General features: G+C 42.8%; 45 protein-coding genes. 24 read left to right on the plus strand and 21 right to left on the minus strand.

Going from position 1 to position 51,954, the window contains the following annotated elements:
• From AB4209_RS04980 to AB4209_RS04990, 3 genes are all read left to right on the plus strand, one after another.
• A partial coding sequence (locus AB4209_RS04980) for a hypothetical protein (RefSeq protein ID WP_372055030.1) occupies positions 1–410 on the plus strand: 410 nt, incomplete at its 5' end.
• Between the two features lie 158 nt (positions 411–568).
• Complete coding sequence (locus tag AB4209_RS04985; RefSeq protein ID WP_372055032.1) at positions 569–1,474, plus strand: LysR family transcriptional regulator; 906 nt, start codon at positions 569–571, stop codon at positions 1,472–1,474.
• Between the two features lie 261 nt (positions 1,475–1,735).
• Entirely contained in the window at positions 1,736–2,887 is a 1,152-nt protein-coding gene (locus AB4209_RS04990) for a BamA/TamA family outer membrane protein (protein WP_017069662.1), read from the plus strand.
• An 83-nt stretch (positions 2,888–2,970) separates the two neighbouring features.
• On the opposite strand, the gene AB4209_RS04995 is transcribed toward AB4209_RS04990, so the two are convergent.
• The 3 genes from AB4209_RS04995 to AB4209_RS05005 all read right to left on the minus strand — a co-directional run bounded on the left by AB4209_RS04995 (position 2,971) and on the right by AB4209_RS05005 (position 7,440).
• Entirely contained in the window at positions 2,971–3,528 is a 558-nt protein-coding gene (locus tag AB4209_RS04995) for a PhnA domain-containing protein (RefSeq protein WP_017060062.1), read from the minus strand.
• A gap of 229 nt (positions 3,529–3,757) precedes the next feature.
• A complete protein-coding gene (locus AB4209_RS05000) occupies positions 3,758–6,178 on the minus strand; it encodes a VolA/Pla-1 family phospholipase (RefSeq protein WP_372055034.1) in 2,421 nt (806 codons plus the stop codon).
• A gap of 14 nt (positions 6,179–6,192) precedes the next feature.
• Complete coding sequence (locus AB4209_RS05005) at positions 6,193–7,440, minus strand: porin (RefSeq protein WP_050654485.1); 1,248 nt, start codon at positions 7,438–7,440, stop codon at positions 6,193–6,195.
• 358 nt (positions 7,441–7,798) lie between these two features.
• Here AB4209_RS05005 and AB4209_RS05010 point away from each other — a divergent pair, with 358 nt between their 5' ends.
• The gene (locus AB4209_RS05010) at positions 7,799–8,881 is read left to right on the plus strand and encodes a site-2 protease family protein (protein ID WP_017060065.1); all 1,083 of its coding nucleotides are present in this window, start codon (positions 7,799–7,801) and stop codon (positions 8,879–8,881) included.
• A 136-nt stretch (positions 8,882–9,017) separates the two neighbouring features.
• Here the strand turns inward: AB4209_RS05010 and AB4209_RS05015 are convergent, their stop codons facing one another.
• Positions 9,018–9,806 carry a M48 family metallopeptidase gene (locus AB4209_RS05015; RefSeq protein WP_102320824.1) on the minus strand — a complete coding sequence of 263 codons (789 nt, stop codon included), beginning with the start codon at positions 9,804–9,806 and terminating at the stop codon, positions 9,018–9,020.
• 140 nt (positions 9,807–9,946) lie between these two features.
• On the opposite strand from AB4209_RS05015, the gene AB4209_RS05020 reads away from it, so the two are divergent.
• From AB4209_RS05020 to AB4209_RS05040, 5 genes are all read left to right on the plus strand, one after another.
• Positions 9,947–10,372: a hotdog fold thioesterase gene (locus AB4209_RS05020; protein WP_017060067.1), complete on the plus strand. Its 426-nt coding sequence runs from the start codon at positions 9,947–9,949 to the stop codon at positions 10,370–10,372.
• 95 nt (positions 10,373–10,467) lie between these two features.
• The gene (locus tag AB4209_RS05025; protein ID WP_017064605.1) at positions 10,468–10,701 is read left to right on the plus strand and encodes a DUF3389 domain-containing protein; all 234 of its coding nucleotides are present in this window, start codon (positions 10,468–10,470) and stop codon (positions 10,699–10,701) included.
• A 154-nt stretch (positions 10,702–10,855) separates the two neighbouring features.
• Positions 10,856–12,547, plus strand: a complete 1,692-nt coding sequence (locus AB4209_RS05030; protein WP_372055036.1) for an SgrR family transcriptional regulator — start codon at positions 10,856–10,858, stop codon at positions 12,545–12,547.
• Between the two features lie 49 nt (positions 12,548–12,596).
• The gene (locus tag AB4209_RS05035; RefSeq protein WP_372055038.1) at positions 12,597–13,502 is read left to right on the plus strand and encodes a DMT family transporter; all 906 of its coding nucleotides are present in this window, start codon (positions 12,597–12,599) and stop codon (positions 13,500–13,502) included.
• Between the two features lie 21 nt (positions 13,503–13,523).
• Positions 13,524–13,775 (plus strand): hypothetical protein, encoded by a 252-nt coding sequence (locus AB4209_RS05040; RefSeq protein ID WP_017060071.1) that lies wholly within the window; start codon positions 13,524–13,526, stop codon positions 13,773–13,775.
• Between the two features lie 124 nt (positions 13,776–13,899).
• Here AB4209_RS05040 and AB4209_RS05045 read toward each other — a convergent pair whose 3' ends face one another.
• Complete coding sequence (locus AB4209_RS05045; RefSeq protein WP_017067299.1) at positions 13,900–14,508, minus strand: DUF2238 domain-containing protein; 609 nt, start codon at positions 14,506–14,508, stop codon at positions 13,900–13,902.
• Positions 14,509–14,709: 201 nt separating this feature from the next.
• On the opposite strand from AB4209_RS05045, the gene AB4209_RS05050 reads away from it, so the two are divergent.
• Together AB4209_RS05050 and AB4209_RS05055 are read left to right on the plus strand one after the other, a co-directional pair.
• The gene (locus tag AB4209_RS05050) at positions 14,710–15,549 is read left to right on the plus strand and encodes an isopenicillin N synthase family oxygenase (RefSeq protein WP_017060073.1); all 840 of its coding nucleotides are present in this window, start codon (positions 14,710–14,712) and stop codon (positions 15,547–15,549) included.
• 309 nt (positions 15,550–15,858) lie between these two features.
• The gene (locus AB4209_RS05055; protein WP_029235437.1) at positions 15,859–16,479 is read left to right on the plus strand and encodes a DNA-J related domain-containing protein; all 621 of its coding nucleotides are present in this window, start codon (positions 15,859–15,861) and stop codon (positions 16,477–16,479) included.
• 145 nt (positions 16,480–16,624) lie between these two features.
• On the opposite strand, the gene mrdA is transcribed toward AB4209_RS05055, so the two are convergent.
• The 5 genes from mrdA to AB4209_RS05080 form a co-directional block, all read right to left on the minus strand.
• Positions 16,625–18,523, minus strand: a complete 1,899-nt coding sequence (gene mrdA / locus AB4209_RS05060; RefSeq protein WP_017060075.1) for a penicillin-binding protein 2 — start codon at positions 18,521–18,523, stop codon at positions 16,625–16,627.
• A 376-nt stretch (positions 18,524–18,899) separates the two neighbouring features.
• Positions 18,900–20,555, minus strand: a complete 1,656-nt coding sequence (locus AB4209_RS05065; protein WP_372055040.1) for a P-loop domain-containing protein — start codon at positions 20,553–20,555, stop codon at positions 18,900–18,902.
• Between the two features lie 120 nt (positions 20,556–20,675).
• On the minus strand, positions 20,676–22,583 hold the full coding sequence (locus AB4209_RS05070) for a GGDEF and EAL domain-containing protein (protein WP_102333628.1): 1,908 nt from the start codon (positions 22,581–22,583) through the stop codon (positions 20,676–20,678).
• A gap of 179 nt (positions 22,584–22,762) precedes the next feature.
• Positions 22,763–23,962 (minus strand): enoyl-ACP reductase FabV, encoded by a 1,200-nt coding sequence (gene fabV, locus AB4209_RS05075; RefSeq protein ID WP_017060078.1) that lies wholly within the window; start codon positions 23,960–23,962, stop codon positions 22,763–22,765.
• A gap of 81 nt (positions 23,963–24,043) precedes the next feature.
• A complete protein-coding gene (locus AB4209_RS05080; RefSeq protein WP_017060079.1) occupies positions 24,044–24,661 on the minus strand; it encodes an arylesterase in 618 nt (205 codons plus the stop codon).
• Here AB4209_RS05080 and AB4209_RS05085 point away from each other — a divergent pair.
• The 3 genes from AB4209_RS05085 to AB4209_RS05095 all read left to right on the plus strand — a co-directional run bounded on the left by AB4209_RS05085 (position 24,660) and on the right by AB4209_RS05095 (position 29,761).
• A complete protein-coding gene (locus AB4209_RS05085) occupies positions 24,660–25,334 on the plus strand; it encodes an ABC transporter ATP-binding protein (RefSeq protein ID WP_372055042.1) in 675 nt (224 codons plus the stop codon). The genes AB4209_RS05080 and AB4209_RS05085 overlap by 2 nt on opposite strands.
• A 1-nt stretch (position 25,335) precedes the next feature.
• Entirely contained in the window at positions 25,336–27,774 is a 2,439-nt protein-coding gene (locus AB4209_RS05090) for an ABC transporter permease (protein ID WP_102333627.1), read from the plus strand.
• Positions 27,775–28,306: 532 nt separating this feature from the next.
• Positions 28,307–29,761, plus strand: coding sequence for an FAD-dependent oxidoreductase (locus AB4209_RS05095; RefSeq protein WP_372055044.1), 1,455 nt, complete (start codon positions 28,307–28,309; stop codon positions 29,759–29,761).
• A 180-nt stretch (positions 29,762–29,941) separates the two neighbouring features.
• On the opposite strand, the gene AB4209_RS05100 is transcribed toward AB4209_RS05095, so the two are convergent.
• From AB4209_RS05100 to AB4209_RS05110, 3 genes are all read right to left on the minus strand, one after another.
• Positions 29,942–30,892, minus strand: coding sequence for a biotin-dependent carboxyltransferase family protein (locus AB4209_RS05100; protein WP_372055045.1), 951 nt, complete (start codon positions 30,890–30,892; stop codon positions 29,942–29,944).
• Positions 30,885–31,637 carry an allophanate hydrolase subunit 1 gene (locus tag AB4209_RS05105; RefSeq protein WP_372055047.1) on the minus strand — a complete coding sequence of 251 codons (753 nt, stop codon included), beginning with the start codon at positions 31,635–31,637 and terminating at the stop codon, positions 30,885–30,887. Before AB4209_RS05105 ends, AB4209_RS05100 begins: the two co-directional genes overlap by 8 nt.
• A 134-nt stretch (positions 31,638–31,771) precedes the next feature.
• Positions 31,772–32,515, minus strand: a complete 744-nt coding sequence (locus AB4209_RS05110; protein WP_017060084.1) for a 5-oxoprolinase subunit PxpA — start codon at positions 32,513–32,515, stop codon at positions 31,772–31,774.
• A 170-nt stretch (positions 32,516–32,685) separates the two neighbouring features.
• Between AB4209_RS05110 and AB4209_RS05115 the strand changes: the two genes are divergently transcribed.
• From AB4209_RS05115 to galE, 4 genes are all read left to right on the plus strand, one after another.
• Complete coding sequence (locus AB4209_RS05115) at positions 32,686–32,901, plus strand: hypothetical protein (protein WP_102394477.1); 216 nt, start codon at positions 32,686–32,688, stop codon at positions 32,899–32,901.
• Complete coding sequence (locus AB4209_RS05120; RefSeq protein WP_372055049.1) at positions 32,891–33,427, plus strand: YfiR family protein; 537 nt, start codon at positions 32,891–32,893, stop codon at positions 33,425–33,427. Before AB4209_RS05115 ends, AB4209_RS05120 begins: the two co-directional genes overlap by 11 nt.
• Positions 33,427–35,403: a diguanylate cyclase domain-containing protein gene (locus AB4209_RS05125; protein ID WP_372055051.1), complete on the plus strand. Its 1,977-nt coding sequence runs from the start codon at positions 33,427–33,429 to the stop codon at positions 35,401–35,403. The genes AB4209_RS05120 and AB4209_RS05125 overlap by 1 nt, the downstream gene beginning before the upstream one ends.
• Before the next feature lie 82 nt (positions 35,404–35,485).
• Positions 35,486–36,499, plus strand: a complete 1,014-nt coding sequence (gene galE, locus AB4209_RS05130; RefSeq protein WP_017060088.1) for a UDP-glucose 4-epimerase GalE — start codon at positions 35,486–35,488, stop codon at positions 36,497–36,499.
• 340 nt (positions 36,500–36,839) lie between these two features.
• On the opposite strand, the gene AB4209_RS05135 is transcribed toward galE, so the two are convergent.
• Complete coding sequence (locus tag AB4209_RS05135) at positions 36,840–38,972, minus strand: TonB-dependent hemoglobin/transferrin/lactoferrin family receptor (protein WP_372055053.1); 2,133 nt, start codon at positions 38,970–38,972, stop codon at positions 36,840–36,842.
• A gap of 223 nt (positions 38,973–39,195) precedes the next feature.
• Here AB4209_RS05135 and AB4209_RS05140 point away from each other — a divergent pair, with 223 nt between their 5' ends.
• Positions 39,196–40,083, plus strand: coding sequence for a LysR family transcriptional regulator (locus tag AB4209_RS05140; RefSeq protein ID WP_372055055.1), 888 nt, complete (start codon positions 39,196–39,198; stop codon positions 40,081–40,083).
• Here the strand turns inward: AB4209_RS05140 and AB4209_RS05145 are convergent.
• On the minus strand, positions 40,075–42,756 hold the full coding sequence (locus tag AB4209_RS05145; protein WP_372055057.1) for a GNAT family N-acetyltransferase: 2,682 nt from the start codon (positions 42,754–42,756) through the stop codon (positions 40,075–40,077). The genes AB4209_RS05140 and AB4209_RS05145 overlap by 9 nt on opposite strands.
• A gap of 216 nt (positions 42,757–42,972) precedes the next feature.
• On the opposite strand from AB4209_RS05145, the gene AB4209_RS05150 reads away from it, so the two are divergent.
• Together AB4209_RS05150 and AB4209_RS05155 are read left to right on the plus strand one after the other, a co-directional pair.
• Positions 42,973–43,536 carry an SPOR domain-containing protein gene (locus AB4209_RS05150; protein WP_017060092.1) on the plus strand — a complete coding sequence of 188 codons (564 nt, stop codon included), beginning with the start codon at positions 42,973–42,975 and terminating at the stop codon, positions 43,534–43,536.
• Between the two features lie 179 nt (positions 43,537–43,715).
• Positions 43,716–44,711 (plus strand): D-alanine--D-alanine ligase, encoded by a 996-nt coding sequence (locus tag AB4209_RS05155; RefSeq protein ID WP_017064584.1) that lies wholly within the window; start codon positions 43,716–43,718, stop codon positions 44,709–44,711.
• Between the two features lie 155 nt (positions 44,712–44,866).
• On the opposite strand, the gene AB4209_RS05160 is transcribed toward AB4209_RS05155, so the two are convergent.
• Complete coding sequence (locus AB4209_RS05160; RefSeq protein WP_372055059.1) at positions 44,867–45,835, minus strand: tyrosine-type recombinase/integrase; 969 nt, start codon at positions 45,833–45,835, stop codon at positions 44,867–44,869.
• Positions 45,836–45,935: 100 nt separating this feature from the next.
• On the opposite strand from AB4209_RS05160, the gene AB4209_RS05165 reads away from it, so the two are divergent.
• A complete protein-coding gene (locus tag AB4209_RS05165) occupies positions 45,936–46,304 on the plus strand; it encodes a DUF3319 domain-containing protein (RefSeq protein WP_017060095.1) in 369 nt (122 codons plus the stop codon).
• Positions 46,305–46,307: 3 nt separating this feature from the next.
• Positions 46,308–46,619, plus strand: a complete 312-nt coding sequence (yciH, locus tag AB4209_RS05170) for a stress response translation initiation inhibitor YciH (RefSeq protein WP_008221404.1) — start codon at positions 46,308–46,310, stop codon at positions 46,617–46,619.
• Between the two features lie 229 nt (positions 46,620–46,848).
• Here yciH and AB4209_RS05175 read toward each other — a convergent pair whose 3' ends face one another.
• The 3 genes from AB4209_RS05175 to AB4209_RS05185 are packed head-to-tail and all read right to left on the minus strand — an operon-like array spanning position 46,849 to position 48,707.
• Positions 46,849–47,274 carry a hypothetical protein gene (locus tag AB4209_RS05175; protein ID WP_372055061.1) on the minus strand — a complete coding sequence of 142 codons (426 nt, stop codon included), beginning with the start codon at positions 47,272–47,274 and terminating at the stop codon, positions 46,849–46,851.
• 14 nt (positions 47,275–47,288) lie between these two features.
• Positions 47,289–47,564: a G5P family DNA-binding protein gene (locus tag AB4209_RS05180; protein ID WP_016796579.1), complete on the minus strand. Its 276-nt coding sequence runs from the start codon at positions 47,562–47,564 to the stop codon at positions 47,289–47,291.
• 9 nt (positions 47,565–47,573) lie between these two features.
• The gene (locus AB4209_RS05185; RefSeq protein ID WP_086716350.1) at positions 47,574–48,707 is read right to left on the minus strand and encodes a phage/plasmid replication protein, II/X family; all 1,134 of its coding nucleotides are present in this window, start codon (positions 48,705–48,707) and stop codon (positions 47,574–47,576) included.
• 119 nt (positions 48,708–48,826) lie between these two features.
• Between AB4209_RS05185 and AB4209_RS05190 the strand changes: the two genes are divergently transcribed.
• The gene (locus AB4209_RS05190; protein ID WP_372055063.1) at positions 48,827–49,285 is read left to right on the plus strand and encodes a helix-turn-helix transcriptional regulator; all 459 of its coding nucleotides are present in this window, start codon (positions 48,827–48,829) and stop codon (positions 49,283–49,285) included.
• Positions 49,286–50,909: 1,624 nt separating this feature from the next.
• On the opposite strand, the gene AB4209_RS05195 is transcribed toward AB4209_RS05190, so the two are convergent.
• Together AB4209_RS05195 and AB4209_RS05200 are read right to left on the minus strand one after the other, a co-directional pair.
• On the minus strand, positions 50,910–51,212 hold the full coding sequence (locus AB4209_RS05195; RefSeq protein WP_108194665.1) for a type II toxin-antitoxin system RelE/ParE family toxin: 303 nt from the start codon (positions 51,210–51,212) through the stop codon (positions 50,910–50,912).
• Positions 51,200–51,457 carry a type II toxin-antitoxin system Phd/YefM family antitoxin gene (locus AB4209_RS05200; protein WP_016787072.1) on the minus strand — a complete coding sequence of 86 codons (258 nt, stop codon included), beginning with the start codon at positions 51,455–51,457 and terminating at the stop codon, positions 51,200–51,202. The genes AB4209_RS05195 and AB4209_RS05200 overlap by 13 nt, the downstream gene beginning before the upstream one ends.
• Positions 51,458–51,954 lie beyond the last annotated feature (497 nt).

Raw genomic sequence — 51,954 nt, forward strand, 5'->3', positions numbered from 1 at the left:
TAGCGCTACTTATCATGGCAACGTCTAGCGCTGCCATGGCACAAAATGTGACCTCAATGGAACAGCAAAAAGTCGATAACGACATGCTACAACTGGCCGACGTTCAACAAGAAGCGGCGTTGTTCATGGTTGAAGAAAATTCAGACTACGTGGAGATTGACTACATTGGTCAGTGGGTTGACGTGAACAATTACGTCACACACAAAGAAGCTAAAGAACGCCAGCTTCAAAAGACCACCAAGAAATACATTTACTCGCAAACAGGTGAAACTCTAGAATCCATCGAGCAGCGAATTGCTGAGCATATTCAAGTGGACCAACCTAGATATTTCAGTGTCGATGTTTACCGTAATTACCACGGTGATTCTGGGGACTTTAACTATCTAGCTCGAGTTATCGAATACATTTAAGTTATTCGTTTGACATCAACGATAAAACCTACTAGCTTAAGTAGTTTTTTTTGTTTCAAATTGACGAATTATTTTCACTAATATTATTCTGACAAAGTAGATATTTCGCCAACCTGTGATAATTTAAATACATAACGATTAAAAGTAAGCACAACAACATGAATTTCAGCATTGAACAACTTCTCGCGTTCGTTACCGTTTATGACCAACTCTCTTTCAGCAAGGCAGCAGTCAAGCTTAACAAGCACAGAACGACAATCGGGCAGGTTATAACTAACCTTGAAGACCAACTCGCGGTAAGCCTATTTGAAAGGGTTGGACGCACTGTAAAGCCGACAGAAGATGGTCATCATCTTTACCACTACGCTAAGCAAACGATTGAACAGGCAAGAACATTCGACAAGGTGGCTTTGAGCTTGTCTTATGGCGGGTTGGAAAACATCACCTTTGCTTATTCTGGTGTGATACCTCATCAAATGCTTTTGGATATTCGAAAGAAACTGCGTCGTGATTTCCCGATGATGCGAGTGAACTTTTTAATTCGAAACAAAAAGGATATTAAGAAGGGCCTTCAAAGCGGAGAGTATCACTTTGGACTAGTCAATGTGCATGACAGCCGGGGTATACACAGCTTTGATGCGACTTTTCTAGGTCACATTGAGTTTTCCCCATTCGTTCAAAAAAATGGTGAGTTCTCATCTTTGGCGCAAGAGGATGTACTTTTAGCGTTAAGAAATTCAAAGCAGTTTATCTTGAGATCGTTTATTGAAGAGGGAATGTCAGAAAAAGTAACCATCAGCTCCGATAACGAAGAAGTCGATCAATTGGCGTTAGTTATTAAAATGGTTGAAGCCGGTTTAGGGTGGGCACTGTTACCAAAAACGTTTGCTCATTCTGAATTTTCCCATTACGACATTGAACCTATACAGTCGTCTGAAATGCACCAAGGATTCAAATTCGGTTTTGCGCTTTGGTGCAATCATTCTAAGCAAGTGAAGGATGTAAAATTATCGGTTTTATCTGTTATACAAGAACATGTTGATCGAGTATTGAGTCAATATTAGCAAAGGAAGAATGTAGGTAACTTATTAATAGAGGCTCATTTATATGAGCCTTTTGCGTTTCTGTCATCTCGAAAGCTCTTTAATTTTGTAGGGCGACATCCTCTATATAGGAGTAGGGCAACACCATTATTTGGCCTATTCTATGCCTGTCGATTAAGGACCCCCTTTATTGGCAATAAGTGTTTAATTTCTATGTTTATTGCAAGGAAGCAAACTTTCGGCCGGGTTTCGTCACCCGGTCTTTTTTATGAGGCAAATTTTATGACTCGCTGCGGCGGCATTGTTCTTCTTTCCTGCTTTTTATTTACAACATCTTCTTTCGCATCGTTTTATGATCCTGTTGATGGTCAATTTGATATGGGGCATCACCTTGCGGAAAACGCATATGGCTTTTTGCCTATCCCAATTTTGATTACCGAGCCTGCGGTGGGGTACGGCGGCGGTGTGGCTGGTTTGTTTTTACATGAGACGGATGAGGAAAAGCGACAAAGAAAGCAAGCTGCTCTTTCTGCCATAGATGGTGGTGCGCAGTTAGTACCCTCAGCAATGTCAGTAGTGGGCGCAGTAGGGACAGAGAACGAAACTTGGTTTGTATTTGGTGGCCATAGACGATCTTGGATGAATGATTCCATTCGTTACACAGGAGGCGGCGGCTTTGGTGTTGCGAATTTGGATTTGTACACATCAATCAACTGGGGCCCCATAGATCATGACCTTAGAATAGGCACGTCAACTTCGGTAGCCGTACTTTCACAAAAGGTGCAGTTCCGGATTGGGCATACGCCTTGGATGTTGGGAATAAAGCAGTTATTAGCTAAGTCTGAGATTGAATTTGATAACATGGTTTTAGACCGAATTTTGGGTAACGAATCGGTTACTTCTGGTTTAGGGTTGGAGGCTGAATATGACACAAGAGATAATTTATTTTATCCAACCAAAGGTTACAAATTGTCTGCAGATTACATGGTGTACGACGATGCGATTGGCAGTGATTACAATTACCGAAATTTGAACATAGATGGCGAAGCCTATATCCCAATTGCCAATAAATGGACGTTAGGCTTGGCTGCAAATTATCAAAGCTTCGAACAGCAAGACCTGTTTGTATCACCCACAGCGAAACCGTACGTGTCGTTACGCGGGGTGTCATCTTATCGGTACCAAGGAGATGAGATTGAAACAATTCAAGGCCAATTGACGTATAGCATCACTCATCGTTGGAAGGTGTCTGGGTTTTACGGTTCAGGGGTTGCAAAGCAAGATAACGGCATAAGCCACGACAGTACCGTCAATGCCGGAGGTGTCGGCTTTCGATACCAAATCGCGAGACGTTACGGTTTGCACCTTGGGATGGATTATGCGCAAAGCCATGAAGAACGCGCTATCTACTTTAACGTAGGCAGTGGTTTCTAGAACAACGGAATAGGTTAAATTTTTCCAAGAAAAAAGGCGCTAATTAGCGCCTTTTCGTTTTCTATCACTTTCTTACAGTAAGATTACTTCTTACGGCAGAACTCAGCGATTACGTACATTGATTGACCGCCGTTTGTTTTACCAGAAACAAGCTTAGGATCGTCACCAACGCTGATACCACGAATAACAGTACCTTGCTTAATCACTTGGTTAGTACCTTTGATTGGCAGGTCTTTGATTACTGTTACGTCGTCACCTTTCTTAAGTTCAACGCCATTCACATCAAGAGGCTTGTCATCAGCAGACATGCCGATTTGTGCCCAAACTGATGTTTCTTCTTCAAGGTACATCATGTCTAGCGCGTCCTGAGCCCAGCTTTCTGTGTTCAGACGAGTAAGTTGACGCCATGCCGTTACTTGAACTGGCGCTTCCTGGCTCCACATGCTGTCAGTCAGACAACGCCAGTGGTTGATATCTTTAGGATCGTCAATCTCACCAAGACATTTGTCACATACCATGATGCCGTGATCCACTGTTACGTGGCTGTGTGGCGGCACTGCGTATGCAGTAAGAGAAGAATCAGAACCACATAGTTCACATTTAGATTGGCAGCGTTCTAGCATAGTAGCTTCAGAAGACATAATGGACTCACATTTATTAGGTATTAAATTACGGGGCTATTATCCACTTTATTTACAATAAAGAAAGAGGTCGTACGGTATTCTGTCTTGATTAATTTTAGCTGAGATCAACCATTTGTGTTTTAAAGTTTTATGCAAACGGTTAACTAGGTACGATGGGATGTCGATAGATACAAAAATGCCAGCGGTTAGGCTGGCATTTGGTTTAGTGAATAAGCTAAAGTCTTAGTTATTCCAATAAAGCATCCGGTGCTGCTGCATCAAGGCTATCCGATTCTAAGAAATCAGCTACTTGAGCTCTCATTGATAGGGTATGAGTGGCATCAGAAAGGTCTGCTTGCGGTCCGATGATCGTAGAGTGCTTAGCCGTTTCGTTATACTGAACAAACACTCGGTTTCCAGTTGAAGTGCTAGCTTTTGTAGAGTCATCTAACCCTAAAGTTGAATCTAATCCTTCAGAACCAACAAACGAAGCCGTGTAAGACAATGGTTTATCGTTATCATCATTACCATTGTTTGGTACAGTTTCGTCGTTTTGCGACTGGATCAACAACGTTGGATAGCTAGAACTAAATGATGACAGGTCCTCAGTGTTTGCTAGTGAATGTGGATCGACCGTGTCAATAAGGGTTTGAGCGGCGACTTTAAATGCAACTAATTCAGTTTCAATTGCTGCGGCGCTGGTTGGGTTTCCAGTAGCAAAAGCGGTATAGCAATCGCCATCTTCAATGTCGTCCGTAGTACAAGCTGAAGCCACTGAATCCCGATACGTTGCATTTAACTGTTTAGCTAGATTGTGTTTAATTTCGGGGCCAAAGGTTTCCGATGCGAAGAGTAATTCAGCAATGTGCCCACCTGAATTAGCATATACCGCCGAGCTAAATTTATGTGTACCAGCAATTTCAGATGTAGCTACTGACGTAAATCCAGTAATACCGCCCAATGAGTGGCCCATAAATTTAACGGTTGTGTCTTTTACATCAACTCCGGCTAATGGTGTACCAGTAAAGTCATTCCCCACTTTTTCAAGTGCCATACGAAGACCTATTACATCAAGTGCACTTTGACGGATGTTGTCACGCGCAACGGGCAAAGCGCTTAGATTCAAGTAGTACAGAGCATTATCGTTAGTTGAAATAGCACCTCCGGCAAGTGAACGAGACCCATGAATAGGGTGGTCAATTGCAATGACAGCAAGACCTTCAGCCGTTAAGTTTGCCGCAAACGCATACGCATTCTCTTTTACAGAGGTAATACCGTGTTGGTAGATTACAACCCCGGTTATTGGGTCAGTCACAGGAGTAAACAAAAGCACATCAACAGCTTCAAGTGATTTAATTTGTGGTATTGGTGAATACTGAGTGACAATGCGATCACTATCTAGAGCTGTTCCACTTGCGTCCTTTGTGAGTGTTTTTCCCATTAAAGTCGTGACATCAGCTGCGCTAAGGTTTGTTGGGTCTAATCCTAATTTAACCAACTCTCCACCAACGAAAGAACTTGTAGAGTTATCCGTTAGTGCGCTTTTTATAACCGCTAAACTGTCCAATGCTGATGCAAATGGCGTTGTAGAGAACTTAGTTGGATCGGTTTCCAAGAAATATGGGAGTTGAACAGTACCTTTAGTCACGTTTACCGACGTAGTGCTGATACCAGCGTTAGAGTAAAGGAGATTTATCCCTCCAATCAAAGTGGCATTTTCTGTTGCATCGTCATCGGCAAGATATTTTTTAAAGTCAGCATCTGCAGCGATTGCTGTAGCAAATGGTGTTGTTGATGAGGAATCTAAACTAAGATTGTAAGCGTTTGTCAGATCGATATTATTTGGGTTTGCGCTGCCATTCCAATAAGTCGAAAGTGGGGCCCCAGCATTAATCATTCCGCCAATCAACGATGCTGTAGAGGCAAGAACATCACCAACAGAAGTTGTAGTAAACCAAGCTGAATACACAATCTTTTCCGCATCAATACCAACAGCGGCAGCTATAGCTTCTTGACCTTTAATTAAAGTTTGCGCACTAGCTAAGTCACCGGTTGAATAAGTTTTAGTGGCTGTTTTGAGAGCCGCATAGCTTTGCGATGTACCTACTGGGTTACCATTTACATCTGTAACGTCATCAGTAATAACAAGCAAATATTCAGACTTCTCATCAAAAGGAGTATTAGGTGTAATTGCTAGGTTTGAGCCTACTTTGTAAACTGTGTATTCAGAGCTAGCAACAGGTGTTGGTACTTGAGCCGCTGTGGATGTGTCTGTTAGCTTTTTAGAAAGCTTCAACAATGTCACTCCGGAAGTAACAACTCCAGGAGTATCACCAAAACCGTCGCCTTCAAACTCGATGTAAATTGGCATGCTGGTCGAAAAACCATCGGCATAATTTAATGCTGCTTTTGGGTTAGAAATGCTATCGTCGCCACCTGTTGGGATCGCTAACGTGCCATCTGTAGAGTCAAATAATAGGTTATTGCTTAAAGGAACTGATGCATTACTACCTTGCAAGAGCATTTTTTGAGTTGTCGCTCTTGCCAAAGACGTTTCTAGATAGGCTTCAAGTTGCTGGTTACTTGTTCCCGAACTTTCAGTGTTGTCGCCACAACCTGATAGCAGGATCGCTGAACATAGTAGAGAAATCTTAAAGTTACGTTTCATGATACGATCCTAATTTAGTTAAAAGTGTAGTTAAGCTGAACTGAAGAAAGGTAAGCGGTACCTTCTGCTTCGAACGTCCTTTCTTGCTGGGCACCATTTGTCTCAGTGAACTCACCGTCATCACTTACAACAAGTGCGAATCCGGCATCGACAGTCATATTTTCGCTCCAAACATAAGTGAAGCCAGCGCTGTACCACATACGATCACTATCAGGAATGCTTAAAGTTGCTTCACCAGCTTGTTCGTCATAAGCGTAACCAGCTCTTAATGTCCACTTACTGTTTAGTTGGTACGTCGCGCCTAATGAATATCGATTGTTGTCTTCATATTTTTCAGGTTTGTAGAAGCACTGACCAGCTACACCGTTGTCAGTACAATCTGGACTTGTTGCTTTTAACTCCTTAAAAGTACTCCAATCAGTTTGTTGCCAACCGTAGTGAATTGCCCATTGTTCGTTAAGTTGGTGAAATGCTGAAAGCTCCAGAATAGAAGGAAGCTCGATTTGAAGACGACCATCAACCTTGGGAGATGTTGCTCTACCTGAATCGTAGCTGGTAAATTCACCGTCATCGAAATCAAGATCAACAGAAGAGCGGTAAGCGATACTAAAGCGATTGTTTTCGTTCAGCTCATACATCGCGCCAACATTCCAACCATAGGCAAATGTTTCACCGGTCATGCCTATAAGTTTGTCAGATGGATTTCCACCAACAAAGTTAGCGAGCTCGCCTTTATGGCGAGTAAGTTCAGCTTCCGCATACACAAGGTTTAAACCTGCACCAACGCTAAATGATTCATTCACGCGATACGCAATATTTGGATTTAGATTTACAGATAAGAGCGACGTATCACCAGCCATATCACCTGCCGAGATGTCATCAGGGTAATCCGTAGCAACACCATAATTGGTGAACATACCGATACCCCAAGCCCATTTTTCGTTGATTGGGCTGATGTAATATGCGGCTGGCACGACTTGTAATGGAGCAACATCTTTTGAATGCTCGTTAGCGTCAACGTCGTAAACGTTAACCTCTGGATCAACGATAGAAACCGCGCCTGAAAATTGGGCTGTATCAAATAGGGTCATTGCGGCGGGGTTTCTCGCTAGTACACTCGCGTTATCAGCTACTGCACCTTCACCTGAAAAGGCACGACCAAGACCTGAGGCAGAATGCTCAGCAACTTGGAAACCAGCCGCAAGTGAGTTACATGCAAATAGTACTGAAAGTGAAACGAGAGAGCGTTGTATTGTTTTCATCCTTGACCCTCCTAGGGCATCGAATTTCGTTATTATGGTTTGAAAACACACTGAGCATTTTTGGTGTTGAAGCTCTAATGTAAATGACATGTTAAATTCATGTTTTATATAAAGTCAAAGAAAGAGTTGTTATTTTGTGAGGTTATGTTTTAAAGGGGCGGCACTTTAACATCGATAATATAATTATAATCAATAATTTATTCGTGGTTGGAGGTGTGACCAGAGTGTTTATGCATCGTTGCGGTATAAATAGTGTTCAATAGCTCAATATGTAACAACTTTGTTTCTGTTTACCACCATTCGCTAAATCGGCATAATATCGACACTCGTTAGAAGTCATTAAATTGGAATTTTAAGTTTGGAATTACTCGCGATAGAGTTTCTTGGTAAACCGCTTCGTTTAGAAGGATCAATGGCAGGGTGGCAACAGTTGTATTGGGATAACACTTTGGTATCTCAATTAGATGCGACCACAGACCAAGAAGACGCCCGAAAACACGAATTTACACTACGCGCTGGCGAAGAAACGTTGCAGTGTCACGTTGAATCGACCGTTCAGTGGCAACCGTTTGAGATGACGTATAAAGCGTCGGTGAATGGGCAAACCATTACCGAAGGCAATCGAAACACCAAAGATATTGAACAACAAACTCCTGTTGTCGCTCCTAAACCAGAGAAGCGTTTTAGCTTAATTGGGTTGGTGTCGCTTGGTATGAAAGCGCTTAAAAGCGCCAAGCTAATCAAGGTCGTACTTGCTTCTGCGAGTTTAGCGGCCTATTCATGGTTGTTTTCAATTCAGTTCGCTTTGGCCTTAATCGCCTGTTTAATGTTCCATGAGTACGGTCATATTAGAGCGATGAAATACTTCGGCATGAAAACCAAAGGGATCTATTTGATACCATTTCTTGGTGGCTTGGCGTTATCCGATGAAAAGATTAATACGCGTTGGCAAGATGTGGTTATCTCAATCATGGGGCCATTGTTCGGCCTGATATTGTCGTTAGTATTTATGGTGCTGTATTGGGCGACTGGCGAAATGTTCTTTGCCGGCCTTGCAGTATTTAATGCTCTATTAAACCTGTTCAATCTATTGCCGATTTTGCCTCTCGATGGCGGACATGTTCTTAAAAGTATCAGTTTCTCGATGAACAGTGTGCTTGGCATTGTACTTTGTGTCGCGGCTGCCGTTGCTGGTGTGGTATTGAGTTATCAGTTGAATTTAACCCTGTTTGGTTTCTTATTGATCATGGGCAGTGTTGAAATACTGTTTGAATGGAAAGGACGTCATCACAGTCACTTGTTACCGTTAGACAAATACGGGCAAGTCGTGTCGTTCGTTTGGTATGTAGGTTTAGTGAGCAGTTTGATTGGTGTTATCTGGTATTTTGCATCTACTGGTGATCAGCTATTAAGCCTACCATTACAAATTCTTGGTACTTAACGAGTGAGTTTCTGTTGTTGGAATTATCCAGCTGCTTAGTGCACTTGAACTGTTAGCAAGCAAGAAACTGAAAATGCCCTAACCAATATGGATAGGGCATTTTGTATTTACACCAGCTAGGCGATTCTTACTTAGATTACGCTTTGCAATTTGGTCTTGGTGAACCTGATTGAGGAAGCGTTTTTATCGTTGCTTGTAGATCTTTAATACGCGTACTGTGGGAAGGGTGCGTAGAAAGCAACTCTGGCGGTTGATTACCCCCTGATGCTTTCGCCATGTTTTGCCACAAGTTGACACTTTGGTTTGGATCGAAACCTGCTTGAGCCATATACTCTAAACCAACAACATCGGCTTCAGACTCTTGAGTTCGCCCATACGGTAGAATAACGCCATATTGAACGCCTAACCCTAACGCGGCCATCGTCATACCTTGATACTGTTTGTATTCTGATGCACCTAACGCGACATTAGTAATAGACAAGCCAGTATTAGCGATTTGAGACTGAGACAGGCGCTCATTACTGTGGTCCGCTAAAACGTGTGCCACTTCGTGACCGATAACCGTCGCGAGTTGGTCTTGGTTTACTGCAACATTGAGTAACCCTGTGTATACACCGATTTTTCCGCCAGGTAGGGCGAATGCGTTCACTTGATCACTATCAAACACAACAACTTCCCATTCACTAAAACCTTGTTTAGGAATATATTGAGTGATGCTGTTCGCTACGCACTGTACATAAGCGTTAGTTTTGGCATCTTTGCTGATGGGTTGTTCTTTTTTCATTTGTTCAAAAGACTGTGCTCCAAGCTGAGACATGTCTTTATCTGAAAAAAGCAGCAATTGGTTTCTGCCTGTCGGAGAAGCGCTACACGCGGTTAGGCCTGCAAGTGTGAGAAGCGAGGCAAACTTCATCCATGACGTCATACAATATCCTCTGTGTATTCGGTTTTTATGCATGTTAACATCAACTTGCGTAATAACTAAGGGCTGTAAGATAACTAACAGCCAGTAATATAGAAAAAAGCTATGCACGCGATAACAAGATCAATAATTAAGGAACCCACATGAGTATTTGGAAAAAGCCCGTTGACCTAGATACCTTCAACGCGACCTCAAAAAATACCTTAATTGAACACCTCAACATTGTTTACACCGAAGTAAATGACAACTCTTTGGTGGCAACCATGCCGGTTTGTCATTTTACGCACCAACCACTGGGTATGCTTCATGGCGGCGCATCGGTTGTGCTAGCAGAAACGCTTGGCTCATTGGCTGCAAACTTCTGCGTACCAGAAGGCTATTATTGCGTTGGGCTCGATATCAATGCGAACCACGTAAGGTCAATGCGTGAAGGACACGTCATCGGTACTGCTGAGCCTATTCACTTGGGCGTCTCTACTCAAGTATGGCAGATCAATATCACTGATGATCGTCAACGCTTAGTTTGTACCAGCCGCTTAACTATTGCCGTGAAGAAACATAAAAGATAACAGACTAGGTAGTCGTACGCTGGTTTTGTCTTTAGAAGAAGTAATCAGTACTTAGAACAAGCAATTCGTATTTAAAGAAGTAACCCGAGAAGCCCATGGTCATAACGTTTAAAAGTGGAAAAGTCATCGCAACCGCACATGAGTTGGTTGTTCGTTTAGATGGTGAGCATAGAGTCACTTTGCAAGCTCAAGTTGACGCAATTCAACTGATTGGAAAAGGGGCAAATGTCATTTCAGCCAACGGTTCTGAGTGTAAATGGTCGATAAAACTAGACGATGAACAGCAGCTCCGTGAAATCGCCAATGAAATTGGCTGCGATGTGATGTAATCCTTTACTGTAAAAGCACTTAACCCTTCAAATTGAATAACACCTTAGGATGTCGTACTCAATAATTCACAATAAAATCGTGTCCGTAATATTGATTTTACGCCATAAAATAGGGAAACTGAATTCAATGTCCTTTGAATAAGTTTTCCTCTTTATGAGCAGCCCAAGACTTCGCGTTCAATTTGAAACCCTGTTTGAATACTTCGATGGTAAAGATTCTGATGTTCAACTCGACGACATCACGGATGTGCTTTGTTGTACCCGTCGTAATGCCCGAATGGTACTCAACAAGCTTGAAGAAGAAGGGTGGGTAGAATGGTTACCTGCAGCAGGTCGAGGAAAGTTATCTCAACTTATCTTTAAACAGAATCGTTGTGATGTCAGCGAGAACTTAGCAAGACGCTACTTGCAGGAAGGAAAAATTGGACAGGCGCTGTCAGTGCTTGATCACAATGCTGCCAAACTCACGCAAGTTATTCAAAACTACTTGGGCGTACAGTATCAAGAAGGCGAACAAGTTATTCGTTTGCCTTATTACCGGCCGCTTTCAATGCTTAACCCAACCAAATCGATGCGTCGTTCAGAGCAACATATCGCTTGTCAGGTATTCAGTGGGTTGACTCGTCTAGATGAGAATGACCAACTTCAACCCGATCTTGCTCATTCATGGCAAAAAATCAGCGATTACCAATGGCGATTCTTCTTGAGACCCGGTGTTCGTTTCCATAACGGGGAACCTCTGTTAACCAATCATGTTGTGGATACACTGCTTGCACTCGAACCTCTCAACATGTTTTCGCATATCAAAGATGTCTCTTCACCTGCAAATTGTGTAGTAGATGTTTTTCTCACACGTCCAGACAAGTATTTTCCCCTCGCACTAACGGAATCGGTCGCTAAAGTCACATTACCGATCACTTTACGTGGTGAAGACTACGATATTCGACCGATTGGAACGGGACCTTATCGCATTGAAAAGAACGACGAGAAACAACTCGTGTTAACCGCTTTCAATGGGTACTTTGGTTTCAGACCGTTAATTGATCGCGTTGAAGTTTGGGTGGTGGATGAGGCTTATTCTTCAATGGTTTACCCAAGCCTATCTAAGCCTGTTATGGCCGACCGTGGCGATAGCGATGAAGTAGAACTCGATCCTGGCTGCACGTATTTACTGCTCAATAGAAAGAAAGGTATTGCACAAGATCCCGCATGGGCACAGTTTTTATCTAACGCGTTGAATGCGGCGGATCTGTTTGTTCATATTCCAAAAGAGACTGTTATCGATTTGGGCGTGTTACACGCTTATGGGATAAAACCCGGTTGGTATGACATAAAGTTAAAAGTGCCCGTTTGTCCACCAGCAGATTCGAAGCCTACCATAAGATTAGCGTATCAATGCCAACACCCAATGTTCCCAACGCTTGCAAAGGCGATTGTCACGGTGCTGAAGCAATACAACGTCGATGTTGATCTTTACGGTTACGAAACCGATCCTCCGCACGCCGATGATGTTGATGTTTGGATTAACCCTATGGGCATCGCCAATAACAGAGACGACGCCTTGGCTGGCTGGTTAATGGACTACAGTTTTCTTGATGAATCTAGCCCGGCAGAGGACTTCGACCAATGGTGTTACATGATTGACCGTTGGCGTTCTGGTGAATTCGAGCAATTCCCAGCACGACAGTTAGGTAAACAACTGGTCCAAAGCAATCAATTGATCCCGATGTTCCATTGCTGGTTAGGCGTTAATAAAGATCAATGTGGTACGTTGCAAAACGCGAAATGTAATGCATTAGGTTGGTTCGACTTTAGCCAAGTTTGGGTGAAGCCTGACGTTGATTGAAATCCAAGAAAACTCAGTTAGGACCAAATAACTCATTTAGGAAAAAACGATGCAAACTCTGATGGTTACATTTATTACGCTGGTGGCATTTGCTGCTAATTCAGTTTTGTGTCGCTGGGCCTTAATGGATCAAACGATTGATCCTTTGAGCTTTTCGATCGTTCGCATCTTATCTGGTGCGCTTACGCTTCTGATTTTATTAACGTTATCTTCCCAATCTAAGTCTAAACGTGAGTTAACAAACAACACATCGGCATATGCAAAACTCAAATCACAGTTTCAATTAACATCAATACTGTCACTGCTCGTGTATATGTTTGGTTTCTCGTTTGCTTACTTAGAGCTTGGCGCAGGTCTTGGTGCGCTGGTGTTGTTTGTCGCAGTGCAATTTACGATGATTGCCGCGCACTTGCTTTCTGGCAACAGAATGTCACTCATTGAGTGGGGCGGGTGTTTGTTATCTGTGGCAGGGCTTGTTTACTTGTTAATGCCAACGGAATCGACTCAAGTACCCGACTTAGTTTCTATTATCTTGATGTCTCTGGCCGGAGTTGGTTGGGGTATTTACACATTGGCAGGAAAGAAATCGTCAAACGCACTGCAATCGACCACCGCTAACTTTGGATTCAGTTCGCTAGTTATCCTTGTGGCATTGAGCTTATTAGTTTTGATACCGAATGCGTTAACGCAAGTGTCTATCACTGAGAAAGGTTTGATTTACGCGATTATATCGGGCTCTGTGGCTTCTGGTATCGGTTATAGTTTGTGGTATTACGTAGTGAAAAAACTGAATACGGTGGTGGCGTCTATTGCACAGCTTTCTGTTCCAGTTATCGCAACACTTGGTGGTGTATTATTGTTATCTGAACCTGTCACCATGCAATTTATAGTCTCATCAACCGTTATACTTCTAGGGATAAGCTTGGTTCTTGTCGCCCCTAAACTTAAGAAATAAAGAGTTCAATCATTAACTTCTATGGCTAAACCAAACAAGAAACAACCGACCAAGACGGTTCAGATTTTCTGTGCCAAATGTAAAACGCAGCTTTTTAAGTATCGGAAAGGTGGCAAAGGTGCACTCGTGAAATGTTTTAAGGAGCGTATCGTTGAAGATTTCACGACAAAACCATGTGTGTGCCCTGAATGCGGGATTGAATTTGCGCGAGACACTTTGGTTCGAGGTACGCCAGCCTACAAGTTTGTTGGTGGCAAGGTAACGATGAAATAACCCGTCACGATGAAACGACCAATCATTATAAACGAGAAAATAATGTTGAAACTAAAAATGCCACAGCACAGTTTGTGTGTGGCATTTCAACGTTGCTTTTGATACTCAGAGTAAAGAATTGAGCTCAGTAAGCTCTGACACGCCCTTGAAGCTTAAGAAGTAATAGCGAAACAATTGCGCCCGTCGTATCACACAGCATATCTTTCTGTGCATCCCAAATATCACCTTGTGAGCCAAGGAACGCGATACCTTCATCACCACCTGCGATCTCCGCGTACCACCACTCGATAATTTCATAACCTGCAGCAACACTCATAATCGCAAATAGCGCAAAGAAACATGCCAGCACCGGTTGAGCCAGTTTTTTACGAATCAAGTACTCAGCGAGTGGGTAAGCATAAAGGCCAATAGAGAAATGCGCGACACGGTCAAAGTTATTCCGTTCTGAACCTATCATGTTATTGAACCAATCAAATGGCACTTCCGCGAAGGTATATTTTGCGCCTATCGTATGCAAAATCAGCCAGATAAACATCAAAACGTAAGCTGTCTTAGTGAAGGTGAGCTTTGTTGATAACCACCAAATACCCACCAATATCGCGAGCGCTGGGACAATTTCGGCAATCCACACCGCTCTTGAAGAGGGAGCGAACGCTGAAAATAGAAACACAGTCAGATACAGCGTCGTCAATGACAGCAATGGTCGATTTTGAGCAAGTGGCGTGATTGTCATATCAAGATCTCTCGTCGAAGTTTTTAATAGTGTTACACAATAATGAACAGTGTTCAATTGGGTCTTAATCACCAGATTTGTTGAAAAGTGGTGTTATCGCCCAGTATCTAGACAAACGGTTGCTAGAGTTTCACAAAAGTTTGATTTACAACAAAGCGATCCTTAAAATCGCTCTATTACTACATAACAAGAAAGAAAGTCATGAAACTGGAAACTGTCGATTACCTTGCTGACGACGCAGCAGAACAATTTGTTCGCTCTCTACGTGAAACTGGTTTTGGTGTTCTTAAGAACCACCCAATCCCGAAAGAGCTTGTTGAGTCAATTTACGAAAACTGGTACCAATTCTTCATCTCTGAAGAGAAAGAGAACTTCCACTTTAATGTTGAAACACAAGATGGATATTTTCCACCTTCAGTGTCTGAAGTTGCTAAAGGCCACACTGTAAAAGACATCAAAGAGTACTTTCACGTATACCCTTGGGGCCAAATCCCTGAACAGCTGAAAGAACAGATTCTAGATTACTACCAACGTGCGAATGCTTTTGCTCAAGAGCTGCTAGGTTGGGTTGAAGCTCATGCTCCTAAAGAAGTACAAGAGAAATTCTCTATTGCGTTATCAGAAATGATCAACGGCAGTGAACAGACTCTGCTTCGTGTTCTTCACTACCCACCAATGCAAGGTGATGAAGAGCCAGGTGCAATCCGCGCTGCGGCACACGAAGACATCAACTTACTGACGGTTCTTCCTGCTGCAAGCGAGCCGGGCCTTCAAGTTAAAGCTCAAAATGACGAGTGGCTAGATGTTCCATGTGACTTCGGTAACATGATCATCAACATCGGTGACATGCTTCAAGAAGCATCTGGTGGTTACTTCCCATCGACAACTCACCGTGTAATCAACCCATCAGGTGAACGCCAAGAGAAGTCTCGTATCTCTTTGCCTCTATTCCTTCACCCGAAACCAGAAGTAGTGCTATCTGAAAAGTACACAGCAAACGAATACCTAATGGAACGTCTAAGAGAGCTTGGCGTTATCTAGTCAGTTCAATGCTTCGTCCCTAAAATTGGGATAGATGTGAAAGGTCAGCTAAGTCGCTGACCTTTTTTGTATCCGTACCAAAGAATTGCGGCTTTATTACTAACGGTTGCATTCAACGAAATGGTACTCAGTTTTGACGATAAAAGGTGCCTTTAAGCCAAACGTTAGAAAGTTGTTTGTCCTTAAGCTCGACAAATCTTAGAAAATCGCTTTCAATTAAAGAAGATACGCAACGGATGCGAAACAGGTTACTTATAGTATCCACAGTTCTAGAAATCCATTAATTCAGAGAAGCTAACTGAGTCAACTATGTCGAATTATCAAGATGTGAGAGCAAACTTTCATTGCCATATGGAAAACCCATTGCTTTGGCCGATAATGGAAGTGCTTAAGCAAAAGCCAAGCGGATGGAAAGTACACACATTGGCAGCTCATCTGAACGATCTTGGGTTTGTGCCAGTGTTGGATGCTGTGCCTGAGAAAGAGTTGTTTAAAAAGAACTTCCTTATCATGAATGCGCTTTATCAGCTTCAAGAAACCTTACACCCAGATGGTTGGCTCCAAGTCCAAGCGATGGACATCGAATTGATGAATGGTCGTTATCACGGAAGCAGTCACAGCATCGATCATCAAGACCCACTTCGAGAATACTACATTAATTGGGTTAACTATGAAGCGGATGAAGGTGAAGTCAAAAGGCTGTTGAACGAATTTTGGACTCGGTATAGAAAGTATGTAGGTGGTGATGAACTCGATATGGATCGAAGTCGAGCATTGAACCTGTTTGAGTTACCTTTAGACGCGACACACCATGAAATTAGAAAACGTTGGCGACAACTGGCATTGAGATGGCATCCGGACAGAGACGAAGGCAACACCGCAAAATTTCAGACGCTCTGTGAAGCATGGCATGTATTAAGAAGCTCATAATCGACAGGCATTTTTAGCTGTCTAATTGCTTAGAACCCTAAAACAGAAAGCCCCACATTGTGAGTGACACAAGTGGGGCTTTGTCGTTATTACGTTATGTTTTGGGTAACTACGTTATGTGCTGTAGCGACTTAAGTTATTGGTGTTAGGAGTGATCTTTGCTCTCACCACTTTTATGTTCAAAGGCATAGTCGAGTACTTTACGGATATAAGGCGCACCAACTTTTGAGCCACCGTTACCGTGTTCAATAACCACAGTTGCGACATATTCAGGGTGTTCATACGGTGCGAAAGCCGTGTAAAGCGCATGGTCAAGCAAGTGTCTAGCGAGTTTCTTCGAGTTGTAGACCTGGTCTTTCGCAAGATCAAAGACTTGTGCAGTTCCTGATTTACCGCCGCTCGTGTATTCAGTTCCCTTAAATGCACGTCTGCCGCTGCCTCGATTACCGTGGTTTACGAGTCGCATCGCATTGATTGGCACATCCCAAATTCTATCCGGTACTTCGGTGATTGAGGGCATTGGCTCCGGTTCGACAAGTTGTTGTGTACTGAAATCTTCACCATGATCTAAGGTGGCTCTTAAGATATGAGGTGGCATCACCTTACCATGATTAACCAATACTGACGTTGCTTTAGCAAGTTGCATAGGTGTCGATGTCCAATAACCTTGGCCAATACCAATCGGAACTGTGTCACCCTGATACCAAGGGGTGCGATAACGCATCATCTTCCATTCTCGAGTCGGCATGTTGGCGGTACTTTCTTCATAGATATCAATGCCTGTCGGTTCACCAAATCCAAATCGGTTCATCCAACTTGAAATTCGGTCAATACCCAAATCGAAAGCGGTTTGATAGAAGAATGAATCTACCGACTCTTCAATGGCTTGAGTGACATCGACAGGTCCGTGACCCCAACGTTTCCAGTCACGCCACGATTTAGAGTTTCGTTTAGATCCAGGAATTCTCCAAACGCCATGGTCGTTACGGATGGTATCTTCAGAGATGACATGTTCTTGCAGTCCTGCCACAGCCATAAATGGTTTAACGGTTGAGGCAGGAGGATAAACGCCTAGAGTGGTGCGGTTAACCAACGGGTGAGCCGGATCATTCAATAAACGTTGGTAGTTCTTACTCGAAATGCCGTCGACAAATAGGTTAGGGTCGTAACTCGGGCTTGATGCCATCGCCAACACGCTGTTGTCTTTCGGATCGAGAATAACCGCGCTTCCAGTTCGGTGATCAAGTTGCTCAAAGACGTATTTTTGCAGCTCAAGGTCAATATTTAACACGATATCTTTACCAGCTACTGGCGGCACGTACTCAATGGTTCGGACTATTCGCCCACGGCTGTTTACTTCGACTTCTTGATAACCTTTGGTGCCGTGCAGAATATCTTCGTAATAACGTTCAACACCCAGTTTTCCTATGATTGTTGTAGCTTGATAATTCGCTTCTATCCCTTGTTCTTCAAGCTTTCTGAGATCGCTATCATTGATGTGCGCCACGTAACCAAGAACATGGGTAAGCACCTCACCATTCGGGTAAAAACGCTTTAAGCTGGTATCGATAGATAAGCCGGGGAACTGGTACTGGTGCACGGAGAACTTGGCGATCTCTTCCTCCGTTAAGTTCTCTAGAATAGTCACAGATTTAAAACGGCGGGTGTTGTGATAGCGTTTTTTGAAACGAGCGATCTGCTCTGCATCACGGGGGACATATTTGTCTAGCTTGGTGAGCATTGCATCGACATCATCGGTTTGCTCAGGAATCATGGTTAGATCAAAGACAAGCTTGTTCTCTGCAAGCAACACGCCGTTACGGTCGTAAATAAGTCCACGAGTAGGGGCGATAGGTAATACTTTGATTCTGTTGCCATCGGCACGAGTTTGATAGCTTTTAAAATTTTCAACTTGAAGTCGGTATAGATTGCCGACTAAGACAAGAGTGAACATCAAGATCCCACAAAACGCGACGATTACGCGGTTTTTGAATAGGTTCACTTCGATTTTATGGTCACGCATCTTAACGCGTTTATGATTCATTGAAGCCTCAAGGGTCTGTTACATTTGGTTACACTTGTCGAATCGGGACTTTATCTGAATATCACTAGGGTTTTGTAAAAGCTGTGTCATGTTTTGAGGGATCGACAGCATTAGATGGCGGTAAACAGTGCCTTTAATTTTCTCATTACAAAAGATGATAAGTAATTGATGTAAAGATTGGTTTTATGAATTTATAAAGTTCAAGAGTTTTGACGACACTAGAGGTTAGGTCAAAAGAGGTTAGATAAATTTACGGCCCTCAGAATGAGAGCCGTAGAAGGTTAATTTGCTTATTTAGTGGCTTAGAAGCTTTAGTAAATTAGAAGATTAAAACTTCAAAAACCTAGAAGCACAATAAATCCGATATTTAACGAAATCAGTTCGAAGGCTTGAACTGAGATTTACGCATACGGTTCAGAGCAGCCATCACATCTAACGTTCTTGGTTTCGCTAGGTCACCGTAGTTAGGCATGTTAGCGTGCCATTCGTTTTCTAAAATAGCGTTAAACTCTTTAGCAGGGTTGTTTGACCAACCTGGAGTTTGTGCGAATTGGAACCAAGCCCAACCGATCGCATTCACTTCAGACGGTGATTCTAATTGCTCAAGCGCAGAAAGGTCTGCAAACTCTTTACCAAAACGCAGTGACTCTTTGCCTTTAGCATTAACACGGAATTTACCGTCAGTCAGAATGTTCATCAGTGAAGCACGGTTCAATGAACGCGGTACAAACGTTTCTAAAGCAGTTTCACATTCGTTAGTACGCTGAGTAGGGTGCTGAGCAATCACGTCTTTTGCTTTTTCAGTCACATCTACCGCTTGGTAGTCGTGCATTTGAATCACAGTGTTCGCGACATCTAGGTAATCACCAGAGCCACCCATTACAACAATGGTAGAGATATCCATCTCTTCACTAAGCTGACCAATGCGGTCGACAAGTGGTGTGATTGGCTCATCGCCTTTTGACACTAGCGCTTGCATACGCTCGTCACGAATCATGAAGTTAGTCGCTGACGTATCTTCATCGATAAGTAGAGTTTGAACGCCGGCTTCAATCGATTCTTGTAACCAAGCCGCTTGAGACGTAGAACCTGACGCATCTTGTGTGCTGAAGTCAGATGTGTCTTTCTGCATTGGTAAATGGTTGATGTAGTTTGACAGGTTCAAGCTGTGCACACATCGACCATCTTCAGCGCGGATCTTCATCGTATCAATCGCAGTTACAATGCCTTCGCGACCGTCACCAGGAATATGGTTGTAGATAGAACGTTCAACGGCGTTCAACAGTGTCGATTTACCATGGAAACCACCACCAACGATCAGCGTAATGCCTTTTGGAATGCCTAGGCCGGTCACGTCACCTTGGTTTGGAGTATTTAACGTAACACTCAATGATTCTGGAGCCGCGAAAGGTACCGCGTCTTTCATTGGAAGGTCGCAGTTACCCGCGATACGAGGTAACACACTGCCGTTTGCAACGAAAGCGGCTAGGTTGTTTTCATCCAATTGAGCACGCAGCGCTTCTTGGTCTTCAACGGCTTCACAATGTTTGATCATTGCATCGATGTTTAACTCACGCTCAAGCGTCGCGCGACGAATAAACTTCGGTAAGTAGAAAGTGATGATGTTGTTCGCTTTCTTAGCAAGAATGCTACGACCATCAGCTGGTAAATTAATACGGAAACGAATTTCGATGCCGTGGTCTGTGAATACAACAGCTGTGTTGTCTAATACGGTTTGACCCGTCAGCGCGATAGAAACGGTCGACTCTTGTTTCGCGAACTCAGAGAAGCTACGTGCGATAAAGTCACGAGCGGCTACTTGGTATTCGTAAGATTTTTCTTTCAGCCAATCTAACCCGGTCAAAGACCACGCGCGCGTTGCACGAAAACGAGAAGCTGACGCGTATGGGTCACCTTGGATGTGGTCGATGTGTAATTCAAAATCAGCAAAGTCGTATTGACCTTTAATTTGTTGATATGCACGGTAGTTTTGTTTTTCGAGCTTTTTAAGCTTTGCAGTCAACTGATCCATAACGAGGAATGCCTATATAAGGGGAAAGATAAAAACAGAAAGGCGGCGATTATAAAAATCACCACCTTTAGAGTAAAGAGAAAGTAGGCCTAAATCCAAAACTAACTGCTCTTTTTCGCTTTAAGCGTAACGAGTTGTCCCCAAATAGTTTTGATTGATTAAGCTGTGTTCGAATTCTTGGCTCGGCATTGGTCTTCCGTAAAGGTAACCTTGGCCCACATCGCAGCCTTCGTTAATAATAAATTGCTCCTGAACCTCCGTTTCTATGCCTTCAATCGTCACTTTTAAGTCGAGCTTTTTGGCAATTTGGACAATAGAACGAACAATTTCCGAGTCTTCGTGTGAGTTGAGCATTTGGTCGATAAAGCTCTTATCAATCTTAATGGTGTCGAATGGGAACTTCTTCAGATAACTGAAGGAGGCGTAGCCCGTACCGAAGTCATCTAGTGACAATGTAACGCCAATATCGTGCAAAGATCCCAAGGTATTCTTGGCAACCACTTCATCTGCTATCAGTCCACTCTCCGTAACTTCAAGTTCTAAGAAACGAGGCTCTAAATGATAGGTTTCGAGTAGGTGAACCACTTGTTCCGCAAAGTGTACGTTCTTGAGTTGAATTGCAGACACATTCACAGCCATCTTGAAATCTTCAACGTATTCGGACCACTCTTTGGCTTTTTCAATCGCATTGCGTAAAACAAAGCTGCCCACTTCGAAAATCAAACCGTTTTGTTCAGCCATGTGGATCAGGGTTTCGTTAGAGATATCACCCAAAACAGGATGTCGCCAACGAAGCAAAGCTTCAGCACCGACCCAGCGATGCGTCAACGGGCTAACTTTGGGTTGAAAGTAGAGCATAAGGTCATCATTACGAACGGCTTGAAGCAAATAGCCTTCGATCTTATTAATGTGAGTTTGTTCTTCGGTATGGGATTGAGAGTAGTAAGCGAACTTTTGTCCTGAATCTTTGCAGGCTAACATCGCTTCAGAAGATTTCTGCAGAATGCTTTCCGCGTCATCTTCGTCGTTCGTAATTGCAATCCCAATAAACGCGTGCAAATGCACTTTGTCACTTTCGATGTCGAATTCTGAATGACCAACTTTAACGAGCGTCTGGCAAAGTTCTTCAAGGCGATGGTGTAAATCTTTAACGCTAAACGCCAATACGAGGTCAACCGAAGTAGGGCGTGCAGTTAATACATCGATATCAGAAATACAGTCGATGCGTTTTCGGTATTCAACAAGCACTTGGTCTAACGCGTTATAGCCGTAGCGTGCTTGTATGCGTCTACCGTTGGTAAAACCAATATGAACGACTGCAAATGAGCTGTCTGTCAGCCTTCTCTGTGACAGTAGCTTGTGGTTTAAGCGAGATTCAAATGCGTTTCGGTTTAAAAAGCCGGTGCCGAGGTCGTGATTCTTTTGGAAGTTAATCTTCTGTTCAGCCGCTTTTCGTTTATCAATTTCTTGATTCAACGAGTAATTAAGGCTCGCGAGATCTTTAGTGCGATTGTAAACGCGGTTTTTTAGGTCGCGATTCATTTGGGTAAGCTTAGCATGCTGAAACAGGGTTTTAAGCTGAGACTCTATCGAGGTGCGAAAGCTCTGTAAAAGCTTGATATAGGTGGGGGTGTAGTGGTTTTCTTTCGAGTCTAAAATGCAGATAGTGCCAAATAATTCACCATTCGGCCAAAGCAGCGGAATGCCACAATAAGAGATTAAGCCAAGCTTCGTGTCGGGGTTGTTTTCCCAATCAACATCGGCAAGCGCATTGGGTACCACAAGTTGCTGCTGGGAATCCATCACCGTCTCACAGTAAAGCCCATTGCCTAGGGTTTCAGAATCACCTTTGTTGTAAGGGTTATTTTCATTTCGGCTGGTCGAGAATACTTCAATATAATTGGCGTGAACACGCATGATCAGTGCGGCGGGCACTTGAGTGATTTGAGCCAAGAGGTCAACAATATTTTGCCAACCAGACACCATATCGTCTGGGATATCTAAGTCTACTGTTTTTATCTTCTTCATATGACTCCGAGTCAATTATGCTAAATGCATCAACACATCCTGTGTTAATTATGATGAACCAAAGAAAACTATGAACCTTACGTTTAATAAGTATAAGAAATGTTGCACGAAAAAACCTCCGCAATTATGCAGAGGTTTTCAAATGTGAATCCGGGTCTCAGTAATGAGATAATTTTCGTTTAAGGCTTTAACTTTATAAAATCCTCTGTATTAAGTTTTTGGCTATAATCTACCGAGGGTTGAGCAAACCCATTTAATTGCAGAAATTCCTCTTTAAACCCTTGGTAATCACCTAAAGTTTGGAAGTTGTTTTCATCCATCTTTTCTAGTAGTTCAGTTACGTGCGCTTGGGTTTCTGGATCTAATTCCCAATCATCCATACGGATCAATCGCTCACCATCAAGTGGTACTTTTGATTGACCATAGAGTTTACTGCTAAATAGACGCTGCATTTGTTGGATACAACCTTCGTGGGTCTCTTTCTCTTTCATCACCTTATACAAAGCAAGTAAGTAAGGGCTTAATCCAGGGATGAAAACGCTCGCTTTAGTGACTAGGGCTTTACATACCGCAGCGTAAGCGTTGCCATCAAAGTTAGCTAACTCTAGATTAAGAGCGTGGCTGGTTTGGTGAAGGTCGATCTTAGCGCGTCCCAATGTACCGTCTAAATAGATAGGATGTGTGACTTCTGGACCCACATAAGAAAACGCGATTGTCTTACAACCCGGAGCAATAGATTCTGCGTTGATGAGCTCATCTATCCATTGTTCCCAATCTTCGCCTCCCATCACTTTGAGTGTGCTTTCGGCTTCTTCTTCCGTCGCGGCTTCAAGCGTGTTGGTGACCCAGTTGTCGTGTTCCAGAGAAATGGTTGCGCCAGTTACGCTTTCACCAATAGGTTTGATGGCAGAGCGCCAAAACTCATCGGAATCTGGTTTAGGACGAACGCCTGCAGCTAAGCTATAGATAATCAGATCCACTTCACCTTCGAAGTAGGTTTCAATGGCTTCGACAACTTGTGAGCGTGTTTCTTGCGAAAATGCGTCGCCAACGATGTTGATAGCAGTGCGTTGCTCTCGTTCGGCTTCTTTTTTGAAGTAGATGTTGTTGTACCAACCAGCACTACCTAGGGATTTTTCGTTTGGACCGCGCTCGAATGAGACGCCGATAGTGTCAGCTTTTGCGCCGCCAAAGGTAAGGGCAATACGAGCGGCAAGGCCAAAGCCTGAGGAAGCGCCGATAATCAGTACTCGTTTAGGGCCATCTTTGATTTGCGGCGCACTCTTAACAAACTTGATTTGTTGCTTTACGGCTTCTTGACAGCCAAGAGGGTGAGCGCTTTTGGCTACCACACCCTTGATAACAGGTTCGATCAGCATAAATAACCTTACAGTTAACGGTGATATGCACTCAGGCTAACGTAAAGCTGTGTAAAATTTATTGAGCTAGACCATTAAAACTTAAAGATACTGATATAATTCTTCGGCGACGAATTCAGCAATCCAAGGTTGAGCTTCTGGTTTTGGATGCAGTCCATCGTTCATCATCCACTCAGGTTTGAGGATGATATGCTCTAGGAAAAACGGCAAAAGTGGCACGTTTTGTTGATCAGCAAGCGCTGCAAAAACGTATTCAAACTGCTGGTTGTAACGCTTTCCGTAATTTGGTGGGATTTTAATCTGCATCATTATAGGTTTGGCGCCCGCAGCTTTTATCTGCTCAATGATCTGCTCAAGATTTGCAGACATCAGCTTAGGTGGGAAACCACGAAGTCCATCATTCGCACCAAGTTCGATAAGAACGGTGTCTGGAGCATGTTCTTCAAGCAATTGTGGTAGGCGGGCTAAACCATTGCCCGTTGTATCACCAGAAATACTCCCGTTAACCACGGTTACCGTTTTGTCATGCTTTGCTAACGCGTCTGGTAACAGGCTTGGCCAACTCTGTTTGATGTCCATGTTGTAACCAGCACTCAGGCTATCACCAAGGACCAGTAACTTAGAATCTAAGCGGGTATCTTGAGCCAAAGAAGCGGTTGAAAATAAAATAAAGAATAAAAAGGAAATTAGTCGAGTCATGCATACATCCATCATTAAAGCAGAAGCTGTTTCGAAGACAGTGTCTACTAATCAAGAACATTTAACAATCCTAGAGCACGTCGATATCGATATTCGTGAAGGCGAAACTGTCGCGATTGTTGGCACGTCTGGCGCGGGTAAATCGACCTTAATGACGCTGCTTGCTGGTCTTGATGTACCAACGAAAGGCGAAATCAGTTTATTAGGACAGCCACTTTCACAGCTTGATGACGAGGCAAGAGCGAAGATCCGCAGTGAATCGGTAGGGTTTGTATTTCAAAGCTTCTTGTTAATTCCAAGTCTTTCAGCGCTAAAAAATGTCACGTTACCTTGTTTGTTAAAGGGAGAAGACGAAGACATCGAACGCGCGACTGCTCTGCTTGAATCAGTAGGCTTGAAAGACAGGCTTGATCACTTACCGTCGCAGCTATCTGGTGGTGAACAACAAAGGGTCGCGTTGGCGCGCGCATTTATGATTAAGCCAAAAATTCTTTTTGCCGATGAACCCACAGGCAACCTAGACCAACAAACGGCAGCCAAAATTGTTGAGTTGTTGTTTGAATTGAACTCATCCCATGGCACAACTTTAGTTTTGGTGACACACGATCCTAAGCTTGCACAACGTTGCCAAAGAACACTCAAGATGCATGTCGGTCAGATAGAGGAAGTCTAAATTGAATTCATCAAACGGACTGAATAAACGCCTGTTTTCATGGAGTATCGAAGAGATTCGACACGGTCAGCTTTGGCCAGTTTCAATCGCTTTAACGCTTATTATTGCTTGTGTATTTGCATTGTCGGCGTTGGCCGAACGTATGGAGCAGGTAATTGTTAAGCAGGGCAAAGATGCGCTTACTGCCGATATCGTGTTTATCTCAGCAAACCCAGTTCCACAATCCTTATTAGACCTCACTCAAGTTGAACAGTTAGAAAGCTCTCAGTTGACTCGTTTTTCAACCATGGCATTCAGTGACAACTCGATGCAGTTAGTGACGGTGAAAGCGGTTGAAAGTAATTATCCATTACGCGGTGAAATGATCTTAGTGGGTGCTGATAAAGCATCAAGTAACCATGTTGAGCCAGGGGAACTTTGGTTAGACGAGCGTATATTTGCACAGTTAGAGGTTGAGATTGGTGACGTTGTCACTATTGGCGATGCCGATTTAGCGATAACTGGACGAATCACTCAAGAACCAGGCTTAAGCTTTAACCCATTCCAACAGATGCCAGCCGTTCTGATTCATACAAGCGATATTGATGCCACGGGAGCGATTCAACCGGGCAGTCGTGTTAGTTTTAGGCTGTTTCTCAACGGTGATGATACAAAACTGCAAGCCGCGCAAGACAGCGTAGAATTAACACCAAGCGATCGCTGGCGTACTCAAGATTCTGCGAGCCGTACTAACGACATGTTCGAAAGCACGACTCAATATCTTTCGTTAACCGTTGCTATTGTTGTGATCATGGCTGCGACCACTTTGGTACTCACTTGCCAACATTATGTTGCGAGTCGCCGTAAAACCATCGCGATGCTTAAGAGTTTGGGTGCAAGCAAGCAGTGGATCGTTAAATGGTTGTCTGTACAGGTATCTTTATTAGTGGTTATCGGTGCAGTACTGGGAATAACTATCGGTATCGGCTTAGAGTTTTTGCTTCGTATACCTCTGGGTGACTTATTACCAACGCCACTTCCTAGCTATGGTATTGAACCTGCAATCTTGGCGATTTTATCAAGCATCTTAATTGGTGTTCCTGCTCTTGGTATCCCGTTAATTGGCTTGGTCAATACCTCGGCAATCAGCGTTATCCAATCAAGTCACCAGTCCAATGAAAGCTACAAGAAATATTTGTTGTTACTGGTACCGATTATTCCAATGATGCTGATGTATGGCGACAATCTATTGGTATGGATAGTTCTAGCGGGTATCGCTTGCCTGTTCTTAGTACTTGCGGTCGTCAGTACGCTTGTTCTGCGTTTGGTTGGCAAGTTACCGACATCTACGTCTATGCGTTTAGCATTGAGCAGAATTAATCGCACACCTTTAGCAACGGGGATTCAATTTGGCTCTTTAGCGCTTTCACTGATGTTGCTGTCTATCATCTGGTTGGTAAGAAGTGATTTACTGTCAGATTGGCAGCAAACCTTACCCGAGAACGCACCAAATGCGTTTGCACTTAACATTGCAAGCTATGAAAAAGACAGTTATCTCGAGACGATTGATGCAAACGAAGTAGAGCGTACTCAAGCGTTTCCAATTATCCGAGGACGACTGACGACGATAAACGGTGTCGAAGCATCGGAATACAGTGATACCTCTGGAGAAACAGACGCACTAAGCCGTGAGATCAACTTCACTTGGGGAGATAGCTTACCTAAGTACAATGAAGTATTAGAAGGTAACTGGACACAAGAGCATGGCGTATCTGTAGAATCGGATGTCGCGGAGCAACTGGATCTAAAGATTGGCGATGAGCTGTCATTCACAATCAACAGCCAGAATGTTTCTGCCAAGGTGAATAGCATCCGCAAAGTCGAGTGGCGAGAAATGAAGCCGAACTTCTACTTCATTTTTACTCCAGATGTCTTGAGTTCAATCCCTTCTACTTGGCTAGTGAGCTTCAGATTAGAAGAACAACACAATCAGATGCTCAACGAACTCTCTCGAAATCATCCAACCGTGAGTTTGATGGATATTCGTAAGATGGGTAGCAAGATCCAAGAGTTGCTTAAGCAGATTGTTTGGTCGATTACCGTACTTGCGGCGTTAGGTGTGGTGGCGGGGCTGTTGCTTATCTTCACTCTATTGCGATTGAGCTTATCTCAAAGACAACAAGAGATACGCTTGTATCGAACATTAGGCGCGAGTAAGAAGCGAATTCTCAATACTATTTGGTGTGAGTACGGTTTAATGGCGTTAGTCGCAGGCTCAATTGCAGCCCTTGGTTCTGAGCTCAGCGTGGCAGGAGTGATGAACTTTGGTTTTGAGTTACAACCTTCACTTCACCCGATGTTGTGGATAGCGCTACCGGTGCTAACGTTCATCACATTAGCCGCGGTAGTGAATAGCTTAATCAAACGTTTGTTGGCACCAGTAAACAAGGATTTTGGCTAGTCGTTAGCGAGATCTAGCCAAGCGCTTAAAACGGTCTAAAAGTGAGATTATTTATACTTAGTCATGCACTATTTATAATACGTCGCTTTAGACCGTTTTTTATTTAACCAACCGGTAGCATAAGTAAAAAATATCGCACCTTAGATTCCACTGTTTTTAGCATTTTTTAAAACTAATTACCCAATAATGCCGATTTAATGAACAGCGGTTAGTCCCTGTAAACAAAGGGTTTGCGCAACTTAGCAAGAACGTTATCAACAGTTATCCACAAAAACGGTGGATAACTTTAGGGATAAGTTAACCGCTATGTTTTAAGAGTACTGAGGCAGCCTTTATGTGGCGTCACTTAGGACAAATTTGACTGTTAGAATAACCTTTAAAACCCTATCTGGAGTTATTGAGTCAAGAGATTATTTATGTTTTTTACATAGATATTAAATCCCGCCTATCTAAGACCTTGATAAAAATGTGTTTTAATTCATCGCAGAACAAAAGTAGAATAGAGGCAGTTAATCTTATTCTACAGAACACGATGAACCACAACAAAACGGATACAAATCAACCTTCTATTGCCATTGTTGGTGGTGGTATTGCCGGAACAACGAGCGCGATTCACTTTAGTGAGTTGGGTTTTAAGGTCACTATCTTAGAAAAAGGGCCGAGTTTGGTTAATGGTCCACCAATTTGCCACCTGCACGCTGGCGGCAATTTGTATCGAGATATTTCTGTAGAGCAGTGTCTTCAATTGCTCACACAGTCAATTGATACCGTCCGCTTATTCCCTCATACGATCAATATTCGTCCGACAATCATCGCCGTTCCGCACAGTGATGGTGGAGAGCCGTTGGATCTGCTTCCTCGTCTCAAGATAATCAAAAGCGCTTATGCCGATCTTGTTAAACAAGATAAAAGCAACCAAGTGCTCGGTGATCCGGAAGAGTATTATAAGCTGTACAGCAAAGAAGATTTATTAGCACTTTCTGCGAAAACACAGCCTCTGAAACCAACATCGCTTGATGATTGGTGTATTCCTTTCGCCAAGCATACGGATTTAGAGACCCTAAAGTATCCTGTTGCGATGGTCCAAGAGTATGGCTGGAGCGTATTCCGACTTTCTGCGACCGCTCAACTCTCTTTGGGGCAACAAGCTAACTGTACTGTGTTAACCAACAGCCGATTACATTCTGTTGAGTCGACAGGTCAAGGTTGGTCTTTGACTTATACCGATGCCGAAAACCAAAGCTGCCAACTAACGACCGATTACTTGATTAATGCGAGTGGGTTTGAAACGGGTATCGTAGATGACTTTGTTGGCTCTAAGCAGCAAAGACTTGTTGAGTTTAAAGCTGCATACGTTACAGAGTGGCCATATTCGCAAGAATGTAAGGAAGAGTGGCCAGAAGTTATCTTCCATGGCCCGAGAGGCACACCGCAAGGCATGGCGCAATTAACGCCGTATGCTGATGGTATGTTCCAACTTCACGGCATGACAGAAGGGATTACTCTGTTTGAGGGTGGGCTTGTTTCATCGTCAACAGACTCGTCACAGCCACAGTTGCCTTCGAAGCTGCTTAAGAAAATCGTATCGGGTTGGAGTGAAGATCAGCTTGAATTAAGAACTCGCGCGGCAATAACGCATATGTCTCAGTTCATCCCAAGTTTCAGTTCTGCATTGGTCGGTGGTAAACCTTTGTTTGGTGCACAACAGATTCCGGGAACCGATCCAAGCTTAAGAGCTTCAGACGTTTCATTCTGTGGGGATCGCTATGCTCGACTTGAAGTAGTAAAAGCTTCTTCAACATTAGAAGCTGCACAAAAGGTCGCTGAGCAATGGTTTGATGTATCAGAGGCGGCATCTATTGAAGACACACACTCAGTGACAATGTCACTTAATCTAAATGATATTGAAAACAGAGCGATAGATTTGACACAAGAACGTGGATACCCAGAAGCGCTTGCCAAGGTGTCAGGTCAAGATCACGCTTAATAGCCTATAATTAGTCTATCATCATCGACTGCGTTTAATTTCTTCAATTCGGCTTACTGTAATAGGTAAGCCGAATCTTCATTTCAACATCTGCTTAGATACCGAACCTCATCTAAATGACATCTTCCTAGTTGATTATTCTCAGCTACATAGCATTTAGCACATAACACATCGCAAAAACTAATAGCCGAAAAACTGAGCCCATTGGCACCAAACATCTTGTAAGCCCAAGCGATCGCCCTTGCTGAACGATATCGCATGTCCAGGTTTTGCTTGCGCCAAGCGTGGTAAATCGATTCTGGCGACACATCCTATCTTCGGATAACCACCTATGGTCTGTCTATCATTAAGCAGCACGATAGGCTGTCCATCTTGTGGAATTTGAATCGCACCTAGGGCAATGCCTTCTGACAATAGCGAAATGTCAGGCGAGTCTACGGGCTCGCCACTGAGTCGATAACCCATCCGATTAGAGTTTTGGTCAACGTGATACTGCGCGTTATACAAAATCTCTCTTGCTGACTCGGAGAATAGCTCGCTTTGATAGCCTTCAATCACTCGTAGGTTCACGGGTAGATTGTAATCAGGCGTGTATCGGAAGGTAACACTCAACGCTTTAAATGGATGAGAGAGTTGGTGTTGGGTAAAAGCGATTTGTTGCCCTTTCTGGCATGGCTCGCCATCTTGCGTTAATCCACCAATCTTTTCACGAGTGACTGTAGAGCAGCTATCAAGAGTTGATGGAACATCGAAACCGCCCTTAATGGCTAAATACGCCCTTAGACCATTTTTAGGCAAACCAAATGAGAGAACTTGCCCCTTAAAAGCTTGAAAAGTGCTCCAGTTAGCCTGTGGTTTACCATCGAGTTTCGCTTGTAAATCACCCCCGCATAGTGCCATCTCGCAATCAAAATCGATTCTCAACGCACATTGCCCAAGCGTGATTTCCAACGCCGCTTGGTTGACTGGGTTGCCCAATAGATGGTTAGCCCAGCTATAAGAGTAGTCATCAACCGGTCCACCTTGCGTTAATCCAAGATGAGCAACACCAAATCGCCCAAAGTCTTGAATCAAACTCAACGGGCCGGGCTTAATCACTGTCAGTGTTGGTTTAGTTTTTGTCTTAGCCATTTACGATGCCTCCACCCAACTCTACAAATTCTTTTTTTGAAATCGCTATGAAACGGACGGTATCACCAACATTAAGCAGAGACAGTGGTCTTTGCGTGATATCGGCGTTCTTCAACTGGCTATGATCGAACAACGGAAGTGGGCAATTGCCAATAATATTCCAACCGCCCGGTGAATCCGAAGGGTACACAGCTGTTTTCGTATCCGCGATGGCGATACTGCCTTTGGGCACAATTAAGCGGGGTGTGGAGTGACGGGGCAAGGCAAGCTCATTAACCACATCCGACATAAAGGCAAAGCCAGGCGTAAACCCAATCGCACTGACGCTGTATGTCTGTGAGGTGTGATGTTGAATTATCTGGTCGAGCGACAGGTCTTTGTTTTGATATCGGTCTAAATCGAGCGCCGTTTCTGGTGAGTAATAGGCAGGAAGCTCAATCGTATCGCGAGTTTTACTAACACTAGAAAAGGACGACAGAGCATGACTCAACAAATTATTGAGCTGTTCAATGAGCTGCTGTTCTGATATTCGATAAGGGAGGTAGTCGACCAATATTGTTTGGTAAGCCGGTGTCACATTCATCAACACCGATGCTAAGTTTTGGCGAATGGCATCGGAAAAGTGAGCTATGTATTGCGCATATTCGGCGCTAGATTGATTATTTGAAGGCGATAGCGTCAAGGTCACCAAAACGCTGCATTCCGCGACTGGCGCTATATTGAATTCAATCTGATTCGTCGTCATTTCGTTTCCATACGTTTGTTATCTTGCCTTTTTTAGCTTACTTGGCGTGTCTCACTTCCGTGTCCAAGCCAATACAAATCAATTAGATCTCACGAGCGATTAGACCATGCGTCATACCAATCACACGCTTCATACTAATTAAAAGCGTTGAGGTCTTGTCTGATTTTTCTAATTAATGCGATGGATTGAGGGTTATCACCATGAACACAGATAGTATCAGCTTCAATAGGCAGTCTTTCGCCCTCTAAAGTCGTAACCGAGCCATAGTTAATGATTTGCATAACTTGGTTATAGATATCGTCTTGATTGACGTAAACCGAGCCTTTTTGAGTACGTGGCGCTAATTGTCCGTTATTTAAATAAGCACGGTCGGCAAACGCTTCAAACAAGAGAGGCAAGTCATGGTCGTCAGCAATATCCAAATACTGTTGATTGTCTGATGAAGAGAGAATCATCAACGGGATGTTAAACTCAGCGACGGCTTGGGCTACCGCATTGAACACATCAATGTTTGCCATCATATCGTTATAAAGAGCGCCATGAGGTTTCACATAGCCAACAGTGGTATGGTGATAGCGGCAAAGGGCTTGTAATGCACCGACTTGATAACAAACCAGCTCACTGATTTCGTCCATGGTGTGTGGAATAGAACGGCGACCAAAACCAACGAGATCTTGATAACCGGGATGAGCACCAATTTGGGTGTGATAGTGCTGCGCCAGTTTTATCGTCTTGGACATAACGTGCGGATCAGACGCGTGGAAGCCACAAGCGATGTTTGCCATATCGACCCATTCCATGACCGACTCGTCATCGCCCATCTTCCAATTGCCGAAACTTTCTCCCATGTCGCAATTAAGCAAAATCTTCGTTGTCACGTGGTGCTAATCCTTTACGTTGAGGTAAGTAATGACGGTCTTATAAATACCATAAATAAACAGTGACCTAACTCAAACTTTCGACACCGTAGATTTACCAGTATGGCATTTCATATATAGTTGAACTATTGATTAAAGGATTAATATCTATCTGTATATTAGGTGAGCACATGATATCCCGCCAGGTTTGCTTAGGACTAGCATTAACGATACCTGTTTTTGTCTCTGCTCAAGAAAACTCTCTAGACCAGCTGATGTCGATGAGCCTTGAAGAGTTGTCTATGTTAGATGTCGAAATGGAAACGGCTTCGAAAGTGACACAAAAACTTACCGAGATTTGTGTCAACCAAGAGTCCGTATATGTGAGGATCTCTCATGAATTCTAAGTGGCTCAAGTACCGTATTAAGCTCGGTTTTACGAAACTCAGCCTTGCCACTATAGCTATGTTTATTGTGCCTTTGAATACATCGGCGGCTAGTTTCAAGCCTTATGAAGTGAAAGCGGTGTACCTTTTTAGAATTGCGAATTTTATACGTTGGAATGATGAAAGCTCAATGAACGCTGTGAACTTTTGTGTGATTGGCGATGAAAAGGTAAGCCAAGTGCTAACGTCAATTACCGAGGGGAAATCTATTCGTTCGCTCGCTATCCGAGTTCAACAGTCGATTACTTCTAAGTGTGATATTACGTATTTGTCTGACCGTAAAAATGACCAATTTCTTAGTCAAGAGCACTCGCCACATACTGTGACAATCAGTGATATCCCTAACTTTACGGACTTAGGTGGAATCATTGAACTCACGCACATCGATAATAAGCTCAAACCTAAGATCAATCTAGAGAACGCAAGGCGCGGTGACTACGTCATTGGCTCGAACCTGTTACGAATCGCTATAGTGGAGGGCCAATAATGTTGTCTTTCATTAATAACATATCGATTAAAAACAAGCTGATATTACCCATTATCATCTTCATCGCAGTCACTTTTGTAACGATCCAATCGGTAAATTACACTGTCACGTTTGAGAGAGAGAAAGAGAGTCTTATTCAGCGTGTTAAAGTGCTAGCACAAGGTGTTGCTTATAACTTGCAAGCCGCGATTTTATTTGAAGACAAGTCATCGGCTCAGGAAATATTGTCAGCTTTCGTCGCAGATAAAGATATTGTTAGAGTGAAGCTCTATGACATCAACGAACAGCTTTTTGCCAGCTATCAGGTGAGCAACACTCTGGTTCCAAGGCCAAACGCAGAAGAATTAGACGATATCGCCGATCATCAATTTGCCATCTCTGAGCATTTCATCTTCTTGCTCGTTCCAGTGACACTGGATGGCGCAGTGATCGCGAACTTGAGAGTAACAATATCGAAAGAGACGTTTAATTCGATCTTAACGAATATTTTCAAGGTTGCGGTCGTCTACCTGTTGTTTCTGGTGATGTTAGGCGGAGTAGTGGTCAAATTGGTGCAACGCTTGATTATCGAACCGATGTTTGACCTCAATGAGGCGATGCAAGCCTTTGTTGAGCGTCGTTCGAAGCAGCCTAAATTAGTCGTAACGAACCGCGATGAAATCGGCGATCTGGTTCGAGCTTTCAATACCATGTTAGAAAGGCTTCAACATCGCGATAACCAAATCAATTTTACGTTAGACAAGTTACAAGAAGAAAAATCATTCGCAAATGAGGTCATTGAAACCGTTCAGCACTCTTTGTTGGTGGTGGATGAAAAAGGGCTCATTCTTCATGCGAACGCAGCTACTCGGGATATTTTTAAATGCTCGGAAGCCTTTCTTGAGAATTTGTTGATCCAAGAGTTGATCGCGACCAAGCAAACGGGTTACTTACAAGATGTTATTGATGCCAATATTGAACTTAATGACGAATTGCTGGAAACCACCGATCTCTTTCAATCAAAACGCTGGCTTCGTGTGAGCAGTCGTTCTTTGACAAAACATGGTCGTATTCTTTATGCAATCCAAGATGTCACCGACATAGAAACGGCCATGAGTCGCCAACGTATTGCTGCGGGTGTTTTCGAAAACAGCAAAGACGGCTTGATCGTGCTCAACTCATCCAATGTGATAACCATGGTTAACCCGGCGATCACACAACTTCTCGGTTATCACTCTGATCTGCTGGTGGGCAAAACACCATTTGAAGTATTTTCGTGGCAGCAATTTTCATCATTGATGCCGACAATTCGCAGTTCGTTAGACAACTATGGTCAATGGCAAGGCGAAGTGTGGGAGAAAAGCGCGTCCGGCACGTTAGTTCCAATGTTTGTCAAAGTGAATCGAATTGCCTCAGACAACGAGAAAGACGAGTTTGATATGGTATTAACGCTGTCTGATTTATCCAACGTTAAAGAGATGGAAAGACTCGAACACTTGGCTCATCACGATGCATTAACCGGGTTAGCGAATAGAGCGCAGCTGTATAAGGTTATGGATGATGTTGTCACGTCGAGCCACTATTCAAATCAGCATTTTGCGGTTATTTACTTGGATTTGGATGGCTTCAAAGAAGTGAATGACAACTATGGTCACGATGCGGGTGACGAAATCCTTAAAGAAGTGTCAAGCCGGTTATTATCTCAGGTAAGAGCGGGGGATTTGGTTGCACGTTTGTCGGGTGATGAATTTGTTCTTATTATTAAACAGACAAACAAAGTCTTATTAGCGAAGTTAGCCGAGCGATTGTTGGATCTGATCGGGCAAGAAGTGAATTATAAACAGCGTTCACTTCATGTTGGGGCGAGCTTAGGTATCAATTTAGTTGATGGCTCAGAGCGTGATATTGACGTGATTCTAAAGGTTGCTGATGAGGCTATGTACCAAGCGAAACGCAAAGGAAAAGGTCAGTTTGTGTTCGCTCGTGAGGGTAAATAGGCACCGGTGTTTGTGAGCTCACCCTAAGTTGTTGTATCATAAGTGATAGGTTGAATATTTTTAATTAAAAGGTCTGCTAAGCATGAATGTTTTAGTTACAGGTGGCATGGGTTACATTGGTAGCCATACAAGTATCCAGATGATCAACGCAGGTATGACACCTGTACTTTTTGATAGCTTGTACAACAGCAAACCAAGCGTTCTAGAGCGCATCGAAAAAGTCTCGGGCGTTCGTCCCAACTTCATTGAAGGTGACGTTCGTGATAAAGCGCTTTTGACTGAAACTATGAAGCAACACAACATCGAAGCGGTTATCCATTTTGCTGGTCTGAAAGCCGTCGGAGAGTCTGTGGAAAAGCCTCTTGAATACTACGACAACAACGTAAACGGCACTTTAGTTCTTGTTGATGCAATGCGTGATGCGGGTGTAAAAACCTTGGTATTTAGCTCTTCAGCAACGGTATACGGTGATCCTGCAAGTGTGCCAATTACTGAAGACTTCCCAACAAGCGCTACCAACCCATATGGTCGTAGTAAACTAATGGTTGAAGAGTGTTTAACCGATTTCCAAAAAGCCAATCCTGATTGGAGCATTACACTGCTGCGTTACTTTAACCCTGTAGGTTCACATCCAAGTGGTGAGCTAGGTGAAGACCCGCAAGGTATCCCAAATAACCTAATGCCATTTGTCTCTCAAGTAGCAGTGGGCCGCCGTGAATTCCTATCTGTATTTGGTAGCGATTATCCAACAAAAGACGGGACTGGCGTTCGCGATTACATCCACGTAATGGATCTGTCTGATGGCCACATCGCAGCGCTTGAGAAAGTAGGGTGCAAAGACGGTCTTCATATCTACAACCTTGGTACGGGTAACGGTTCAAGTGTGTTAGACATGGTTAAAGCATTCGAACAAGCAAGCGGTAAAGAGATCCCTTACAAGCTAGTTGAACGCCGTCCTGGTGACATCGCAGAGTGTTGGGCAGATCCAGCTAAAGCTCAGAAAGAACTGGGCTGGAATGCAAGCCGCACATTGGCTGAAATGACCGAAGATACATGGCGCTGGCAGTCAACAAACCCGAATGGATTCCCTGGTTAACCTAGTGGTTTCGTGAATGATTCAAAAATTAAAAGATGCTTTCGGGCATCTTTTTTGATCTTAATCGAATAAAAAGTAAATTAGTGGTTAAAAAGTATCATTCTGTATCCGCTGTGTTATTATGCTCGCGAATTATATGTTTAATGTTAATTTTCTTTGGAGTTAATCATGGAACTAGGCCTAATCATCACTTTCATCGTTGCTGCTGCAGTAATGGTTAAAAAAGAGATGGCAGAGAAGTAATTTCACTTATTACCTTTTTTATACAATTTTTTAGTGAAATAATAAAAGCCAGCATTTAGCTGGCTTTTTAGTATCTGCAATTCAGTTTTTTAACGAATTAGAATTCGTATTTAGCTGTAATTGACCAGTTACGACCTGCTTGCGTGTAATCTTTATCTTCTTGTGAGAATCCACGAACGTCATTCCACGAGTAGTACTCTTCATCCGTAACGTTGAAGAGACCTGCTCTAAGCGTAAGATCCTTCATCGGCAAGTAGTATGCTGTTAGGTCAACTACAGTTGCTGAATCAATTGGTAGAATTTCATCATTCAAACCATCGCTGTTGATATCACTAGACTTCTTACCTGCTGTGTAGCTTATGTTAAGTGATGTACCCCATAGTGCTGAAGGAGCATCATAGTTAAAACCAACGACAGCGTTCCAAGGGTTTACACTGTTAAGAGGATTACCTTCGCCATCTTCACCTTCAGTATACGTTGCAGAAACACGAGTACTAACACCTTTCACTGGCATGAAGCTATTCCAAGACTGTGTATTTGACGCTTCGATACCTTTAATTACGGCTTCATCAATGTTTACATTCTGATATATTGTTGGATCGGCCGGAGTGGCTGAGCCACTAACTGCTACGTTATCAATAAAGTTATCATAATCGCTGTAGAAGATAGCGATTTCGCTTGATGAATAATTTGTGTTATGACGCCAACCTAACTCGTATGAAATACTTTCTTCAGCTTCTAAGTCAGGGTTAGGGGCATTCAAATAACCGTGAGCAGGATTACCAAATGAGTAGTAAAGCTCTTGGAAATCAGGAGCTCTAAAGCCTTGGCTGATTTGACCGAAGATCTTATTTTCATCATTAAGCGTGTAAGTTGTACCCAAACGTCCGGTAACAGCTGAGTCTGAATATTTTGCATAAGACTCTTCTGGGTTACCACTTGGGTTTTGACTTGTATCACCTGGATCAGTTTCAAAACCATCAAAACGAACACCCGGAGTAATCATCCAATTTCCGATCGTCATTTCATTTTGAGCAAAGAATCCATATTTTCTTTCAGATGCGGCAGGGATGTAGAAAATAACTTGGTCTGCGCTGATGGAGTTATATTCGTTATTAACGTTTTTAATGTCTTTGTCCGAATATGAAGCGCCATAGATAAAGTAGTTTTCTACATTACCCATCATGAAGAACTTATCGAATTGCACATCAAATTGATAACCTTCATCCTCGTAGATATAGTCCTTTTTCTGAACATTACCTGCCGGAGGTAGGAACATACCGCCATTAGAAGTACGATTAGTTACGCCATTCTCTTCTTTGCTCAGCCAGTCAGCTTGCCAAGTAATAGTATCTGCAAACGCTAGGTCAGCATCCCAAATATGTTTGATACCGATTTGCTGTTGGCTAGTTCTGTCTTCGCCAGTGTAGTCGGTGTAACTTGCACTATTTAAATCGGTATCACCAGAATTCTCAATGAAGTTACCAGAAAACTCTAAACGGTGTTGTTCGTTTAATTGGTACTGAAGCTTAACCAACAAGTTGTTGTTCTGAGTATCTTGCTCATCAGGTGTACCAAAGTTATCAGTTTGCTCACCGTCTCTGCGAGTATAAGCAACTAACGTTTCTAGGTCGCCAATACGATTTGCTAAAGCAACCGATTCGCTAAAGGTATTATCAGATGAAGAGTAGTTGAACTTCGCGTGGCCACCGAAGTCTTTGTCTTTTAAAAAGTCACTCGGGTCTTTTGTTTCGAACGCAGCAATACCACCAATCGCGTCAGAACCATACAGAGAAGAAGCCGCACCTTTAACAATCTCGACAGACTTCAACATATCCGTATCGACATCAATGCGTGAAGAGTTAATGAAGTTATATGACTGAGTACCACTTGGAGTAAATTGGCTAGTTTGTGATACTCCATCAACGATAACCTTTACTCGGTTACCTTCCATACCACGAATGTTAATACCTTGAATCCCTTGGCGAGAATTCGTAGTCACCGTGACACCTGGTGTGTACTTAAATAAGTCTTCTACATCCGTAACCATGTTTTTTTCGATATCTTTATCGTTAATCACAGTTACCGACGCAGCAACATCTTCAAGTTGTTGATTAGTACGAGTCGAAGATACAACAACCTCGTCAAATAGGGCATAATCTTCAGCAAAGGCTGATGTTGATGAAAGCGCTAAAACGATTGAAGCAGAGAGCAGGGATTGCTTATACATCTGATAGTTACCTTAGTTCCATAGTATTATCTTGATTTGCGAAATATAATATTGGATCTAAATGATAATTACTATTATTTGCATTTAATTAATTTTCAACTTTATCAACTAATTCATAATTAATGCTCTTAATCACTTGTATTAAAAAGACTTATTCAGTTCCATTCATTCTGTGAATGCTTCTGTTTTTGTGATGTAAATCTCAATTTATAGTAGGAAAGCTATGCATAGCCCAATAACACTTGAAGCATTACACATACTAGATACTATCGATCGTCGTGGAAGTTTCGCCGCAGCAGCGAATGAAATGGACCGAGCGCCATCATCATTGAGTTACCAAATTCAGAAGTTGGAGCAAGATCTAGACATCATGATTTTTGATCGGTCTGGGCATCGTGCAAATTTCACGGAAGCGGGGCAGTTAATACTAGAACAAGGCAGGATAATTCTTGGTGCGACTGAACAACTCGTTAACGATGCGAGTATTCTTGCTAATGGTTGGGAGCTAGATCTAACTATCGCCTTTGATGGCATTATTCCGATTAGTAATTTTTTCTCACTGGTTGATGAACTAGGTAAAATCAGTAAAACACGCGTTCGTTTACAAGAAGAAATCTTAGCTGGATGTTGGGAATCTCTGGCCGATGGCCGAGCTGACTTACTTGTGTGCCCAAAGCTTGATACGATTCCAAACGACATTAAAAGTGACGTAATAGGTAAAATAGAAATGGTTTGGGTGGCAGCATCAAACCATTATGTTCACAAACGTTCTGGTGAGTTCGACCCGAAGGCCAGAGAAAGTTACAGGGTTATTGCCATTGCAGACACCGCACGCGATCAGCCAGCACTAAGCATCAATATTCTAGAGAAACAGCCACGTTTAACCGTGACAAGCTTTCCTGCGAAAGTAGAGGCTTTGACATCAGGACTAGGGATTGGCACCTTACCGAATAGTGTCGCTAAACCTTTGATTGAATCTTGCGTACTACAGCAGATCTCCGGTACAGAACCACAACCGATCGATATTGTTATGGCTTGGCGACGCAACAAAATGGGCGACGCCAAGTCTTGGTGTATCCAACATCTTAAAAAGACATGGGCGTTAAAGTAACGGTAACACCATATCTGCAGTACCATCTTCAAAACTGATATCTAGCTTAAAACCGAGCTTTTGAGCTAGTGTCAGCATCCCTCTATTGGTTGGCATCGTCATACCCGACATCTGCTTGGTCTGCTTCGCACGGCAGTAATCGATAACCTTGGTCATAAGAATGCGACCTAGACCAACACCTTTAAGGTCAGAACGAATCAATATTGCGAATTCGGCGTCTGTGTTCTCAGGGTTAATCAGCGCACGGGACACGCCGATGATCGCTGGAACGCCTTGTTCCTCGCGAACGACCACAAAGGCGATTTCTCTATCGAAATCAATCTGAGTGAAATTCGCCAACGTCTCATGATTGAATTCACCGACATCACTAAAGAAACGCTTATAGAGATCTTCCTTAGACACACGGTTAATGAAGTCAGCATGAAGCGGTTCATCTTCGGGAAGAATAGGGCGTAACAACACTTCGGTTCCATCTTTTAGCTGGATACGTTCTTCAAGCTCGACCGGATAAGGGCGAATCGCAAGACGTTCCTGTGGATCGCCTTCGTACGCTTTCAAGATGATATCGGCATCTAATATCGTGAACTTGTCACCATTGGCCAGTACTGGATGGATATCCAGATCATGTATTTCAGGGCAATCCACTACCATTTGCGATATACGTACCAATAACTCAGACAAACCTTCTATATCGATGGGGTTAGGGAGTTTTTGTAGACGAATCTTGCCGCTTTTTATCGCTCGAATAATCAAGTAACGCGCCAGTGTCATGTTGAGCGGTGGAAAAGCAGCTGCGGCATCAATCGACTCATCCCACTCCGAACCACCTTGTCCAAGTAATATGATTGGGCCGAAGGTTTCGTCTGTTGTAACCTTAATACGCAACTCTTGGCCGCCCGCGAGCTTAGCCATACCTTGAATTAACAAGCCGTGGATGTTTGCTGTAGGGAAGGATAATTGAGAACGATCGAGAATTGCCTGAGCCGCATTGGCAACTTCACTGCTGTTTCGCAAATTGAGCATCACGCCTTGTACGTCTGACTTATGTGCAATATCCGGCGAACGTAATTTTACTGCGACGGGATAACCGATCGTTTCAGCGATGTGTACCGCTTCACTTGGGTCAGAAGCGATCCAAGTTGGTAACACATCGAGGTTGAAGCTCTTGAAAAACTGACTGTTTTGGTGAGTATCAAGGCTGACTGTATCTTTATCCAGTAGTTTTCTTTCTATCCAACCTTTCGCATCTGCTAGATCTTCAATGTGTACTTTTTCTGCAGTGGTCGGCGTTTCCATTAACTGACGTTGGTTACGTCTGTACTCGACTAAGTGCATGAATGCGACCACAGAGCTTTCAGGGGTCCGATAAGTTGGGAAACCCGCTTCGGTAAACAGCTTTCGTGCGGGCCTTGCTGTTAGCTCACCAGACCAATTCGTCAGGATGTTAAAGCGCTTGTGGCGAGGGTGCTTCTTAATCGCTTCAATAATTCGTTCTGCCGTTTTAGCAGAATGTGCGACCGCTGAAGGGCTGTGCATGATAAGAATCGCGTCTGCTTCATCGCCATCGAGTAAGATGTTTATAGTGTCGATATAACGTTGATCACCAGCGTCGCCGACAATATCGATAGGATTGCTATGAGACCAACTCGATGGCAAAACCTTGTTCAACTTATCAAGTGTCTCTTCTGAAAACTCTGCGAGCTTACCACCGCGGTCAAATAGGGTGTCCACAGCCATAATCGCAGGGCCGCCACCATTAGTAACAATAGCCAAGCGCTCGCCTCGCAATGGTACTGAATGAGTCAGTGTTTCTACCGCAGCAAACAGTTCATGTAAGTTCTTAACTCGTAGCATGCCGCTGCGTCGGATTGCGGAATCATAAATAATATCTAATGTGTCGGCACCGCCAGTGTGAGCCATTGCTGCGGCTCTGCCTTTCGCCGTTCGACCGCCTTTCAACACCAAAATTCGTCGGTTACGCGAAGCCGCACGCGCTGCAGAAATAAAGCGCCTCGCATCAGTAATGCTGTCTACATAAAGCAATATCGCTTCGGTGTGAGAGTCGGTACTGAGATAATCCAATAACTCCGAGAATTCGATATCGCTACCATTGCCTATAGAGACAAACGCCGAAAAACCGATCTCTTTGTCATTAGCCCAATCGAGAATAGTGGTACACACAGCTGCCGACTGAGAAACAAAGGCGATCTTACCGGGTAATGCTGTCACTGGAGAGAATGAGGCGTTCAAATTTAACCAAGGGACAATCACCCCCAAACTATTGGAACCCAACACTCGAATGTTGTGCTTTTTGGCAATCGCTAGGCATCGTTCATCATACGTCTCACCATTATCGCTTTCTTGCTGCATGTCTGAAGAAAGTACAATGACAGAGGCTATACCTTTCTCAGCCAGTTCTTCAAAAATAGCGACATTACGGGTCGCATTGGTACACAAGATTGCGAGGTCAGGAACAATCGGTAACGACAAAATGTTCTTGTAAGAAAGCACACCGGCCACTGAATCATATTTCGGCGTAACCGGCATCACCGCACCTTTAAAATCCCCATGCAACAAATTGTTCATAACAATATATCCTGCGCGTGTTTCTCGTTGAGAAGCACCAACAACAGCGATTGAACGGGGTTTAAGTAGGGGATCAAGATGATTCATAGACATATCCTAGCAATGCACGTAAGTTCATCGTAACTTACTTTGCACTCACAGGTTGATGGCAAATTCACCGAATTCAGATGAATAAGCAAACACTGCATAAAGTTTGTGAAATAGGTCACCCACTAATGGTGTATAATCCCAAAGTTAACTTGATTCTAAACCGACGTATCGGCATGATTTATAGTAATTATTATTAAGGATATAGAGCTTTCCATGAAAAAATTTGCAATTGTGACTTTGCCACTGCTCTTGGCTGCGTGTGTATCTGACGACTACGTTACCAATGTCACTTCAGATAGTTATCAAGAAGAGTACAAAACGGCAAAAGTTGAAGCTCCAGTTGTATCTCAATCTGAGCAAACAAGCGTTGTTGAAGAAAATGTTGTCAACGTTATCAGAACCGAACCTGTTGAACAGAAAGTCGCTCAAACGACTAAAGCTAAGCCAGTTGCAGTAGTGACAGGCCCAACCAAGAAACAACAAGACATGAACCAACGTTTTGGTTACACAGTTCAAGTTGTTGCTGTTGGCAGCCAAAGTAAAGTCGATTCTTTCGTGAAAATGCTACCTACGACTTCTCAACCAGTTTGGGAAAACTACAAAATGGTTAACGGCACTAAGTGGTTCACGGTACTTTATGGTGACTACGCAACACGCTTAGAAGCTAAAAAGGCAATCTCAACACTGCCGAACACTTTCCAAAACTTGAAGCCGTTCGTTAAGAGCATTGATGACATCAAGAACTCTGAATACCCAACGCTTAACAAGTTGAACTAAGTTTTGATTCATAAAGAAGGGGCAAATGCTCCTTCTTTTGTTTTAAGACTCGCTGTTTTGTTTAATAGTTAATCGCTCGATCTTTCGAACGCAATTTTAACAATCAAAACACTGTACCTATCTCGACTTTTGTTTATCATTGAAGTCAGTACTCCTAGTTTCAAGGACCGAATTTACCCATGAACACCACAAACATCCTTCTACTTTGCGGCGGTGGATCTTCAGAGCATGAAGTATCTTTAGTTTCAGCCAATTACCTTTTTGAACAACTTAATAGCGTTGCAGATTTTAACGTTGTAAGAGTTGAAATTAAGAACGAAGGCTGGTGTCTTGATTCAGGTGAATTGGTTTATCTTGATATTAACGACCAAACCTTACGCGGTGACAATTTAGCATCTAAAGTCGATTTCATTGTGCCTTGCATACACGGTTTCCCAGGTGAAACAGGTGACATTCAATCACTGTTTGAAATGGCTAAAATTCCATACCTAGGTTGTGGTCCAGAAGCAAGCAACAACAGCTTTAACAAAATCACGTCAAAGCTTTGGTACGACGCACTTGGTATTCCAAACACGCCGTACCTGTTCTTATCAGACAACAATGATCAAGCTCACTCACAAGCAACTCAAGCATTTGAAAAGTGGGGTAAAGTGTTTGTGAAAGCGGCTCGTCAAGGTTCTTCTGTAGGTTGTTACCAAGTTAACCAAGTAGAAGATTTAAGCGAGGCTATCAACAAGGCGTTCACTTTCTCGGACCAAGTATTGGTTGAGAAATCAGTGGTGCCTAGAGAGCTAGAAATTGCTGCTTATGAAATCGATGGCGAGCTACACATCAGCAAGCCGGGTGAGGTGATTGCACCGAATGGCGCATTTTACTCTTACGAAGAGAAGTACAGTGCAGACAGCCACTCGATCACTGAAGTTGAAGCAAGTAATTTAACTGACGAACAGCGTGAATTGATTGCAGACAGCGCACGAAAAGTCTTCACCCAGATGAAGCTTCGTCACTTGTCTCGTATCGACTTCTTTTTAACGCAAGACAACGAAATCTACCTGAACGAAGTCAACACCTTCCCAGGTATGACGCCAATCTCCATGTTCCCTAAAATGGTTGAGCATGACGGCCACAAATTCAGCCAGTTCTTAGAAAACTGCGTGAGAACAAGCCTTTCTTAGGTTTCTAACTCGTTTTCGTTCACTTAGAGCTGAACCAACAAGTGCCTTGAGCTTTCGCCAAGGCGCTTTTTGTTTTTAACGCTAACCGTTTTTACAAATATCGTTTTAACCATAACTTATATCAAAATAGTAATATCCAAGTAATCTGCGACCCGTCATTGCCAAGGTATTAACGCCTTAAACTTCATCTTCTCACTATCAGCCGTTCCCGTGAAACCGACATATTGAGCTGGCATTGCCGGGCTAAGCCAACGACCAAAGTCCTGAATCTCTCTCACCTTAAGACCTTGTTTCGACAACTCTTGTGCAGCACCAACACGAATCGAATTTCCAGAGAAATGGTGATTTTCTGGCAGTTGAAGTAAGTCGCTAGCTCTTCTCAATATCCTATAGATGGACGAATCATCTAAAGGCTGCAAACCAATATTCTCATGCTTGTCTATCGCACGAAATACTGGCAAGTCATCTTGTATACCAGTAAACGAAAGCCAACGTTGAAGTGCAACACTGGCTATTTGTGACAACTGATAAGCCGAATCTTTGACTGTTACTTGGTAATGATCTTCAACGCACTCAACATCACTCATCGATAACAACTTAAGCTCTGAGCGCTTTAAAGCACACTCGAACATCACGTTATAAATAGCAATGTCTCTGATCTCTTTCAGGTTTGCTTTCTCATGGGAGAGTAACGTATTCAAATCAGTGAGATGCACAGATGTCATAGCATTGGTTTGTTTAGCGTCACCGGCCATTTGAGATTGTAAGTGGAGTAGGGTAAAGCGAACTTGCCTGTGCTTGATCGGGTTAGCAAAGCTCAACACAGTATGTAACATGCTAAGCGTTGCAGTGTAACGTTTTAGCGATGCGTATTTTCTATCGTTAGACTCCGTTTCAAGAAAACGACGAACAGCGGTTATAGATGCGGGAAGTGTGTTAATACGATGTTTGGTACAGAACGCATGATAGCGATTCCAATCACTGTAAATGCCCAACAGTGAATTGCGAGAGTATTGAAATCCTGTCAACTCATCTATAATTTCTATTGTCGCGTTGCTGTTTAATTTTTCAACAAATGAATTAATTATCACAGAGTCAGTTAAAATAGGGACTTTTTTTCTCAAATTACCATACCTCGACAGGTGTTTTTACCATATTATGCTTGATATCATTATTAGTATACTTATGATTAATGCAGTGAAAACAGAAAGATGATTAATAGATATGGCTAATTCAATTTACCGAAGCGTCCATCTTCAATCGATAGATGCTAACAACACAGTTTGGCGTGCTAAGTTAAAAAACAACGTTATTCAGGGCAACCTAGCTGCCGTGAAAAAGAGTATTGATTGGTGGATTGATACCGCATCTATTATTGATCCAAAAGAATTCATGTCATTAAATAAGTCGAGAGGAACTGGTGGCTCGACTGAAAACTTCAACGGCTACCAAATCAAGAATGACACCGGTGAGCCTAATGCGTGGTATTGCATGTTTAACGGTCGCTTAATCAAAGGCGGCAAGGTTGCAATCCAACGCCATATAGAAGCTTACTTACTCGCAAAACAAAAAGCAGAGCAACAAAAGAAGTAAATTATGAGCCTAGTATATTCAACAGAAACAGGTCGCATTAAGCCTGAAGAAGAGAAAGTCCAACGTCCTAAAGGCGACGGTATCGTTCGAATCCAAAAAGAAACCAAAGGCCGTAAAGGCAAAGGCGTTTCTGTCGTAACTGGCTTAGACCTAGATGACGCACCATTAAAACTAATGGCAGCAGAACTCAAGAAAGTTTGCGGCTGCGGTGGCTCAGTAAAAGATGGCAACATCGAAATTCAAGGTGACGCGCGCGACAAGATCAAAGCGCACCTTGAAAAGAAAGGCTACAAAGTTAAATTTGCTGGCGGTTAATCTCTAACTAATACCAGGGTTAAAATCGAAGATTATTATCACTGGTTATTAGGTATTTTATGGTAAATAGCCAGTATGGTTAAATACACAGTATAAATTAGAGAATATCGGCACAATACAAAGGCAGGGCATCACACAAAGATACCTGCCTTATAAACATCAAAATCCATTTAACATAACGTACATAATACGCACTTAGGCTAGTTTGATTTTGAGGGGCTTTCTAGGCTCATACAGAGCTTCTGAACGTTGTTACTGACAAGGTTTTACGTGCATGTTCCATTGCTTGTTGGTCTGTCTCATATGGACCATAGATTTTTACGGTGTGGTTTTCATCTCCATCAACGTTTGTAACTGACATGAACCAGTCACCAACCAAGAATATCTCATCAGCAAGTTCATTCACTTCTTGGAAGTTTAAGCCAACAACATTCGACACCATACATTGAACTTGGTTTGTATCATCTCGATAGCCAAGCATCTGTACATGGTTTTTGTTGGACTCACTCATGAGCAGCATTTCTTTTAGTAACTCTAAGCTGTCGAAGACTTTTTTGTACTGGCGCTTGGCAACTACATCATTGGCATCATCAACGGCTTTATCTACATCGTTGTGTAACCAGTTAATGACTTCTTGGAGTTCATCAGATTTCATGACTTGATCTTCCATTATTTCATCGACCTCACGAGCTTAATGCCGAAGCGTTTTAATTCCAGTCCACCGAAGTTATTCACGGTAAAGCTTGAGCTATCAAGTTCGTAGTTTCCTGATTTATATGCAGATTGGTCGTCTTGTAACGATAGCTTCATTTCGACTGGGAACTTACCACCTAGATATGCATATCCGACTTGTTCTCTTATCGTTCTAGCTTGTTTACCATCTTTGCCTGGTAATGTTCTTGTGATTGGTTGTTCATGTTCTGGGAAGATTTCTACTTTCAACATATCTTTTCCTTAAGCTACGTAAGCTTTAAACGGCAGCACGTTTGATTGCGCAGCCTTTGGTAGTTGATACCAAGCTGGTACCAGTAATGGTTGAACTTCTATTTCTTTCGAACGCTTCAACGTTGGACACATTCTAGAGACATCGAACTGTTGACCGATATCGATACCGATTTTTTTCAATCTGGCTTTATGTTCATAGAACTGAGAGCGATTCAGTGTTTCTCTAAGGTCAGTGCCGTTCTGCCATAACGTAAAGTAATTCATGGTTGTATTTGCTTTGCGAACTGTATCGACAACTCCACAAGATAAAAGTTGTTGAGCTATCGTTTCGTGGTGATCATGTGAGACTGATATTGTGTTCATAGCATTCTCGAAGTTTTGTAAGTGTGGTAAGAAGTCATGCTCTTTTACGTAGCCGTAAAATTGCAGGTTGTATCTCTTCAACAACTTCTGCCTTAAGCTACTTTCTAGTCGAACGACTCCATTTTTTTCACAGTATTCAATTAGTTGATTGATATAACTAAGTGTATCAGCGTCTAGATTTTTGACTTTTTTCATGTGACGGCGTAACTCGACGCCTTTTGTATATAGCTTAATTACCTCCCATTCTGACCCCTCGCCCCAGTAGCAACTAGTACCATCCGGATAGAGTTTTGGTTTACGACCGCGTCCCATTTGGATTGAGGACATTCCTCGTATAAAAGATTGTTCACTGCCCTTGCCTACTGACATGTTTCGAGTCCAGTCGATACTCGTAATTTCAGCCCCATCACCTACAAGTGAAGAAGCTTTACCATCAGGGGATTGTCTATGTGATAGGCGGGTATTTTTTGTAAATGGCGGTAGGTCATATTTGGATAAAATATGGTTATAGATTTCCACACACTGCTCGATAGTTTCGAGTCCAAAAAGATTGTCCTGACGCTGCCAGCGAGATGGGTTTCCTTCAACTCTTACACGGTATCCATCACATCTAATCGTCAACTTTGTACTGAAAGAACCTTCAAGTATTTTTTGATTCACTGAGGGAGGTAGTTTCTCACCAGTTTCCAAATCAACTCGCTCAATAACATGACGACCAACAAGCGGAAGCCCGCCTGAATGATGATCTTGTTGCATGAATAAACGGTCGATAAAGAACAATGTAAAAACCCTGTCAACTATGATTTATCACAGCTTAAACTTTACTTTTAGACATGTAAAGTCGAGGTATGAAAAATAGCATGTATAATTATTAAAAATGATATTCACAGGAGTTTCGGATGCTTAAAGATGTACTTAAAACTAGGCGAGACCTACTAAATTTAAAACAAAGTGATGTTGCAGAGTTTGTTGGTGTGACCCCCCAAACATATATGAAATGGGAAAATGGGAAGAACGAACCTAAGGCTAGTAATATCAAAAACTTAGCCGAAATCTTAAAAGTTAGTGAAATGGAGATTTGCCGTGGTGAACTATTCGACGTTGATGCTCACGAACAAGTAGAGTTCATGAAAACTGTTGCATCGATGCAAAGGTATATTGATAGTGTCACCTTTACATCAATTCTTCACAAATTCATTTTAGATAAAAATGAATTTCTCTCTGAACTAGATTTAATGATGCGAAAGCAGCACGGTATAAACATCAAAGACATGGAAAATGTGCCAGATGAGGTTTCGTTTAAAGCTCAAGAAAAAGCAGAGCTAAGTGGTGAGTCTAACTGGGAAAGGTTACCGTAATCCGGAATTCCGGACTTAATTCGGGTGTTATTCGGGTGTTACAGGAACCCGAACCTGAGAGAGCCAGTTTTGCGCGCTACGCTTGCCTCCCAAAACCTGCCTCTCTCTCATCATGATTGGGGGGTTGGATAGTTCGCTTATATACCAAGAGTGAACTAGTTAACCACCGACTGACGCACTGCGTTTGTCTACTCATTTGCTCTCTACAAGCAAGCTTATAGCAGAGCAAATCGAGATGATTGATATATGGTTTTTATAAGCAAGAGGTGTAATTAAAGTAGATTCCTCGAACTTGATTCGTAGTCATATTTCAGAAGAAAGATATAATAGCCACATCTACATGACAGTAGACTAAAAAAAAGCCCTGAACATAAGGCTCAGGGCTTTCCAAGGAGGTTATCTATATGAAATACCTAGCGAACTTATTGTTAGCAATAGCTGCTGTTATTAGTGCAGTAGCAAATTTACTTAAAGCTTTATAGGTAGAATCTAATCATTAAAAGCCCGAAGAATTGCGCTCTTTGGGCTTTCTTTTGCCCAGTAATCATAAGACTATCTAATCGTTAAAACAAGAACCCACGTATTATGCAAATTATGTTACGGGCTTCAATCATAAAACGATTCTCACGATGAGCATTAAAAAAGGCCAGCAAGCTGACCTTTCTAATTGAGCATATCCCTCGCCCACGTTTGATTTCATTCAGGCTTTCAGCAAACCTCTAAACATAATTTAGACCCATAATACGCACTTAGACTGTAAGCCCCAGATAGTAATGTCACTATTTTCTAAAGCTATTCTTTTCATCGTTTCCCTTTAACCCTTAATACAACTGGTGTCTCAAGCATATTGAGTTCATCAGCATTCTCTAAACGCTGTTTTAACCCAATCATTATTGTTCCGTCTGTCTAACTTACATCTTCTTGTACTAATGATTCACCGCGCAGTGTGCAAACCTTGTGGGCATTGCTGTCGTTTCTTTTTCAGATTTTACACACGCCACCGTGTTTCTTGTTGGCTATACACGTTGAACTCTGTTTTGATGAGTTATCCACTAGCCAGTTAAGTTTTCTCACACGAGCTCGTCTGTAAGTTTCCATGCTGAATTTTTTTAACTCAACTTGCAGCTCGCAATAAAGTTTGTGTTTGTTGGTTAGATTATTGGATTACTCTGTGTGTTCCTCAGATCTACATAATGTCATGAACAGACTTGTTCAAATCGGTTAAGTCACTTTACCTAAACCACAAACATCCACGCTCGCGGTTACTTGCCGTTAGATCATCAATAGTTTTGACTGATAATCTATAAGGCTATTTAGTCTTCGACTCTTAACACGACGTTGCCCTGCTCTAGCAGATCAGAAATCGCTTGTTGGTACGCTTCTTCGACAAGAGTTTGTTCCAAACGCGCTCATAATTAGGTAAGACTTGCTGCCGAAAGATAGTCGATACGCCGAAGCTCAATTCACCCTCAATACGGTGTCGTCGAATGGTGACCAATTTGGCCTCAGTCCATGAAGGCACTGGTTTGGTGGGACGTTGAGAATGAAGTACTTTTTTCTTTTTTCACCATGTCGAACCCTCGTCTTCGTAGACCATCAGCCTACCAGAGGTGGCAAAAACGCTTTACTGTTTACTCAGCAAAAATCGACGTAAATCTCGATCAGCGCGCATGACAAACAAGATGTACACTTTGTCACCTTCTTGCTTGTAGAAAACCCGGCATGGATTCACTACGACTTCGCGATAATTGAGGTGATCGAGCTCAGGAGGCAGACGCCCTGACTCAGGAAAATCGACAAGGCGTTCGACTTTGTCGAAGACGTTTTGAACGAGTTGTTTGGCTGCGACCAAATTTTCAAGAGCAATGTATTCCGCGATATCGTTAAGGTCAGATAACGCGGGCTCACTCCAAATCACTTCAGCCATTTTGACATCTTGTCTTTGGCTTCGTCATGACTCAGTGCCTTGCCTTCAGAAATGGCACGCTCACCACGTGCGATCCCTTCGAGGATAGCCAAGCGGTTTTGCATAAACTGATAGTCATCGACGTCAACCAAATATGCAGAAGGTTTGCCATGCTCGGTGATCAACACGGGCTCTTTGGTGTCGTGTAGGTCGGCGAGGATTTTAGTCGCTTGACGCTTAAGGGAAGTAACGAGCTCGACTTTCATGAGAATAACTCCAACTGAAGATTAAAGTGATACTATTGTATCACTCTTAATCTTACAAGTTTAGCGCATAAAAATACCGGGTATTACACCATACTCAATCATTTTACTTATATTCTTCCAGAATGTTAGCTCAACCCTTTTAACGTGAGCGCTTTCATAATGCAGTAAAAGTTCATCCGCGTACTTGATGCTGTGTGTATCTGTGATCCTATGGTAAGCCACTCTCATAAACAGTCCAGCGAAAGCTACTAATATTAAATACCAAGCCAAATTAGGAAGACCAATCGTTAATTCAAAGAGTTCTGTCGTCGTGACTAGTGAGATGAGTGCCACACATAAAAAAGCGGCGGGTAAGGCTGACACCATATACAAGGTGAAGTTTTTTAGTGGTCTATAAAAGTACTCTCGCAATCGCTTTGTGTCATCAACGTATTGCTCTTTGAAGCGAAACTTTCCTTCTTCACAAACCAAGTACTGACCAGGGCAAGATTACGAAG

Source organism: Vibrio sp. 10N.286.48.C11, assembly GCF_041469805.1.
Taxonomy (GTDB): Bacteria; Pseudomonadota; Gammaproteobacteria; order Enterobacterales; family Vibrionaceae; genus Vibrio; species Vibrio crassostreae_C.

Coding starts and splice junctions, on each gene's coding strand:
- AB4209_RS05030 (WP_372055036.1), top strand. CDS start 10,856: ATGAGCAGCCCAAGACTTCGCGTTCAATTTGAAACCCTGTTTGAATAC.
- AB4209_RS05155 (WP_017064584.1), top strand. CDS start 43,716: ATGAACACCACAAACATCCTTCTACTTTGCGGCGGTGGATCTTCAGAG.
- galE (WP_017060088.1), top strand. CDS start 35,486: ATGAATGTTTTAGTTACAGGTGGCATGGGTTACATTGGTAGCCATACA.
- AB4209_RS05065 (WP_372055040.1), bottom strand. CDS start 20,555: ATGGATCAGTTGACTGCAAAGCTTAAAAAGCTCGAAAAACAAAACTAC.
- AB4209_RS05120 (WP_372055049.1), top strand. CDS start 32,891: ATGAATTCTAAGTGGCTCAAGTACCGTATTAAGCTCGGTTTTACGAAA.
- AB4209_RS05105 (WP_372055047.1), bottom strand. CDS start 31,637: ATGACGACGAATCAGATTGAATTCAATATAGCGCCAGTCGCGGAATGC.
- AB4209_RS05175 (WP_372055061.1), bottom strand. CDS start 47,274: ATGAAATCTGATGAACTCCAAGAAGTCATTAACTGGTTACACAACGAT.
- mrdA (WP_017060075.1), bottom strand. CDS start 18,523: ATGAATCATAAACGCGTTAAGATGCGTGACCATAAAATCGAAGTGAAC.
- AB4209_RS05125 (WP_372055051.1), top strand. CDS start 33,427: ATGTTGTCTTTCATTAATAACATATCGATTAAAAACAAGCTGATATTA.
- AB4209_RS05080 (WP_017060079.1), bottom strand. CDS start 24,661: ATGACTCGACTAATTTCCTTTTTATTCTTTATTTTATTTTCAACCGCT.
- AB4209_RS05115 (WP_102394477.1), top strand. CDS start 32,686: ATGATATCCCGCCAGGTTTGCTTAGGACTAGCATTAACGATACCTGTT.
- AB4209_RS05015 (WP_102320824.1), bottom strand. CDS start 9,806: ATGACGTCATGGATGAAGTTTGCCTCGCTTCTCACACTTGCAGGCCTA.
- AB4209_RS05040 (WP_017060071.1), top strand. CDS start 13,524: ATGGCTAAACCAAACAAGAAACAACCGACCAAGACGGTTCAGATTTTC.
- AB4209_RS05020 (WP_017060067.1), top strand. CDS start 9,947: ATGAGTATTTGGAAAAAGCCCGTTGACCTAGATACCTTCAACGCGACC.
- yciH (WP_008221404.1), top strand. CDS start 46,308: ATGAGCCTAGTATATTCAACAGAAACAGGTCGCATTAAGCCTGAAGAA.
- AB4209_RS05200 (WP_016787072.1), bottom strand. CDS start 51,457: ATGAAAGTCGAGCTCGTTACTTCCCTTAAGCGTCAAGCGACTAAAATC.
- AB4209_RS05070 (WP_102333628.1), bottom strand. CDS start 22,583: ATGAAGAAGATAAAAACAGTAGACTTAGATATCCCAGACGATATGGTG.
- AB4209_RS04995 (WP_017060062.1), bottom strand. CDS start 3,528: ATGTCTTCTGAAGCTACTATGCTAGAACGCTGCCAATCTAAATGTGAA.
- AB4209_RS05190 (WP_372055063.1), top strand. CDS start 48,827: ATGCTTAAAGATGTACTTAAAACTAGGCGAGACCTACTAAATTTAAAA.
- AB4209_RS05150 (WP_017060092.1), top strand. CDS start 42,973: ATGAAAAAATTTGCAATTGTGACTTTGCCACTGCTCTTGGCTGCGTGT.
- AB4209_RS05165 (WP_017060095.1), top strand. CDS start 45,936: ATGGCTAATTCAATTTACCGAAGCGTCCATCTTCAATCGATAGATGCT.
- AB4209_RS05095 (WP_372055044.1), top strand. CDS start 28,307: ATGAACCACAACAAAACGGATACAAATCAACCTTCTATTGCCATTGTT.
- AB4209_RS05195 (WP_108194665.1), bottom strand. CDS start 51,212: ATGGCTGAAGTGATTTGGAGTGAGCCCGCGTTATCTGACCTTAACGAT.
- AB4209_RS05085 (WP_372055042.1), top strand. CDS start 24,660: ATGCATACATCCATCATTAAAGCAGAAGCTGTTTCGAAGACAGTGTCT.
- AB4209_RS05045 (WP_017067299.1), bottom strand. CDS start 14,508: ATGACAATCACGCCACTTGCTCAAAATCGACCATTGCTGTCATTGACG.
- AB4209_RS05100 (WP_372055045.1), bottom strand. CDS start 30,892: ATGGCTAAGACAAAAACTAAACCAACACTGACAGTGATTAAGCCCGGC.
- AB4209_RS05145 (WP_372055057.1), bottom strand. CDS start 42,756: ATGAATCATCTTGATCCCCTACTTAAACCCCGTTCAATCGCTGTTGTT.
- AB4209_RS05140 (WP_372055055.1), top strand. CDS start 39,196: ATGCATAGCCCAATAACACTTGAAGCATTACACATACTAGATACTATC.
- AB4209_RS05025 (WP_017064605.1), top strand. CDS start 10,468: ATGGTCATAACGTTTAAAAGTGGAAAAGTCATCGCAACCGCACATGAG.
- fabV (WP_017060078.1), bottom strand. CDS start 23,962: ATGCTGATCGAACCTGTTATCAAGGGTGTGGTAGCCAAAAGCGCTCAC.
- AB4209_RS05050 (WP_017060073.1), top strand. CDS start 14,710: ATGAAACTGGAAACTGTCGATTACCTTGCTGACGACGCAGCAGAACAA.
- AB4209_RS05135 (WP_372055053.1), bottom strand. CDS start 38,972: ATGTATAAGCAATCCCTGCTCTCTGCTTCAATCGTTTTAGCGCTTTCA.
- AB4209_RS05035 (WP_372055038.1), top strand. CDS start 12,597: ATGCAAACTCTGATGGTTACATTTATTACGCTGGTGGCATTTGCTGCT.
- AB4209_RS04990 (WP_017069662.1), top strand. CDS start 1,736: ATGACTCGCTGCGGCGGCATTGTTCTTCTTTCCTGCTTTTTATTTACA.
- AB4209_RS05180 (WP_016796579.1), bottom strand. CDS start 47,564: ATGTTGAAAGTAGAAATCTTCCCAGAACATGAACAACCAATCACAAGA.
- AB4209_RS04985 (WP_372055032.1), top strand. CDS start 569: ATGAATTTCAGCATTGAACAACTTCTCGCGTTCGTTACCGTTTATGAC.
- AB4209_RS05000 (WP_372055034.1), bottom strand. CDS start 6,178: ATGAAACGTAACTTTAAGATTTCTCTACTATGTTCAGCGATCCTGCTA.
- AB4209_RS05005 (WP_050654485.1), bottom strand. CDS start 7,440: ATGAAAACAATACAACGCTCTCTCGTTTCACTTTCAGTACTATTTGCA.
- AB4209_RS05055 (WP_029235437.1), top strand. CDS start 15,859: ATGTCGAATTATCAAGATGTGAGAGCAAACTTTCATTGCCATATGGAA.